Consider the following 54,985-nt stretch of genomic DNA (forward strand, 5'->3'; position numbering starts at 1 on the left):
CGTCGAGCACCCGCGCGTGCTCGAGGCGGCCGCGGTGGGCATCGACGCCGACTACACGACGCGCGTGAAGGCGTTTGTGATCGCCCGCGGCGAGCCGGGTGACGACGGCCTCGTGGCCGACCTGCAGGCGTGGTGCAAGCAGCGCCTGCGCCGCTACGAGTACCCGCACTTCATCGAGTTCGTCGACGATCTGCCCAAGACCCCGACCGGCAAGATCCAGCGCTACAAGCTCAGAGCATGATCTTCACCGCCCCCGAAGTGGAGGACTTCGCCGGCGTCGAGTCGGCGCTCACCGACGCGTTCCGGCGCGCGCAGGAGGCCGCGCGCGCCGAGGAGCCGATCGTGTTCGTCCTGCGCAACGAGCATCTGCTCGGCCAGAGCGGCGTGCCGGGCGCGATGCTCGCCAACGCGCTGCTGGCCGGGATGCGGACGCTGGCGGCCGAGAAGTGCGCCGCCAACGCGATCGCGGTCGGTGAGGACCACGCGGCCGAGGACCTCCAGCACTGGATCGCGCTGCTGTCCGAGGGCCGCGGCGTGGCGGGCGAGCTCGTCCACGTCGGCGCCAAGCACGTCGGGAAGGTGCAGTCATGAGGGCGATCGTCACCGGCGCCGCGCGCGGGATCGGGCTGGCGGTGGCCGACCGGCTGGCCGCCGACGGCTTCGACGTCCTGCGCGTGGACCTGGCCGACGGCTTCGTCGCCGACGTCACGTCGCCGGAGGACCGTGCGCGGATCGTCGCGGAGGCCGGGCCCGTCGACGTGCTCGTCAACAACGCCGGCATCACGCGCGACGCGCGGATCGTGAAGATGACCGAGGAGCAGTTCCTCGCGGTCATCCGCGTCAACCTCGGCGCCGCCTACGAGCTCACGCGCGCCTGCACGTTCAATGAGGGTGCGAGCGTGGTATCGCTCGCCAGCCGCGCCTACCTCGGCAACTTCGGCCAGTTCAACTACAGCGCCTCCAAGGGCGGGCTCGTCGGCATGACGCGCGCTTTGGCTCTGGAGCTGGCTCCGCGCGTGCGCGTGAACGCCATCGCCCCGAGCCTCACCGCGTCGGAGATGACGCGCGCGATGCCCGAGAAGGTGCTGGACAAGATGATCGCGAGCATCCCGCTCGGCCGCCAGGCCGAGCCTGAGGAGATCGCCGAGACGATCGCCGCGCTGGCCTCACCGGCCACCGCGTACGTGACGGGCCAGGTCCTGGTCGCCTGTGGCGGCCGCAGCCTGGCTCCTTGAAATGAGGAGAAGCGAATGACCGGAATGCTCATCGCAGGCGAGCGCACCGACGGTGCGGCGGGGGAGGGCATCGACGTCATCGATCCCGCCACCGAGGAGCGGATCGACTCCGTCCCGCGGGGAACCGCGGCGGACGTCGACGCGGCCGTGGAGGCGGCGGACCGCGCGTTCGTCGACTGGCAGAAGACCGACGCCGAGGACCGCGCGAACCTGCTGCGCAAGGCGATCGCGCTGATCGAGCGCGATCGCAAGGACCTGACGATGTCATTGGTCCACGAGCAGGGCAAGCCTGTGACCGAGGCCGGCGGCGAGATCCACCACCTCATCCACGGCCTGAACTACTACGCGGACCTCGCGACCAAGGTGCGCGGCTCCTACCAGCCGCTGCCGTCCGCGCTGAGCAAGGCCTACGGCATGGTCATCCGCCGCCCGATGGGCGTCGTGGCGGCGATCGTGCCCAACAACTTCCCGCTCACGCTGCTCGGCACCAAGCTCGCGCCGGCGCTGATGGCGGGCAACACGATCGTGGTCAAGCCGGCCGCGACGACGCCGCTCACGACGCTCAAGATCGCCGAGCTGCTGCTCGAGGCCGAGTTCCCGCCCGGCGTGGTCAACGTGATCACGGGCAAGGGCTCCGAGGTCGGCGACGCGCTCGTCACCCACGACAAGGTCCGCCGCGTGGCGTTCACCGGCTCGACCGCCGTCGGCCGCCACATCATGGGCCTGGCGGCGCCGAAGCTCAAGCGCCTGACGATGGAGCTGGGCGGCAGCGACCCCGTCATCGTCGCCCCGGACGCGAACATCAAGGCCGCGGCGCGCGGCATCGCGATCGGCCGGTTCTGGAACTGCGGCCAGATGTGCCTGGGCGGCAAGCGGATCTACGTCTTCGACGAGGTCTACGACGAGCTGCTGGAGCAGCTGACCCGCACGGTCGGCAAGTACGAGCCCGGGCTCGGGTGGGAGAAGGCCGAGAAGCCGGCGATCCGCGTCGGGCCGTTGCACACCGCCGACGGCCGCGACGAGATCCACGCGCAGCTGCAGGACGCGCTCGACGGCGGCGGCGAGCTCGTGCTCGGCGGCGACAAGCGCGACGGCACCGGGTACTTCGTGAACCCCACCATCGTCACCAACCCGGCGCTGGACTCACGGGTCGCGCGGGAGGAGACGTTCGGGCCGGTGCTGCCGATCTGGAAGGTGAGTGACCTTGACGAGGCGATTCGCCTGTCCAATGACAGTGAATACGGCCTCGGCGCCTCGGTGTGGACGAACGACATTCGCACGATTCACCGTGTCGCCAACGAGGTGGAGGCCGGCATGAAGTGGGTCAACCAGTTCCACTACGGCTATGACGAGCTGCCGTTCGGTGGCGTCAAGCAGTCCGGGTACGGCAAGGAGCACGGGCAGGAGGGCCTCGACTATTACCTCGAGGACATCTCCGTCGTGGTGGGAGGGCTCGAGTAGATGGCTGTCTCGTACGAAGCCGACGGATACGTCGGGTACATCATCCTGGACAAGCCGCCGGCGAACTCCTACGACTATGACTTCATGGAGGAGTTCCAGGTCGCCGTCGACGCGGCCGCCGACGACGACGAGACCGCGGTCATCATCGTGCGCAGCGCGTCGGACAAGTTCTTCTCCGCCGGCGCCGACATCAAGGCGTTCGCGGCCAACAGCGCCGAGGACAACATGGCGATGATCGAGCGGGGGCACGAGGTGCTGGCCTCGATCGCCCGCGTCCCGAAGGTGTTCATCGCTCAGATCGAAGGTCACGCGCTCGGTGGCGGCCTGGAGATCGCGCTCGCGTGCGACCTGCGCTTCGGCGCGCGGGGAACGTACAAATTGGGCTTGCCAGAGGTGACGCTCGGCCTGCTGCCCGGCAACGGCGGCACGCAGCGGCTCCCGCGGATCATCGGCGTGCCACAGGCGCTGGACCTGATGATCACCGGACAGCCGCTCTCACCGGAGAAGGCGCACACGCTCGGCATCCTCGACCGGCTCTTCCCGGTCGACGAGATCGCGGCCTGGACGCGCAACTACGCCTCGTCGCTCGCGCGCGGGGCCACCGTCGCCATCGGCGAGATCAAGCTCACGACCTACGCGGGCATCGAGAAGCCGATCGCCGACGCGCTGGCCCGCGAGCGCGAAGGCATCCGACGGCTGTTCGACACTCAGGACTCAGCCGAGGGCTTCACGGCCTTCAAGGAAAAGCGCAAGCCGGAGTTCAAGGGTGCCTGAAAGAGAAATCGAGTTCCTCATCATCGGCGGCGGTGACGCCGGCTTCTCCGCCGCGCGCACCCTCCGCGAGGAGGGGGCGGAGGGATCGGTGCTGGTCGTCTCCCGCGATCCCGACCCGCCCTACGACCGCACCGCCGTCTCAAAGGGTTTCCTTGGCGGTGAGAAGACGCGCGGTGACGTGCTGCTCGGAGGTGAGAACTGGTTCGCCGAGAACGACGTCGAGCTGCTCACCCGCACCAGCGCGATGAAGCTCGACACCGAGGCGCACACCGTCACGCTGTCCAACAAGGACGTGATCCGCTACGGCAAGCTGCTGCTCGCCACCGGCGCGAACGTGAAGCGCCTGCGCGTGGACGGGTCAGACCTCGACGGCATTCACTACCTTCGCGCGCTCGGAAATGCGGACGCCATCCGTGAAGACGCGAAGGACAACATCGTGCTTGTCGGCGGCTCCTACATCGCCACCGAGGTCGCCGCGACTTTGACGTCGATGGGCCGCAAGTGCACCCTGGTGATGCAGGAGGGCGTGACCCTGGAGCGCACGTTCGGCAAGACCGCCGGCGCGTTCTTCCAGAAAGCGCTCACCGACCACGGCGTCGCGGTCTACGGCGGCGAGGAGGTGGAGCGCTTCGAGGGTGAAGGCCGCGTGTCCGCCGTCGTCACCGCCTCGGGCAAGTCCATTCCCGCCGACGCCGTCGTGGTCGGCGTGGGGGTGACGCCGGACGTGTCACTGGCCAAGAAGGCCGGGCTGGAGCTCGGCGAACGCGGCGGCGTGCTCACCGACAGCAAGCTCGCCACCTCCGCCGTCGACGTGTTCGCCGCGGGTGACATCGCCGAGTACGACTCGGTCGTGCACCAGCAGCGCGTGCGCATCGAGCACTGGGACGTCGCCGAGAACCAGGGCAAGACCGCCGCCCGCTCGATGCTCGGCCACGACGATCCCCACGACGTCGTCCCGTACTTCTTCTCCGATTTGAGTGACTGGACGTGGTTCGAGTACGTCGGCCCGGCCTACAGCTGGACCGAGGAGATCGTGCGCGGCTCAGTCGACGAGGGCAAGTTCACCGTCTGGTACCTCGACGGTGACCGCCTCGTCGCCGCGCTCGCCGTGGACCGCAGTGACGACCTCGACCAGGCGCGCGAGCTGATCAAGTCCCGCGAGCTCGTCGACCGCGCCGCGCTCGCTGCGACCTAAGTCTGAGTAGCCGTCTCCGCTGCGCGGGTAGAAACCCGCGCAGTGGAGGACTTCGTCGTCGACCTCACCCGCGGCAACCCGAGCTCGGTCAAGACCGTGCTCGCGTCCGTGATCCTGGCGCTGGCCGTCTACCAGCTGCTGCTGGCCGCGATCGGCTACCGCAAGCTGCCGCTGATCAGCGAGCAGGCGGCGTTCTTCACGCACCGGGCGTCCGGCGACGCGATCGCCGTGCTGATCGTGTTCGTCGCGCTGATGTGCCTCGCCGTGTTCGGCTTCGAGGGCGACTACGCGCTGCACATCGCCGCCGCGATCGGGGCGCTCGTCGTCCTGGCCATCAAGATCGCCGTCGTGCGCAGCGGCAAGGGCGGACAGTTCCTGCCTTACCTGGGAACGCTGCTGTTTCTGTTACTCGCGATCACCTGGTTCACCGTGGTCCCGGACTTCCTCGCCGGAGAGGACTGACATGCAACTGCTCGGCTCGATCATCACCGCCATCGCGATCATCGCCGTCACCATCGCGGTTGTCACCTCACAGCTTGGCCCGTTCAAGGAGGACACGGAACGCCAGGAGCAGATTCAGGAACAGCAGGAAGAGCAGCGCGAGGACGCCGAGGACCGGCGCGAGGACGAGCGCTAACTAGCCGCGACCCATGTAGCGCAGGCGCTTGGACTGGTACTCGCGGGCAGCGGACTCCACCCAGCGCTGGGACTCGCCGGCGATCTCCTTCTTCACGCGCGCGGGGATGCCGGCGGCGAGCACGCCCGGCGGGATCTCGACGCCCTCGCCGACCACGGCGCCCGCGGCGATCAGCGAGCCGGAGCCGACCGAGGCGCGCTGCAGGACGATCGCGCCCATCCCGATGAGGGAGCCGTCGTCGATCGTGCAACCCTCGAGCATCGCCATGTGGCCGACGGTGACGTTGGCGCCGACGATCGTCGGGAGGTCCTTGGCGCAGTGGATGACGCAGTTGTCCTGGACGTTGGAGCCCTCGCCGATGCGGATCGCGCTGTTGTCGCCGCGCAGGACGGCGCCGAACCAGATCGAGGCGCCCGCGGCGACCTCGACGTCGCCGATCAGGACCGCGGTGGGCGCGACGTACGCGTCCTCGGCGATCCGCGGGCGAACCCCGTCTAACTCGATGATCGTCGCCATACGGCCTCCTTGTGCTCGGGCGTGCCGATGAGGGCGCTCTGCGCGAGGCCCTCGGCGACCATGCCGCTCTCCAGATCCACGTTCGCCGCCAGCCAGAGCAGGCGCTTGGCCGCAGCGTAGGCCTGCGGGGAGCGCTCGAGCATGAGCGCAAGCCGCTCCCGCGCGGCGGCGACCACGTCGTCGGCCACCGCCGTGACCATGCCGAACGCCAGCGCGTCCGCCGCGCTCACCTCCTCGCCGCCCAGGATCACATCGCGCGCGCGTGCGAGGCCGATCAGCTTCACGAGCCGGGTCACGCCGCCGTGCGAGGGGATGATCCCGAGCCGGCCCTCGCGGTAGACGAAGCGGGCCGACGGTGCCATCAGCCGCACGTCGCACACCAGCGCGAGCTGCGTGCCCGCGCCCGTGGCCACGCCGTTGATCGCGGCCACGGTCGGCTTCTCGAGTCGCTCAACGAGCGAGATGAGCTGCGTCAGCTTGTGCGAGTCGTGGCGGAACTCGCGCGGATCCCAGTCGCGCTCGAAGCGACTGAGGTCCCCGCCGGCGCTGAAGGCCTTGCCCTCGCCGGTGAGGATCACGCCGCGCACGTCGGCGTCGGTCGTCGCGCGCTCGAAGGCCTCGCGCAGCGCGGAAGCCATCGCGTCGTCGATCGCATTGCGGCGATCCGGGCGGTTGAGGGCGATCAGCAGCACGCCGTCGGCGCCGAGCGTCTGGGTCACGAGATCCACGAACGCCGATGGTACGGTCAGGTGGGTGATCGCGGGGTACCAGCACTTCCTGCGCCTCGCGGACCGCATCCAGTGGGACGACGAGGCGATCGACCTCAGTACCGACGCCCGGAACTGGCCGGACGTCGCCGACACGCGCATCCAGGAACTCGTCAGCGGCTTCATCGTCGGCGAGGCAGGGGTCGCGGAGCACCTGCACGCGTTCTTCGACGGCGACGCCGCCGCGACGTTCGAGGCGCAGCGCCGCGACGAGGAGCGCCACGCGCGGTTCTTCGCCCGCTACGCCCAGGCAGTCGGCCTGACCGACCCGCGCGCGCACGTCTCCGCCGAGTTCGTCGACATCTTCGAGCGCAGGCTCCCTGAGGCGGCCGCCCAGGCGGGCGTGGAAGCCGTCGGGCTCTACCACATGGTCCTGGAGGGCGTGGTCTTCACGGCCGGCCAGTACGCGCTGCTCGAGGTCCTCGACAAGGCCACCTTGCCGGGGCTCTACGAGGGCATGGAGCTCGTGCTGCGCGACGAGAAGTGGCACATCGGCTTCGGCACCCGCTGCCTCAACGACGCGCACCTGGACGAGGACCAGATCGACGCCATCCTCGCCGAAGGCGCACGCGCCGCGGAGCTGTGGGCGCCCGAGCAGGCCGAGCGGGTCCTGCGGACGCTCCACCGGCGTATGGCCGCAGTGCGGTGAAACTTGACGTCAAGGAACTGCCGGGAGACGAGCCGGCGCTCGTCTTCCTGCACGAAGGGCTCGGCTCGATCGAGCTCTGGCGCGACTTCCCGGACCGCGTGCACGCCGCGACCGGGCGGCGCGTGTTCCTCTACTCGCGCGCGGGCCACGGGCAGTCCGACCTCCCGGACGGGAACCGCACGCCGCGGTTCATGCACGAAGAGGCGCTTGACGTGCTGCCGCGGCTCCTGGAAGAGCACGGCATCGAGCGCCCCGTGCTGATCGGGCACAGCGACGGCGCCTCGATCGCGCTCATCCACGCGTCGCAGCACCCCGTGGACAGGCTCGTCCTGCTCGCACCGCACGTGTTCGTCGAGGACATCACCGTGGCGAGCATCGAGGCGGCGCGCACCACGTTCGAGACGACCGACCTCAAAGCGCGCATGGCCCGCTACCACCGCGACCCCGAGCGCACCTTCCGGCTCTGGAACGACATCTGGCTCGCGCCCGAGTTCCGTGCCTGGAACATCGAGGACGTGCTGCCGCGGATCACGGCGCCGACGCTCGTGATCCAGGGCTCGGGCGACCAGTACGGGACGCTCGCGCAGGTGGAGGCCATTCCCGGCCGGCACGTCGTCCTGGACGCGCAGCACGCGCCGCATCTCGAAGCGCCCGAGTCGACCCTCGAACACGTCACGGAGTTCCTCTGAAGCTCGAAGACCACATCGTCGTCCCGCTCGACCAGACGTTCGACGCGCGCTACGGGCTGGAGTATCTGGAGCCCACGCGCGCCCGACTCACCGTCACGCCGCGGGTGCTCGGCGCCGACGGCACCGTCCAGAGCGGCGTCTACGCGGCCATGGCCGAGTCGATCGCCTCGACCGGGACCGCCGTCGAGGTCCTCCCGAAGGGCTTCATCGCGTCCGGCCTCAACAACTCCACGCACGTCGTCGGCGCGGTGCGGGAGGGCGAGCTGGAAGCGGTCGCGCGCTGCCGCGCGCGCGGCGAGACCGAGTGGCTGTGGGACGTGGAGATCGGCCCTTCAGGGGGTCCGGTGAGCGCCATCGCGTCCGTTGCGATCGCCGTTCGCCCGAAACGGGTTTAGAACCCGCCCGATGGGGTAGCGGCGAAGGGTGCCCCAAGCCGCGTGGTCCTTCGCTGCCGCGCGCGACACCCCTATGCAGGCCCGCCGTGCAGTCACCGACTGGGCGCGGTCCTACGTGGAGGATCGCGCGGTTCTGAGCGATATCGCGTTGGCGATCACGGAGGCGGCGACCAACGTCGTCCTGCACGCCTATCGCGACCACGACGAGCCGGGAACGGTCACGATCGAGGCCGAGGAGTACGGCGACCACGTCTGCTTCTACGTGCGCGACGAGGGCAGCGGCCTCAGCCCGCGCGTGGACTCGCCGGGGCTCGGCCTCGGGCTCGGCCTGATCGCCCAGGTGGCCGACTCCGCGGACGTCCGCGCGCCCGAGGACGGCGGCACCGAGGTCGTCATGCGGTTCAACGTCTCGCGCGCCGCCTAACCTCATATGACATGAACTTGCTGCGCTCCGGGGAGGCCGGATCGGCCGCCCTCGAGCTGGCGATCTCCCACGCGCTTCTTACGCGTGTATCTAAGGGTGAGCTCGGAAGCACGCTGCGCGTCTATCGCCCGCGGGCCACGGTCGCGTTCGGCAAGCTCGACCGGCTGAGCCCCGGGTACGAGGCGGCGGTCCGGGCGGCGGAGCGCCACGGGTACGAGCCCGTCCTGCGGCTCCCCGGCGGGCACGCCGCGGCCTACAACGCCGCCTCGATCGGGATCGACGTCGTATGGGCGCTCGACGACCCCGCCACCGGCACCCACGAGCGGTTCGCGACGGAGGGTGAGCGGCTGGCGGCGGCGCTGCGCGGGCTCGGCGTCGACGCGCGCGTGGGGGAGGTGCCCGGCGAGTACTGTCCGGGCGCCTACAGCGTCAACGCGCGTGGACGCGTGAAGCTGATCGGCACGGCGCAGCGACTGGTCCGCGGGGCGGCGCTGCTCGGCGCGTCGGTCGTGGTCGGCGACGGCGCGAGCATCCGCGCCGTGCTGCGCGACGTCTACGCCGCGCTCGAGTTCGACTGGGACGAGTCCACGGCGGGGGCGCTGGACGAAGAGGTCGCGGACGTCACGCTCGAGGCCGTCGAAGCGGCGATCGTCGCCGCCTACCCGGACCTCGAGCCGGCGGACCTGGACGAGCAGACGCTCGCCCTGGCCCACCGGCTCGCGCCGGAACGCAAGCCTTAGCTGCGCGCGGTCGCGGCGGCTTCCTGCGCGTGGTCCTGCGCGGAGGACTTGAGCTCGTCCGCGTGCTCGGAACCGCTCTCCTTCACGGTCTCCTGGGCGCTCTGGACGGCCTCCTGCGCGACCTGCTTGCCGTGCTCGAGGGCCTCCTGGCCGGTCTCCTTCGCGCGATCGATCACGTCGTCGGAGATCGCGCCCATCTTCTCGTCCTCGACGCGCGTCGAGGGGACGAGCATGCCGGCGAGGAAGCCGACCGCGATCGCGCCGACGGCGAGCCCGAGCGGGTTCTGCTGCGCGACGCTGGCGGCCTTCTTGGCCTGGCCCTTGACCTGACCCGAGTCCGGCGTCTTGTCGCCGACGGTCTGGCCGGCGCCGACGAGGCGCTCCTTGGCCGATGAAGCGACGCCCATGACGCTCTCCTTCTTGTCGTGGATGGAGTCCTTGGCGCGAGCCTTGACGTCCGTCTTGTAGCCGAGCGCGTCGACCGTCTCGCCCATGTCGGCGCGCGTCTGCTCGATCTCTTTGCGGATCAGGTCCGGGTCTTCGCCCATTGGATGTCCTCTTTCACGGTCTCGACGGTTTGGGGAACGGGCGGCGTGGCCTGCTGGATCGCCTTCTTGCCGGCGAGGCCGAGCACGGCGGCCAGCGCCAGCCACAGGAGCGTCACGATCAGCGCCGCCGCCCAGAGGGGCAGGAAGCTGTCGAGGACGATGATCAGGAATGCGGTGAGCGCGCCCAGGCCGAGCAGCGCGACGACGGCCGCGCCGGCGAGCATGCCGGCGCCCTTGCCCGCGATCTTGCCCTTCTGGGTGACCTCGGCCTGCGCGAGCTTGATCTCCTGGCGCACGAGGGTCGAGGTCTGGCTCGCCAGGTCCTTGACGAGCTCGCCGATGCCGCGGTCGCGCTGGTCGATCCCGGCGGCCTGTGCGCCCCCGTTGGTGGGGTCGTGGGTCGACATGGGGATCAGCGCGCGAAGTCCTCGCGGCGGGTCGGGATGTCCCCGCCCGCGGCGCTCGGATCGGTCACCACGGTGCCCGGGCGGCCCGTGATGTCGTCGGCCGCGAGGCCGGTGCGGCTCGTCGGCGCGCCGGCGGTGAGCCCGGGGCTGGTGGTCGGCGGCGTGTAGCCGGTCGAGGGCCCGTTCGTGGTGGGCGGCGTGTAGCCGGTCGTGCCCTGCTCGTAGCGGCGGCTGCTCGACGCCTTCAGGAAGCGTGAGGCCGCGAAGCCGAGGGCGACGCCGCCGGCGATGACCGCCCACGGCTGCTTGCGCCCGAAGTCCTCGAGGTCATGGAGGATCGCGTTGCCGTCGGACCGCTGCAGGTAGTCGCCGAGCTTCTCGGCGCGGTCGGCAGCCTGCTCGGCGAGCTTCGCCGGCTGGTCCTTGCCCTGCTCACGCAGCGTGTCGGCGACGCTGCGGATGTCCGAGGCAGTAGTGCTGACCTGCTCACCGGCCTGCGTCGAACGCGTGTCGACCTGGTCGCGGACCCGGCTCGCGGCCTGGCCCTTGGCCTCCTGCGCCTTCTCTTTCGCCTGGTCCTTGGCGTGCTCCGTGCTGGAGCTCGGCCCATTGGCCGTTGCGGTTCCCCCAAAGCTGCTCATGGACGTCATCGCTGTCCATCCCGGCAACGCATGAACCGCAGGGAGGAGAAAATGTGACCGGTTACACGACCTGCGTCAACACGACGAGGCAGCGGCCCTGAGAAGGCCACCGTCACAGGACTGACGGCCAACTGTCAGACCGATCTTGCCTGGGTAGCGCCAAAGGCATGTTCCTTCGAATCGATCGCTGGCAGACCGAGCTTCCGCCGCCCTCCACCCCGGATCCCGCCGGGGCAGCCGCCGTCCAGGAGCTCATGGGCGGCAAGTTCGGCGAGATGTCGACGCTGATGAACTACACGTTCCAGTCGTTCAACTACCGCTTCAAGCAGGGCACGCGGCCGTTCTACGACCTGATCGCGAACATCGCCGCGGAGGAGTACGGGCACATCGAGCTCGTCGCCGCGACGATCAACACGATGCTCACGGGTGTGGACATCCGCGACGTCGAGAGCGAGGCGTACAAGCAGCACTACCTGTTCGGCGGCAAGGGCGCGCTCCCGGCCGACTCACACGGCAAGCCGTGGAACGGGTCCTACGTGCACTCCTCGGGTGATCTCATCGAGGACCTCACCCACAACTACTTCCTCGAGACGGGTGCTCGCTCCGGCAAGCTGCGCGTCTACGAGATGTGCGACCACCCGGCCGCACGCGCGCTGACGGGCTACCTGCTCGTCCGCGGCGGTGTGCACCAGGTCGCCTACGCCCGCGCGCTGGAGAACCTGACGGGCGCGAACCTGTCCAAGCTGTTCCCGACGCCGCGCATCCCGACGGCGAAGATCCCCGAGTGCCAGCCGCACATCGAGGCCGGCGAGCACCTGAAGCTGTACCGCTTCTCGCCGAACGACTACCGCGAGATCGTGGCCGTCTTCAACGGCACGCACCCGGAGACGGGCGAGGAGCTGCAGGTCGTCGACGAGCCGCCGGAGGGCTTCCTGCCCCAGGACCTGCCGCCGGAGACCGACGTCTTCGCGCCGGACTACGCGCCGGAGGAGATCGCCGAGATCGCCCAGAAGCTGCGTAAGGCCGCGGGCCTCCCGGACAAGGTCACCGGCCTCGTCGCCAACGACTAAGAGTCGAAGCCCAGCCCGAGGCGGTCGAGCGTGCGGAGCCAGAGCCCTCTCTGGCCCCCGTTGCGGTCGGCCGCCGCGAGGCGGTTGCGCGTGAGCTGGATCACCGCGTAGCGCAACGGCTCGGGCGGGAACGGGATCGGCTTGCTCTTGACGTAGCGGGTGCGGGTGGCGTCCGTGTCCTTGCCGTCGAGCAGGTCCACGGCCGTGCGGCCGCCGAACCGGGCCGCGGCCACGCCCAGCCCGGTGTAGCCGGTCGCGTAGGCGAGCCGGCCTCCGTGGCTCGTCCCGAAGAAGACGCTGAAGCGGCTGCTGGTGTCGATCGCGCCGCCCCAGCGGTGGGTGAAGCGCGTGCCTTCGAGCTGCGGGAACGTGTGGAAGAAGTGCTGGGCGAGCGTGCCGAAGGTGGCGTCGTGCTCGTCGTGGCGCGGGCCGACCGGGCCTCTGTACCGGTACACGGCGTCCCAGCCGCCGTACAGAATCCGGCCGTCCTTGGTGGGGCGGTAGTAGTGGAACTGGTTGCCGCCGTCGCCGATGCCCTGGCGGTTGGCCCAGCCGACCTTCGTCAGGTCCAGCGGCTCGGTCATCAGCGCGTAGTCGTAGACCGGGACGACGTAGCGCCGGATCGCCTTCAGCAGCGGGGGATAGGCGCTCGTGGCGAGCAGGACGCGCTTCGCCTGGACGCGCGCGTGCGCGGTGAGCACCTGCAGGTCGTCGGTGACGTGGTGGGCGGCGGAGTGCTCGTAGACGCGGACGCCGGCCTTGATGGCGGCGTCGCGCAGGCCCAGCGCGAGCTTGCCCGGGTCGAGGATCCCGGCGCCGGTGTGGTCCCAGACGCCGCCCAGGTATGTGGGGGAGGCGACCTGCGCCCGCATCGCGGCCTGGTCGAGCACCGTGACCTGGTGGCCGAAGCGGGTCAGCAGCTCCCGCTCCTCCTCCAGCCACGGCACCTGGTACTCGTCGGTGATGGCGAGGAGCTCGCCCGTGGCCTCGAAGTCGCAGTCGATGCCGTGGGTGGTCAGATCGTCCTGGATGCCCTGGAAGTTCTCGAGCGCGAGCCGCTCGAGCAGCGGCATCTCCTCGGCGAACCGCGCCAGGCCGTTCTCGATCCCGTGCGTGAGGCTCGCCACGGCGAAGCCGCCGTTGCGCCCGCTGGCCCCGAAGCCGGCCGTCTCGGCCTCCAGCACGACGACGTCCTTGCCCTGCTGGGCCGCGTACAGCGCCGCCCACAGCCCGGTGAATCCGCCGCCGACGATGCACAGGTCCGCGCTGGTCGGCTCCGTCAGGGCGGGCGTCGGCTCGTGTGGCGTGCGCAGCCAGAACGAGCGCGGCTCGGCCTCGCGGTAGCTCGCGCGATCGGCGTCCGTGGGGGTGGAGGTCGGCCAGGGCACTAGCGCAGCGCTTCCGCGAGCTGGAGCAGCGCGAGCTCGCCGCGGTGGCGGCCGACGAGCTGCAGGCCGATCGGCAGGCCCGTGTCGGTGAACCCGGCGGGCACGGCGAGCGCGGGGTGGCCGGAGACCGTGATCCGGCTGCACGCGCGGAACCACTCGAGGTAGGAGCCCATGCGCTGGCCGTTGATCTCGGTCGGGTACTCGAGGTCGACGCTGAACGGCGCGACCTGCGTGACCGGCGCGGCCAGGAAGTCGTAGCGGCTGAGGAACTCGCGCATGCGCGTGAAGAGCTCGCCGCGGAGGGCGAGCGCCTTGCTGATCCGCGTCGCGTCGAGGTGCTGGCCGAAGCGCACGTTCGCGCGCAGCGTCGGCTTGAGGTCGTCGGCGATGTCGGCGAAGGCGGTGAACGCGAGCCCGCGCATGACCTCGAAGCACTCGTCGGCGCCGCTGAAGTCGGGCTCGGCGTTCTCGACGATGCAGCCGAGATCCTCGAGCGCGGCGCGCGCGGTCTGCAGGACGGTGGTGACCTCCGGCTCGATCGGGAGGCCGCCGAGCGTCTCGCTCCACGCGATCCGCAGGCCCTTCGGGTCGGCGTCCAGGGTGGCCGGGAGCGGCCACGGCTCCTGCATCGAGAGCGGATCGCGCACGTCCGGGCCGGCGAGCACCGAGAACAGCAGCGCGACGTCCTGGGGGTTGCGGCCGATCGCGCCGAGCACCGGGAACGGGTTGTAGGGATCTCCGGGGCCGTGATCGGGGATCCGGCCGGGGGAGGGGCGGAGGCCGTAGAGGCTGCAGAACGCGGCCGGGTTGCGGACGCTGCCGCCGAGGTCGGAGCCGTCCGCGACCGGGATCATGCCCGCGGCGACGGCCGCCGCGGCGCCACCGCTGGAGCCGCCGGGTGTCTTGGTGACGTCGTACGGGTTCTTCGTGGCGCCGAAGACGGCATTGAAGGTCTGTGACCCGGCGCCGAACTCGGGCGTGTTCGTCTTGCCGATGATCACGGCGCCGGCCCGTCGCAACCGCTCGACGAGCAGGGAGTCCTCGGTCGGGATGTGGTCGGCGAACAGCGTCGAGCCGTAGGTCGTCCGCATCCCGGCGGTGTCCTCGAGGTCCTTGACCGCGATCGGCAGGCCTTGGAGCGGGCCGGGCGGCGCCTTGTCCGCGGCCTCGAGCGCCAGCTCGGGCTCCAGCTGCGTGACGATCGCGTTCACGAGCGGGTTCATCTCCTCGATCCGCTCGAGGTGGCTCTCCATCACCTCGCGCGCGGTGAACTCACGGGCGCGGATGCCCGCGGCGAGTTCCGTCGCGGATCGACCCCACACAGCGCCGGACTCTACTAGCGTCCGCGCGGATGGCCTTCAGTCACGAGCTGCGCGTCCGCTACGGCGAGTGCGATCCGCAGGGGATCGTGTTCAACGCAAACTACCTCGCGTACTTCGACGTCGCGGTCACCGAGCTGTGGCGAGAGGCGGTCGGCGGCTGGCAGGTGATGGTCGATCGCGGCGTCGACGTCGTCGTGGGGGAGGCCAACCTGCGGTTCCGGCGGGCGGCGTGCAACGACGATCTACTGACGGTAAGTGCCGCGTTCACCCACTTCGGCACGACCTCCGCGACGCTCGAGCTGCAGATCTCGCGCGGAGACGAGCTGTTGGTCGAGGGATCGCTCAGACAAGTTTTCGTGGACGTAAAGACGTTCGCCAAAACGTCGATACCTCCGTGGATGCGCGAGGCGCTCGCGCCCTACGCGGCGAGCGCCGGCGCGGGTGCGTAAGCCGGTGTGAACCGCATCGCGGTGACCGTCGCGGCCTGCTCGCGGTCCATCAGCTGCACGGTGGCCCAGCCCTCGGCGTGCAGGCCGCCGGAGCTGAGCAGCGCTTTCCAGTCCGCGACCTGGCGGTCCATCTCGTCGGCCGGGACGGTGCGGCCGCGGGCGCGTTGGCCGGCCTCGGCCGTCGCGCGGTCGGCGTGCAGGAGCAGCAGGTGCGCGGGGCGTCCGCGGAGCCTGGCGAGCGTGAGGATCGTGCGCCGGGCGACCGTTTTCGTGCCGCGCGAGTGGATGACCGCCGGCTTGGTGCCGAGCACCGCCGCGGCGATCCGCGCGTAGTGCCCGAGGTACAGCAGCGGGCCGCGGCGCGTGCGGTCGTCGGTGTCGACGACCGTCGCGAGGTCGCGATCCACAGCACGGCGCAGCAGCGTTGTCTTTCCCGCCCCGGGAACGCCGGCTACGACGATCACGGAATCTGAGGGAAAGGTGAGCTCCATGACCTCCATTCTGGAGGCCATGGATAAGCATCTCCTTTAGCGCAGCTTGCGCACGATAAAGAAGAGCACTGCCGCCGCGGCCGCGGCGAGCACGACCTTCTTCGGCTCACGCTTGACGCGCTCGAGCGGGCCACCCGCGGCGGCCGGCTCCTCGGCGAGCGGCGGAGTCGCGGCGAACGGCTTCGTCGCCTTCGGCGTGGTCGACGCCTCCGGGCCGCCGGGCACCTCGCCCGGCACCACGGCGGGGCCAGGCGAGTCGGGCGCGGCGGCGTGCGGCGTGAGCGCGGGCGACGGCGCGTCGCCCGAGTCCAGGGGCGCGCCCGACGTCTGGTCGGCCTCCGGCACGTCGGCGGTCACCGGCGGCTCGTCGGCGGGCTCCGCGAACAGCGGCGGGGCGTCGACCGCGCCGACCGGCGGCAGGTCCGCGTCCGCCGGCGAGGAGTCCACCGCTCTGATGGACGGCGCGTCGGCGGTGTCGAGCGGCGGCGGCACGACCGCGTCGGCGGGCGGCGAGTCCAGCGTGCCGAACGGCGGCTCGTCGATGGCCCCGGGGGGCGGCGTGTCGAGCGCGCCGGCGAGCGACCCGCCGGTGTCCGGCCCGTCCTCGAGGGGCGTGCCGAGCGCGGGCTCGTCCGTGGTCGCGTCGAGTGGCGGCTCGTCAGGGGCGGCACCGGGCGGGAACGGCGACCGGTCGTCGGTCGCGCCGGCCGTCGTGTCCGCGACGGCGTCCGTCGGCGTCGTCTCGGCGGCCCCGAGGGGCAGCTCGTCCGTCGTGTCGGCCGGGCCGCCTGTCGGCTCCTCGGCCGGCGGCGTGACCGCACCGAAGGGTGCGGTCTCGTAGACGCTCGCGCGGTCCGTGGCGGCCGGGGGCTCGTCCGGAATCTGGGCCTGCTCGATCTCTGCCGGGGAGGGCGGCTCGGCGGGCGGCGGGGCGTCGATCGAGCCCGTCTCGGCGGGCGCGTCACTCGTGGGGGACTCGCCGCCGCGGGCCTGCCAGGCCGGTTCTTCCTTCTGGCCCCAGCCGGTGGGGGCGGGCGGGTCGTCGGCCTCGGGCACGCTGCTGCCCGCGTCCTCGTCGGCGTAGCCGAGCCCGTAGTGGGCGTAGAGGCGGCGCTCCTCGGACTGGTCGATGCGCGGCTCGGCACCGATGCCGGGCGCGTTCCTGATCTTCTCGGCGGTGTGGGCGACGCGGATCGACCAGGACTCGACGTTGGCGTCGGCGAGCGGGACGAAGCGGGCGTCGCCGTCGTCGACGTCCACGAGTACCCACTCGGGGCGCCCGGTCTCGCGGTCGAGGTAGATCTCACGAACACCACCCAGCCGCTGCCCGCCTGAGTCGAGCACGTCGCGGCCGGGCCATTCGCTGTAGTCGCCGAACTGGGACTGGGTGGGCAGCTGAGCCATATAGGAATCTTTGCCCATCCTGAGCTTCGACTACGCCTCCGGTACGGTGGGGATTCCATGAGCGACTCGCGAACGCTGCTGCAGCGCCATCTCCCGCGTCTTGTCTATGACGCCCAGGAGGCGTACTTCGCCGACTCCGCGGCGGTGTGGACGGACTCGCCGACGAACGTCCTCCGCCGCGAGGACGGCACGGTCATCGCCAAGCCGCCGACGCTCTCGCTCGACTACCTCGGCACGTACGGGGCGCGCAAGGGCGACGCGATCGGCGACACGACCCGCAACTACGCGAAGAACGCCGCGAAGCTCCACGCGCAGCCGGGCTACGCCAACCGCGTCTACGGCCACGCCCGCCCGGACCGGACGGGTCGTCTGTGGCTCCAGTACTGGCTTTTCTACTACTACAACGACTTCCAGCTGCTCGGGAAGCTGTTCTCGGGCGGCAAGCACGAGGGCGACTGGGAGCTCGTCCAGATCGAGCTCGACGATGCCGAGCGCCCGGTCCGGGTCGTCTTCAGCCAGCACAAGGAAGCGGAGGCCCGGCCCTGGGCGAAAGTCGCCAAGGAGGGCGCGCGGCCGCTCGTGTACGTCGCCCGCGGTTCGCACGCGAACTACTTCTCGGCCGGCGCGCACTGGACCGGCACCTGGTTCGACCAGGCCGACGGCAAGGGCCCGCGGATCGACCCCAAGCTCGAGGTCGTAGAGACCGACACACCCAAGTGGCTGCACTGGCCCGGACGCTGGGGCGACACGAAGCCGGCCGGCCCGCTCGACTCGAACAGCCCGACCAGCCCCGGCCCGCGCCGCCATTGGAAGGACCCGCTCGCGCTGATCGACACTGTCACGCCGACCAAGAAGGCCACCCCGGTGCCGCCGCCGAAGGCGACCGTCCGTCGCGAGGAAGGCGTGCACGTCGTCGCCTTCGAGGCGCCGCCCGAGGCGACCGGCCTCGTGGTCGCCACCCGCCCGCGCGGCAGCGACGAGCCCGCGCGCGTCGAGACCTTCCCGCTCGACAGCCTCACGGGCGAGGTCCAGGTCCCCGCGCAGAGCGCCGACGACGAGGTCTGGACCAGCGTCGTCGCCCCCGAGAAGGGCCCGTCCGAGTCGGTGTAGGCGCCGGTCGGCGACGCGGGGGACCGGCGCGAGCCGGCTACGGCTGTGCCAGGTCCTCGGCGCCGAATGCCCGGCGCTCGACGAGCGCCCCCAGGTGCGCCTGGAGGGCGTCGAGCGCCGCCGGGCCGATCTGCGCCGCCCAGCGCTCGCGCACGTCGTCGAACAGCGCCCCGCCGACGGTCATCAGCTCGTGGCCGCGGGGTGTGACCTTCAGCAGCTGCCGTCGCGCGTCGCCCGGATCGGCCTCGCGGCCCACGTACCCCAGCTGCTCGAGCGCGGTGATCGTCTTCGCGGCCGCCTGCTTGGAGACGTCGAGCCGCCGGCCCAGCTCCGAGGCCGTGTCGGCGCCGCCGTCGATCGCCCGCAGCGCGAACTCGTGCGCCGCACGCACCCCGGGGTGCCCGCGTCGTTCGAGCTCCGCGACGACGTCGTCGACCATCGAGTGGAACCCGCCGAGCAGCAGCAGCGCCAGCTCGGCGCCCTGTGAAGTCGCCATGCCCGCATCATAGACAACCGGGTTGTCGAGACATGCTAGTTTGGACAATATGGTTGTCGATAATCACACCGCGTCCGTCAACGGCACCGAGCTGCACTACATCTCGGCGGGCACGCACGGCTCGCCCGTCCTGCTCGTCCACGGCTTCCCCGAGAGCTGGTGGACGTTCCACCGGCTGATCCCGCTGCTCGCGGAGCGGCACCGCGTGTTCGCCGTGGACCTGCGCGGGTTCGGCGACTCGGCGCCGGCCGGCGAAGCCCACGACAGCGCGACGGCCGCGCAAGACCTCGCGGCGCTGATCGCCCGCCTGGACGTCGGCCCGGTTCACCTGACGGGCCAGGACATCAGCGGCCCGACGACGTTCCGCCTCGCCGCCGCTCACCCGGAGCTCGTCCGCACCTTCACGGCGATCGAGACCGGCCTGCCGGGCTTCGGCCTCGAGCAGCTCGCCGACGTCGCCTGGCACATCCGCGCCCTCGCCACGCCCAGCGTCCCGCAGCTGTTCCTCGAGGGCCGCGAACGCGCGCTCGTCTCCCACCTCACGCCGTTCACCGGCGAGGACCGGGACGTGATCGCGGCCGCCTACGCGCGCCCGGGCGGCTTCAACGGCGCGGCCGGGCTCTACCGCTCCCTCCTCACCGAAAGCGAAGAGATCCGCGCGCTGCCGAAGCTCACGCAGCCGGTCCTGACGATCGGCGGCGGCTCCGGCGACTTCACCGCCGCCGCCTTCCGCAATGTCGCCGACGACCTGCGCGCCATCACCCTCGACGGCACCGGCCACTACCTCGCGCTGGAAGCCCCGGAGCGCCTGGCCGAGGCGCTCCGGACCTTCTGGCGAAGCTAGCCCGTGTTGCGCATCCCGGCCGCGATCCCGGTGATCGTGGCCAGGAGCGGCGACCGCGCCTCCTCGCGCCCCGCCCGCAGGCGGCGCAGGAGCTCGACCTGGAGGTGCGAGAGCGGGTCGATCCACGGGTTGCGGTGCTCGAGCCGCGCCTGCAGCGCCGGCGTCGTGTCCAGCAGGCGCTCCTGTCCGGTGATCGCCAACACGCGCTCGACGACCTCCTCGTGCTCGGCCTTCAGGTCCTCCCAGAAGCGCCCCGCGATGTCCTCGTCGACGAGGGTCAGGTACCGCTCGGCGACGCCCAGGTCGGTCTTGAACAGCGCCATCTCCAGGGTCCCGATCAGCCCGGTGAAGAACGGCCAGTCGCGCCACATCTCGCGCTGCATCTCCAGGTTGCCGGAGCCGAGCGACGTGCCCGCGCCGTACCAGGACGGCAGCAGCAGGCGGTTCTGCATCCACGCGAACACCCACGGGATCGCGCGCAGCGACTCGACGGCGCTGGAGCCCTTCCGCGACGGCGGCCGCGAGCCGATGTTCAGCTGCGAGAGCTCCGCGATCGGCGCGACCTCGTTGAAGAAGCGGATGAACTCCGGGTCGTCGTAGACCAGCGCGCGGTAGCGCTGGCGCGAGGCGAGCGAGAGCCGCGTCATCTCCTCGCGCCACTCGTCCTTGATCGGCGGGTTCGGCAGCGCGCTCGCGAGCAGCACGGCCGACACCGTCTGCTCCAAGGACCGCTGGGCGAGCTCGGCGTCCGCGTACCGCGCCGCGATCGTCTCACCCTGCTCGGTGATGCGGATCCGGCCCTCGACCGTGCCTTCCGGCTGGGCGCGGATGGCGCGGTAGGTGCGCCCGCCGCCGCGTGAGGGCGAGCCGCCGCGGCCGTGGAAGAGCTCGAGCTGCAGGTCGATCGCCTTGGCCTGCGCCGCGAGCTGCTCCTGCGCGTTGTAGAGCGCCCAGGTGGAGGCCACATAGCCCGTGTCCTTGCCCGAGTCCGAGTAGCCGACCATCACGGTCTGGCGGTTGCCCTGGGTGCGCAGGTGCGTCAGGTACGGCTCGATCGCGTAGAGCGCGCCCATCGTCGCCGGCGCCTCCTCGAGCGCGACCCGCGTCTCGAACAGCGGCACCATCCGCACCGAGGTCGCCCCGGCGCGGATCGCGAGCCAGTGCGCCGCGAGCACGTCCGACGGCTGCTCGGTCATCGAGATCACGAACGCCGGGACGGTCTGCGGCCCGTACGCCTCGGCGCTGAGCGCGACCGTGTCCAGCGTGCGCAGCAGCTCGCCGGCCTCGCCGCCCGGGTCGTGCTCGATCCCGCGCCGGCCGGAGGCGAGCGCCTCGGTCAGCAGCGCCACGCGGCGCGTCTCGTCGGCGGCGTCGGCGAAGCCGGGCAGCACCGCGCCCGTCGCCTGGCGCACGACGTCCGCGCCCTGGCGGATGTCGATCCCGGCGAGGTGGAAGCCGAACACGTCGACCTGCCACAGCAGCTGGCGGATCGAGCCGGTGGCGACGTGGCGGGAGTTCACGTGCGCGAGCACCAGCTCCAGGTCGCGGCGCAGCGCCTGCGCGTCGGCGTAGCCGGGCTCACGGCCGCGTGGGTGCAGCGTGTTGCCGAGCCGGTGGTGGACGAACCCGAGCTTGGTGCGCAGCGGCTCCCATTCGCGGTGCGGGCGCCGGAGCACGAGCGCGCTCGGCAGCTCCTCCGCGTCCTGGGCGAGCGAGTCCTCGAGCTCCTGGGAGACCGGGACGCGCAGCGAGGAGTGGCTGAACATCTGCGCGAGCTTGTCCACGCGGGTGCGCAGGAGCGTCAGCGCGGTGGAGCGGTGCAGCGCGAGCGCGCTTGCGAGCGTGTCCGAGCCGACCTCGGGGTGCCCGTCCATGTCGCCGCCGGTCCACGAGCCGTACGACAGCACCGGCTGCACGAGCCGGACGTCGAGCTCGTGCTCGATCTCGTCCAGCACGGCCGGGATGGCGTCGAACAGCACGGCCTCGAAGAAGAAGAGGTTGCGGCGGACCTCGTCGTCGACGCGCGGGCGCACGCGCCGCAGCTCGTCGGTCTGCCACCAGATCGTCAGGTCCTCGCGCAGCTCGGCCAGGAGCTGCCGGCGGCGGCTGTGGCCCGTGCGCGGGTCGTCGAGCTTGTCCAGCAGCAGCGCGACGTCCCACTGGTGGTCGAGCACGGAGCGCCGCGTCGCCTCCGTCGGGTGCGCGGTGAGCACGTGCTCGATCTGCAGCTGCGCCATCAGCGGGCTGATGTCGATCTTGCGGTCGCGCAGGATCTGTGCCGTCTCGGCGAGCGACTCGCGCTGGGTCTCGCCCGTCTGGTCGTACTGGCGCCGGCGGCGCGCGCGTTCGCGCTCCTCGGCGATGTTCGCGAGCTGCAGCTCGAGCGAGCAGGCGCGGATGATCGGTTCCACCGACTCGTCCGGCACGCCGCGCAGATAGGCGACGAGCCGCTCCGCCGCTCCCTGGTCGCCCGCACGCACCGCGGCGGCCGTCTTGAACAGCCACTGGAGGCGCGAGGCGAAGACGCGTCCCGCCTGCTCTTCGAGCACGCTGTTGAGCGCGTCCGAGAGGAGCGCCGTGTCCTGGGCAAGCCCATCCGTCGCCTGCGCGGGCGCAGGACTGGGCACATCAAGCCGCGTCATGTGGTCCGAAAGGCTACGAGACCATGCCCGCGGCGACTGTATCCAGGCTGGATTCGTCCACCAGGATGAACGCGCCGGTCGCGTGGCAGCGGGCGTATACATCGGCCGCGATCTCACCGCCAAGCCGAAGCTTTACGTGAGCGATGTCGTTCAGCCGTAGTTCTTCGGCTACCGGCCACTCGAGCGTCTCGAAGTCGATCCGGCCTTCGACGCTGTCGAGCTTGGCCGGAACCGAACGTGTCCCGTGCTTGAGCTGGAAGCGGTCTCCGGGGCGTGCCGGGCGGTCTCCGAGCCAGCAGAGGGTCGCGTTGAGCTCCCGTGTGGGGGTCGGCGCGTCCTCGACGGCGGCGATCAGCTCGCCGCGCGCGAGGTCCACCTCGTCCTCCAGGCGGACCGAGACGCTCAACGGCGCTTCGACCACTGCGGCCACGCCGTCCGCGTCTCGGACCTCGGCCACCCGGGTGCGCGTGCCGGAGGGCAGCACGACCACCTCGTCGCCCGCCTTCAGCGCGCCCGCGGCGAGCCGGCCCGCGGCCCAGCGCGCGCCGTTCTCGCCCCGCAGCACGAGCTGTACGGGCAACCGCGCGGCGTGCACGGCCCGCGGCTCGACCGGCACGGTCTCCAGGCGCTCCAGCAGCGGCTGCCCCTCGTACCAGGGCATGTTCGGCGAGCGCTCGACGACGTTGTCGCCCTTGAGCGCGCTGATCGGGATGAAGTCGGTCTCGCGCAGGCCGATCGCGGCCCCGAGCTCGATCACGTCGCGCACGATCTCGTCGAAGCGGCTCTCCGCGTAGTCGACGAGGTCCATCTTGTTGATGGCGACGATCACGTGCTCGACGTCCAGCAGCGCGGCGATCGCGGCGTGGCGGCGGCTCTGCTCGGTCAGCCCGGCGCGGGCGTCGACGAGCAGCAGCGCCAGGTCGGCGGTGGAGGCGCCCGTGACCATGTTGCGGGTGTACTGCGCGTGGCCGGGGCAGTCGGCGAGGATGAAGCGCCGGCGCGGCGTCGCGAACGAGCGGTAGGCGACGTCGATCGTGATGCCCTGCTCGCGCTCGGCCCGCAGGCCGTCGGTGAGCAGCGCGAGATCCAGCCCGTCGACCGAGCGCTCCTCGACGTGGGCGAGCTGGTCGGCGAGCACGGCCTTGGCGTCGTACAAGAGCCGCCCGATGAGCGTCGACTTGCCGTCGTCGACGCTGCCGGCGGTGGCGAGGCGCAACAGGTCCATGACTAGAAGTAGCCCTCGCGCTTGCGGTCTTCCATCGCCGCTTCCGTCGCGCGGTCGTCGGCGCGGGTCTCGCCGCGTTCGGTGATGTTGGTGGCCGCGATCTCGGCCACTACGTCCGGCAGCGTGACCGCCGTCGAGCGGACCGCGCCGGTGCAGCTCATGTCGCCGACCGTGCGGTAGCGGACGGAGGCGCTGAAGGGGTCCTCGCCGTCCATGAGCGAGATGAAGTCGCTCGTGGCGTAGAGCATCCCGTCGCGCTCGAACACCTCGCGCTCGTGCGCCATGTAGATCGACGGCAGCTCGAGCTCCTCTTGCGCGATGTACTGCCAGACGTCGAGCTCGGTCCAGTTGGAGATCGGGAACGCGCGCAGGTTCTCGCCGGGGCGGACGCGCGCGTTGTAGAGATCCCACAGCTCGGGGCGCTGTCGGCGCGGGTCCCACTGGCCGAAGTCGTCGCGCAGGCTCAGCACGCGCTCCTTGGCGCGGGAACGCTCCTCGTCACGGCGGGCGCCGCCGAAGCACGCGTCCAGCCGGTGCTTCGCGATCGCGTCCAGCAGCGTCACGGTCTGGAGGCGGTTCCTCGACGCCCGCGGCCCGGTCTCCTCGCGCACACGGCCGGTGTCGATCGACTCCTGCACGGAGCCGACGAGCAGCTCCAGGCCGGCTTCCGCGACGAGCTTGTCGCGGAAGGCGATCACCTCGGGGAAGTTGTGGCCCGTGTCGATGTGCAGCAGCGGGAACGGCACGCGGTCCGGCGCGAAGGCCTTCTGCGCGAGCCGGACGAGCACGATCGAGTCCTTGCCGCCGCTGAACAGCAGCGCCGGCCGGTCTCGCTCGGCCGCCACCTCGCGGATGACGTGGATCGCCTCGGCCTCGAGCGCTCGCAGGTGCGAGAGGGCCGGCGTGGTGACGGCGGTCATACGTGCAGCCCGCACTCGGTCTTCGTGAGCCCGGCCCAGCGGCCCTCGCGACCGGTGCCCGGGTTCGTGCACGGCGCGCAGCCGATCGACGAGTAGCCCTGGTCGTGCAGCGGGTGGTACGGCAGGTCCCGCTCGAAGATGCGGTTCCACAGGTCCTTCTCGGTCCACTCGACGAGCGGGTTGTACTTCCAGAGCTGCCGCTTCTCGTCGAACTCGATCGGCTGCGCGTTGGCGCGCGTGGCCGACTGCTCGCGGCGGATGCCGGTGACCCAGGCGTCCGCGCCGTCCAGCGCGCGCTCGAGCGCCGCGACCTTGCGGTCCCCGCAGCAGTGCGCCGGGCCGCTCCAGTCGCCGGTGGCGTCCTCGATCGCGATGTCCACGCCGAACCGCTCCTCGAACGCCCGCCAGGTCGCGAGCGTCTCCGGGAACAGCACGCCGGTGTCGATCGTGACGATCCGCGCGTCCGGGGCGAGCTTGATCAGCTCGTCGACCAGGATCGACTCCTCCTTCTGGAAGGAGCACAGCATCACGAGGCGGTCGCCGTGACGGTCCACGGCCTCCTTCAGGACCTCGGCGACGCTCACGCCCGGACTCCCTCGGCGCGCGAGTCCGAGCCCTCCGGGCGAGAACTCGCAGCGACGCGAGCCGTCAGGCGAGCGTCGTCCTCTTCGACGGGGGCCAGCTCGTTCGTCCACCACTCCGGCTCGGTCCGGCCCGCGAAGTCGCGGAACGTCTCACCGTCGCCGTGATGGGTCTCGTAGAGGGTGAAGATCCGCAGCAGCGTGTCGTTGAGCTCCCAGTTCGGGACCTTCTTGATCACGACGTCGCCGAACTTCGGGTTCTCGCCCAGGCGGCCGCCGATGCGGATGTCCATGGCTTCGACGAACTCGCCGTCGACCTTCTTGAGCACGCCCTCGATGCCGACGTCGGCGATCTGGTGCTGCGCGCAGCTCGAGGAGCAGCCCGCGAAGTGCAGGCGGAAGTCCTCGCCGTGGCCGTTCGGGCGCACGTGCTCGTCCAGGAACTTGGAGATCTCCACCGCCCGGCTCTTCGTGTAGACCTTGGCCAAGCCGCAGAACTCCTTGCCCGTGCACGTCTGCAGGCCGCGCTGGAAGAGCGTCGGCGTGGGGGTGAGGTCGGCGATCAGCGGCTCGAGCAGCAGCGCGTCGACCTGCTCCGCCGGAATCCACGGCAGCAGCACGTTCTGCTGGTGGGTGAGGCGCAGCGCGTCGTCCTCGCGGGCGCCGTACTTGCGGGCGAGATCCGCGAGCTCCTGCAACTGGGAGGCGCGCAGACGCCCGACCGGCACGACCAGCCCGACCGTGCGGAAGGCGTCGTCGGCCTGGGGAAGAACGCCGATGTGGTCCTCGCCGGGGCCGGGAGGCTTCGGGACGCCGCGGCGGAGCGGGCGGCCGACGCGCTTCTCCAGCTCCTCGCGGAGGGCCTCCGGGCCGACGCGGTCGACGAGGAACTTCAGGCGGGCCTTGCCGCGCGCCTTCCGGTTCTCCTCGGCGTCGCGGAAGATCCCGGTCATGCCCTCGATGACCTCGGGGGCCTCCTCGGGCGTCACGAAAACGTCCATCCAGCGGGCGAAGCGCGGCTGCGTGGAGAGGCCGCCGCCGACGCGCAGGTTGAAGCCGCGCGTGCCGTCCTCGGCGATCACGCCGGAGAGCGCGATGTCGTTGATGAGGCCGCGGGCGCAGTCCTCGGTGCACCCCGTGACCGAGATCTTGTACTTGCGCGGGAGGTTCGAGTAGAGCTTGTTGTCGAGGAAGTGCTCGTGGATGGCCTCGGCGGTCGCGTAGCCGTCGACGATCTCGTCGTGCGCGAGGCCCGCCAGCGTGCAGCCGACGACGTTGCGGGTGATGTCACCGCAGGCGCCGGAGGTCGTCATCCCGACGCGCTCGAGGCGCTCGAAGATGTCCGGGATGTTCTCCAGCCGGATCCAGTGGATCTGGAAGCACTGGCGCGTCGTGCAGTCGATGACGCCGCGGCCGAACTCCTCGGCGATGCCGGCCATCGTCTCGGCCTGAGCGAGGCTCAGCTTTCCCTGGACGACCTTGACGCGCATCATGAAATGCCCGTCGCCGGTGTTGTGCGCGTAGAGCCCGTACCACTTGAGCAGGCCGACGTGATCGGGGCTCAGGGTCTCCCACCCGTCGCGCGCGGCTCGGAGCAGTTCGGGCAGTACGTCGAGGCCGTCAGTCTCGGCCTTAATGCGTTCGATCTTGCTCATGGGGTCCCACGAAGGTACCCGCCGATCGAGCAAATCACAAGGAATCGGATCAGGATTAAGTTGATTGTTTCCCGATCGTCTTTGTCGAGTTTATATCAGGGATGACGGCGCCTCGTCCTTGAGGCTGATCCGCAGATCATCTTCTGAGCGGATCGCGAATCGTCAGCGGGGCCGACGACACGCGGGTCCGGTTCCCGGAGGCTTGGACTCACTCCCCAGCCTCCCCAAAGGAACCGACCATGGCCCACGCCGGACAGACGCTTCAGAACCCCATCAGCGGCGAGCGCATCACCTTCCTCCAGACCGCCGCCGACACCGCGGGCGAGCTTTTGGAGTTCGAACTCGAGCTGGCCGCCGACGGCAAGGTCCCCGGCGCGCACGTGCACCCCGAGCAGGAGGAGCGCTTCCACGTGCTCGAGGGCGTCATGCGTTTCCGGCTCGGGATGCGCCGGATCACGGCCGTGGCCGGCGAGACGGTCGTCGTGCCCGCCGGGCGCATGCACAAGTTCGCCAACGGCGGCGACGAGACGGCGCGCGTGCGCGTCGAGGTCGTCCCGGCGCTCGACATGGAGGACCTGCTGACGACCACCACCGAGCTCGCGCTCGAGGGCCACGTCCTGCGCTCGGGCATGCCGAAGCCGCTGCATCTGGCCCTGTTCGTCAGCCGGTTCCGGCGTGAGGTGCGCGCCCCGTTCCCGCCCGCCTGGATGGTCCGCGTGCTGATGGTGCCGCTGGCCGCGTTGGCGACGGCGCGCGGCCATCACGCCCGTTACGCGATGGCATAGGACACACTCTGGGCCGATGGCGCTGATCGCATCGGCCCGGGAACGCCCGTTCGGCGCTGACGAGCTCTTCATGTGGACCACGGACCCGGCCGGGCGTTTCGTCGCGGCCGACGCCGTCTTCGCGCGGCTGACCGGTTACGGCCGGGAGGCGATGGAGGGGCAGACGCACGCGTTCGTGCGCCATCCCGCGATGCCGGTCGCGCTGCTGCCGCCGCGGCCCGGCGCGATGTACGTCCGCTATCTCGCCGAGGACGGCGCGAGCTTCTGGGCGCTCGTGCTCACGGTCGCGGTGGGCGGCGGGTTCACGGGGGTCGGGTTCCTGCCGGCGGGCGCGACGTTCGACGCGGCGCGGGAACGGCTCCAGGCCGTGCGCGAGGCGGAGCTCGACGGGCAGCCCTTCGAGGTGCCCGACTTCCGCGCCGCGTTCGTGGAGGAAGCGGGCGCGCGGCCGGTCGAGCGGGACGCGGCGCTGACCGCGACCGCCCGGCGGCTCGCTCGGCTGGACGAGGCGTTCGCCGGCGCCGAGCGGACGCGGGCGTTCGTTGAGGAGCTGGCGGAGTCGATCCGCCTGTTCGCCCTGAACGCGATCCTCGCGGCGCACCGGCTGGCCGACTCGGCCGCGATCGGCGCGGTCGCCGGGCTGCTGCAGACCCGGTCGGACGCCGCCGTGCCCGACCTGCTCGCGTTCGGCGACCAGATCGAGCGGGTCGCGGTGGCGCACGCCGACGCGCGGTTCGCGGTCGCGTCCGCGCAGCTGCTGGCCGCGCACCCGGACGCGGGGGAGGCGGCGGCCGTGGCGCGCGAGGCGGTCACCGCGACCGTGGCGGTGCTGGACACGGCGCTCGAGGACCTGACGGCCGCGGTGGCCACGATCGACAGCCACTTCAGGACGATCCGCTTCCTCGAGCTGCAGGGGCGGATCGAGGCGGCGCGCGCGACCGACACCGGGCACGTGCTGACGCTGTTCGAGGAGATCGGCCGCCAGGTGCGGCTCGCGGGCGCCGAGCTCGCCGCGTTCGGGACGCTGCGCGCCGGCGAAAGCTGACGAACCGCGCCGGCCGTAGCCGCATTGGCCCAAGACAGCGTCATCCGCCGCACACTGGTCTGCAGTCTCCGGCGGCGGTGCCGATCTCGGGGGTAGATGACCGCCGAGCGCCGCTTCACCATCGACGAGCTGTTCGTCTCGACCACCGACCGCAAGGGGCACATCCGGCTGTCGAACCGCGTGTTCGAGCGCGTCAGCGGCTACGAGCGCGACGAGCTGATCGGCCGGGCGCACAACGTCATCCGCCACCCGGACATGCCGCGCTCGGTGTTCGACCTCTTCTGGCAGGTGCTCGAGGCCGGCGATCCGGTCGCCGCCTACGTCAAGAACCGCGCGAAGGACGGCGCGCACTACTGGGTGATGGCGGTCGCGATCCCCGTGCCCGACGGCTACCTGTCGGTGCGCATGAAGCCGACCACGCCCCTGTTCGACGCCGCGGTGGAGATCTACGCCGACGTGCGCGCGGTCGAGCTGGAGGTCGAGGGCGACGACGTGCGCGGGCGCAAGGCGTCGATCGCCGCGGGCGCGGCCCGCTTGGCCGAGCGCCTCGAACAGGCCGGCTTCGACTCCTACCCCGCGTTCATGCGGGCCGCGCTCACCGCCGAGGTCGCAGCGCGCGACGCCGCGCTGGCCGGCCACGAGCGCGGGCTCGACCTCGGCGCCGCCGACGCGGGCCTGCGCGCGGTGGGGGAGGCGGCGCTCGGCACCGTCGACCTGTTGCGCGAGCTCGGCGAGCGGCTCGCCGGGCACGGTGAGCTGTCCGAGGCGCTCAAGCACAAGTCCGGGTTCGTCGAGGAGCTGTCGGAGGCGATCCGGCTGTTCTCGCTCAACGCGATCCTCGCCGCCGACCGGCTGCGCGACGGGCGCGCCCTCGGCGCGGTCGCCGGGCTCCTGCGCACCCGCAGCGACGCCGCGGCGCCCGAGATCATCCGGCTCGGGACCGAGCTCGAGCAGGCGGTCGCGCTGCTGAGCGAGACGAGCTTCCGCGCCGCCGCCGGCAAGCTGCAGACCGAGATGATGACCGCGGTCGTGGAGGACCTGCTCGACGCGAGCACCGCCCGCACCGAGGCCGCTTCACACCTGCAGCTGCTCGCCGACGCCGTCTCGGAGGCGTTCGAAGCGATCTGCGCGTCGATCGCGGCCGTCGACACCGTGCTCGACCGCTTGGCCGGCGTGTCAAAGTCCGTCGAACGTCACCTGTCGGTCATCCGCGCGTTGGAGGTGAACGGCCGCATCGAGGCCGCCCGCGCCGCCGACACCGAGCAGGTCCGCGTGCTGTTCGAGGAGATCGCCAAGCAGGTCGAGACCGCGGACACGCAGCTGCACGACTTCACCGCGCTCGCCACCCGCGAGGACCGTGACGACGGAGGCGTGCGGCGCGAAGGCCGCCGGCGCATCGCTGCCGTTCAGACGGCGGTGGGGGCGATGGCCTAGGCGCGGCGCTCAGCGCGGGCGCCGCTCAGGGCGCGGACGGCGTTCGTCTGCACCGAGGAGAGGCAGGACCCGTCGCGGCCGGGAATGGGCGGCTGGGGAGTTTCACTCGTGGGGAGTAGGAGTACTCACTGTGTTGTTTGAGTGCTGTTTTCCGGTACTCAAACAACACGCTCGATGCGAAATCGCGACCGCCGATTCCACCCCTCCTCGGTGCAGGCCGTAACCGCACGCACGCAGTCCGGGCCGAATCAGTCGAAGAGCGAATCGGGCGACACGCTAAGGCGGCGCGCGGTGACGATCGGGGCCCCACGCGGGTTCAACGGATCATCCGGCAGCCGCGTCACGTCGCAGCACGCCAAAACGGCCTTGGTGAGGAACCGTGACGGCTTGCCGTAGCCGTGCGCGTCGTCGATCCCCCGCGGCCGGTGGTGGTACCGGACCGGCACATACATCGACAGCGTCCGCCGCGCGCGGGTCATGCCGACATAGAGCAGCCGGCGTTCCTCGTCGATCTGCTCGCTCGTGCCCGCGGACATGCAGGCCGGGAAGTTGCCGTCGTAGACCGCGAGCACGTGGACGTGGTCCCACTCGAGGCCCTTGGCGCTGTGGATCGTGGACAGCGTCAGGTAGTCCTCGTCCAGGTGCGGCGGCTGGGCGAGGTCAGCGCTGGACTGGGGCGGATCCAGCACGAGCTCGGCGACGAACTGGCGCGGGTCTCCGACCTGGTGGGCCGCGGCGACGAGCTGATCGAGGTCCTGGACGCGGATCGCGCCGTCGGGGTAGCGCGCCCGCACCAACGGCGCGAGCACCTCGCGCAGCCCTTCGGCGCGCGGGCCGGCGCGCTGCTCGTCGCGGGCGACGACGAGCGCGGCGATCACGGCGTCGGCGCTCGCACGGGCGCCCGACGGGATGACCTCGCGCGCCTCGCTCCAGGCCGCGAGCCGGTCGGGCACCGCGGCCAGCCGGCCCTCGCCCATCTCGTCGAGGGGAGACTCGGCGAGGTCGCGCGGCGCGCCGGCCATCACGGCCATCGCCTTGCGCGCGCTCGCCGGCCCGAGGCCCTCGACAAGCTGCAGCACGCGGAACCACGCGATCTCGTCCCCGCCGTTGTCGGCGAGCCGGAGTAGCGCCACGAAGTCCTTCACGTGCGCGGCCTCGAGGTATTTCAGGCCGCCGTACTTGACGTACGGGATTTTCCTTCGGAGCAGCTCCAGCTCGAGCTGATCGCTGTCGTGCGAGGTGCGGGCGAGCACCGCCTGGTCGCGCAGGTCGGACCCGTTCTCGCGCGCCTCGAGGATGCGATCCGCGACGGCCTCGGCCTCCGCGCCCTGATCGCGCACGTGGATGACGGCGGGGCGGACGCCGCCCGGGCGGTCGGCGCGCAGGCGCTTCGGGAACGCCCGCGTGGCCTGCGCCGCAAGCTCGTTGGCCGCGTCCAGCACGGGCTGCGTGGAGCGGTAGTTGCGCTCCAGCGTCACCACCCGCGTGCCGGGGAACTGCTCCGGGAAGTCCAGGATGTGACCGGCGCTCGCGGAGCGGAAGCCGTAGATGGCCTGGAAGTCGTCCCCGACGACGGTGATGTCGCAGCCGAAGCCGGCGAGCGCCTGCGCCAGGTCCACCTGCAGGCCGTTGACGTCCTGGTACTCGTCGATCAGCACGTGGTCGAACGAGGAAGCCAGGCGCGGCCCGATCACCTCGTCGCGAGCGAGGGCGCGCCACATCAGCAGCAGATCGTCGAGATCGACCACGCCGAGCGCCTTCTTGCGCGTCGTGTACTCGCGGAACAGCGCGCTGATCGCCTCGCGGTGGTCCTCCACCCACGGGAAGTGCTCCGCGATCACGCCCGACAGCGGCAGCTGCGCGTTGACGGTGCGCGAGTAGATGTCCAGCAACGTCCCCTTCTTCGGGAACCGCGTGCGGGACTTCGCGTGCCCCGCCTCCTCGCGCAGCAGGTCCAGCACGTCGGCCGCGTCGCCGGCGTCGAGCACGCCGAAGCCGCCGGGCAATCCGAGTGCCGCCGCGTGGCGTCGCACCAACCGGTGCGCCACCGAATGGAAGGTGCCTCCGAGCACGCGTGCGGACGCCGGGACGAGGCCGCGCGCACGCTGCAGCATCTCCCGCGAAGCGCGGCGCGTGAACGTCAGCAGCAGGATCCGCTCCGACGGCACACCCTCGGCCACGAGCCACGCAACACGGGCGCAGAGCGTCGTCGTCTTGCCCGTCCCCGCACCCGCGAGGATCAGCAGCGGCCCGCCGGTGTGCGTCGCCGCCGCCCGCTGCTCATCATTGAGCTCGTCGAGCCAGTACCGCTCGCCCCTGTCCGCCACCACTGCCATCGGCCGAGCAACGCTACGTGTGCGGTCGGACGACTCCGCACACCGCTAGCCACAACCCCTCACCGGTAATAGGATCGTTGGCGATGGAGGCCCATGTTCGTCCACTCAGGGCCGACGCCGCTCGTAACCGCGCCCGCGTCTTGGACGCCGCGCGGTCGGCCTTTGCGGAGGCCGGGCTCGATGTGGGGGTTGAGGAGATCGCCCGTCGAGCCGGTGTCGGCAAAGGCACGCTGTACCGCCGCTTTCCCACGAAGGAAGCGCTCGTCTGCGCGATCTTCGAGGACATCCTCGTCGAGTTCGAACGGGTGTCGCAGGAGGCGCTCGCCGGCGAGGCGGTAGGGGAGGCGTTCGAGCACTTCCTGGAGACCGCCGCGCGGATGCAGGCCTCCAACCAGGGGTTCTACGACGTCGTCTCCCGGGGCGGCGCCGACGTCATCACGCCCGATCAGAGCAAGCGCTTCCGCCTCGCGGCCGGCGGCCCGCTCTCCCGAGCGCAGTCCGCGGGCGTGATCCGTGACGACCTCGTCGCGGACGACCTGCTGATGGTCTTCCGCATGCTCGGCCCGACGACGCGCACGTTCACGGGCGGGCATCTGTCCGAGGACTACTGGCAGCGCTACCTCGGCATGCTGCTGGACGCGATGCGCCCCGCGGCCGCGTCGCCGCTCCGCGCCAAGCCCTGGCGGGACCCAGAGCTTTAACGACGTTGCGGCGCCCCGCAGGACGCCGCAAGAAGATGAAGGTGGGGCAGCCCCTCCGCCCCACCCCGATCATCCGACCTTCAGTGGCGGGTTACGCCGGCGCGCCAACCTTGAAGTGCGACACGAGCGCGGTGAGCTCCTCGGCCGTGCGGGCCAAGTGCGCGGCGCTTGCCGCGATCTCCTGCGTGGACGCGCTGGTCTCCTGCGTTGAGGCCGAGACCTGCTCCGCGGACGCGGAGGACTGCTCGGCGACCGCGGCGACCTCGCCGACGTCACCCTCGGCACGCGCCGAGTCCGACGCGATCTGCTCGACGGCGGTCGCGATCTCCGCGATCTGGAAGCCGACGCCCTCGACGGCCGCGTCGATGCGCAGGAACGCCTCACGCGTCTGCTCGACCGTCTGGACGCCATCTTCGGTGCGGGCGGCGTTGTCGGCGACGACGCCGACGACCTGGCGCGTCTGCGACTGCATCTCACCGATCAGGCTGGAGATCTCGGCAGCCGCGACCTGCGACTCCTCGGCCAGCTTGCGGACCTCTTCGGCGACGACGGCGAAGCCCCTGCCCTGCTCGCCGGCGCGGGCGGCCTCGATGGCGGCGTTGAGCGCGAGCAGGTTGGTCTGCTCGGCCAGCGCGGTGATCGTGCCGACGATGCCGCCGATCTTCTCGGAGCGCTTGGACAGGTCCTCGATCGCGGTGCCGACCGAAGCCGACGCGGAGGCGACGGAGCGGATGGCGTCCGTGGCGGACTCGGCCGCGGCGACGCCCTCACGGGCGACCTCACGGGCCTCGGAGGCGGCGCGGGCGGTGTCGGACGCGGTCTGCGCGCTCGCCGAGGCGGCCGTGCTGGCCTCCTGGACGGCGACGCGGGTCGACTCGACCATGCGCACCTGGCGCTCGGCGCCCTGGGCGACGTCGGTCACGGCGTGGGCGATCTCGCCCGCGGCGCGGCCGGCCTCCTCGGAGGAGGACGCGACTTCCTGGGAAGCGGCGCTGACGGACTCGGCGGAGCGCGTGACCTCGCCGATCAGGTGCCCGAGCTCCTCGCGCATCGCGCCGTAGGCCGAGATGGAGCGGTCGGCCTTGGCGAGCATCGCGTTGAACGTGGTGGCGAGCTGGCCGATCTCGTCCTTGCTCTTGACGTCGATCGGCTCGGTGGTGAGGGACGCGGTGTGCGTGAAGTCACCGGCGGCCGCGGCCTCGAGGCCGTCCGTCAGCGACGTCAGGTCCTGCTCCTCCAGGCCGCGCAGGCGGGCCATCAGGCCCTTGACGGGGCCGACGACGCTGCGGGTGATGAGCACGGCGATGCCGGCGGCGAACGCGAGCGAGACGAGCGCCACGAGCAGCAGCGTGCGGGAAGTCGAGCCGGCGCGGGCGGCGACGGCGTCTGCGGTCGCGTCCGTGCCCTTGTTGACGGCGGCCTGCAGCACGACGACGTCCGCGGCGAGATCGCCGGTCTGGTCGGAGATCTGCTCGACGTAGAGGTTGCGCGAGCCGTCGCGCTCCTCGACGTTGTCCACCGTCTCCTGGCGGGAGCGGCTGACGGCCTCGGTGGCGAGCTCGCCCCAGGCCGTGACGGACTTGGCGATGGTCGCGGCCTGGGCGGAGGCCGCGGTGCCCTGCGTGAGCTTGGTCAGCTCGGTGGAGCCGTCCTGGGCCTTCTTGAGCATCTGCTCGAAGGTGGCCTGGATCTCGTCCTGGGTCTTCAGGTCGCCGTCGTAGACGTAGAGGTGCTCGACGGTCTCACGACCGGCACCCTGAAGGTTCTGGCCGAGCTCGCCGGCGACGGCGAGGGCTCGGACGTCGCGGTCCGAGAGGCGCTGCGTGTCGGACTTGAACGTCCCGAACGCTTGCGTAGCGAGGAGCGTGATCGCCAACATGGCGAGCGCGAGGAGGCCGAAGCCGGCTCCCAGGCGAGCGGCAATCGGCAAATTGGCGAGGCGTGACATGAACCTGTCATCGGCCTGACGATCGACGGATTGATGAGACGCCCCTCATCTGGGGGACTTCTGGCGCTTCCGCGTTCTCCAGAGAAAAACCGCCCAGTCGGCGACCGCGGAAGCGAAATGCCCGAGTGGGCCGGTGACCACCCAGGCGGCAAAGCGCTCAGACATCGCCCTGGTTTGTATCGTTGACCGCCGCTCTCATGGCTACCGACATCAGCACCACCCTCACCGAGCTCCCCGAGTCACGCGTCCGCGTCGACGCCGAAGTCGGCCCTGCCGAAGTCGAGCGTCGCCTGACTCAGGCGGCCAAGCGCCTCGCCGGCACCATCCGCGTCCCGGGCTTCCGCCCCGGCAAGGCGCCGCCGGCTGTCGTCATCAAGCGCATCGGCCGTGAGGCCATCGTCGACGAGGCGGTGCGCGAATCGCTGGGCGCGTGGTACCGCGACGCGATCGACGACGCCCACGTGGTGCCGGTCGGCGAGCCCGAGGTGGACCTGGGCGAGCTCCCCAAGGAGGGTGAGCCGCTGAAGTTCACGATCGAGATCGGCGTGCGCCCGAAGGCCGAGCTCGGCGAGTACAAGGGTCTTGAAGTCGAGAAGCGTGAGCCGGGCGTGCCGGACGAGCAGATCGACCAGGAGCTGGAGGGCCTGCGCGAGCGCGCGGCCAAGCTCGACACGGTCGATCGCGCCGCCGGGCGTGGCGACTTCGTGGTGATGGACTTCGCGGGCTCCGTGGACGGCGTGCCGTTCCCGGGCGGCGAGGGTCGCGACCAGATGATCGAGCTCGGCTCGGGCCGGCTCGTGCCGGGCTTCGAGGACCAGCTCGAGGGCGCGGTCGGCGGCGAGGACCGCGACGTCACGATCACCTTCCCGGAGGACTATCCCGCGACCGAGCTCGCGTCCCAGGAAGCGCTCTTCAAGGTCACGGTCCGCGAGGTCAAGGCCAAGCAGCTGCCCGCGCTCGACGACGACCTGGCCGTCGAGGCCGGCTTCGACACGCTCGACGAGCTGCGCGAGGACATCCGCTCGCGTCTGGCCGAGAACGAGGGTCAGCGCGCCGAGGCGGAGTTCCGCGAGGCCGCCCTGGACGCCGCCGTCAACGGCGCGACCGTCGAGGTCCCCGACGCGCTCGTCGAGGCCCGTGCCCGCGAGATGTGGGAGTCGATGCTGCACTCGCTCTCGCACCAGGGCATCAACCGCGAGACCTACCTCCAGATCTCGGGCACCACCGAGGAGGAGACGATCGAGAAGGCCAAGCCGGACGCCGACGTCGCGCTGCGGCGCGAGGCGGTGCTGGCGGCGATCGCCGAGACCGAGAAGCTCGAGCCCTCCGAGGAGGAGATGCTCGAGGCGGTGACCGAGGCCGCGGGCCCGGAGCGCGTGAAGCCCGAGAAGCTGCTCGAGCGCTTGCGCAAGAACGGCCGCCTGGACAGCCTCAAGGACGACTTGTCCCAGCGCAAGGCCTGGGACGTCGTGGTGGACTCGGCCAAGCCGGTTCCCGCGAAGTCGTCGTCAGATTCCTGATCAACACGCTTCATCCTGGTCGATGGACCCGGGTCAGCCCACGTCGAGCCGTTGCTAGTCTTCGGCCGAGTGGATGGCACGGGCTGTCGACCATCTGAAGGATTCGAGCGTTCGAAGCGATAAGAAGCGAGGACCGTGAGCCCACTCGTACCGATGGTTGTCGAGCAAACCTCCCGCGGGGAGCGTGCGTTTGACATCTTCTCCCGCCTCCTGAACGAGCGCATCATCTTCCTGGGCACGCCCGTGGATGACCAGATCGCGAACCTCATCGTGGCCCAGCTCCTGCACCTGGAGTCCGAGGACCCCGACAAGGACATCTCGCTGTACATCAACTCGCCTGGCGGGTCGGTCTACGCGGGTCTCGCGATCTTCGACACGATGAACTTCATCAAGCCGGACGTGTCGACGATCTGCGTCGGCATCGCCATGTCGATGGGTGCGCTGCTGCTGACCGGCGGGGCCAAGGGCAAGCGCATGGCGCTGCCCAACGCCAAGATCCTGATCCACCAGGTGTCCTCCGGCTTCCAGGGCCAGGCGACCGACATCGAGATCCACGCCCGCGAGGTCATCGAGCTGCGCCGCAAGCTCGACGAGATCATCGCCGAGCAGACCGGGCAGACGATCGAGAAGGTCAAGGGCGACACCGAGCGCGACTACTTCATGTCCTCGGAAGAGGCCAAGGAATACGGCATCATCGACCGCGTCATCTCGGAGCACTAGACACAGCTCATGGCGCGCCCCACGGATTCGAACGAACAGCTCCTCTGCTCCTTCTGCGGCAAGTCGCAGCGGCAGGTCAAGAAGCTGATCGCAGGTCCGGGGGTGTACATCTGCGACGAGTGCATCGATCTCTGCAACGAGATCATCGATGAGGAGCTGACGGCTCCGCCCACCTTCGACATCGACAACCTGCCGAAGCCGAAGGAGATCTACGGCGTGCTCAACGAGTACGTCGTGGGTCAGGAGCAGGCCAAGCGCACGCTCTCAGTAGCGGTCTACAACCACTACAAGCGCGTGCAGATGATGCAGGCCGACGACTCGGACATCGAGCTGCAGAAGTCGAACATCCTGCTGCTCGGCCCGACGGGCTGCGGCAAGACGCTCCTCGCGCAGACCCTGGCGCGCATCCTGAACGTCCCGTTCGCGATCGCCGACGCGACCGCCCTCACCGAGGCCGGTTACGTCGGCGAGGACGTCGAGAACATCCTCCTGAAGCTGATTCAGGCGGCGGATTACGACGTCAAGAAGGCCGAGACCGGGATCATCTATATCGACGAGGTCGACAAGATCGCCCGCAAGGCCGACAACCCGTCGATCACGCGTGACGTGTCCGGCGAGGGCGTCCAGCAGGCGCTGCTGAAGATCCTGGAGGGGACGACCGCTTCGGTCCCGCCGCAGGGCGGTCGCAAGCACCCGCACCAGGAGTTCCTCACGATCGACACGACGAACGTGTTGTTCATCTGCGGCGGCGCGTTCGCGAACCTCGACAAGGTGATCGAGCGCCGGATCGGCCACAAGGGCGTCGGCTTCGGCGCGGCGATCGAGTCCAAGGCCGACCGCGACCTGGGCGAGCTGTTCGAGCAGACGCTCCCCGAGGACCTCATGCACTACGGGCTCATCCCGGAGTTCATCGGCCGCCTGCCGGTCGCGAGCGCCGTGCATCAGCTCTCGCGTGAGGACCTCATCACGATCCTCACGGAGCCGCGGAACGCGATCGTCAAGCAGTTCCAGCGGTTCTTCAGCTTCGACGGGATCGAGCTGGTCTTCTCCGCGGACGCCCTGCGCGCCGTGGCGAACAAGGCCCTGGAGCGCGACACCGGCGCTCGCGGCCTGCGCTCGATCATCGAGGAGATCCTCCTGGAGGTGCAGTTCGAGCTGCCCTCGCGGCGCGACGTCAAGAAGTGCGTCGTGACCAAGGAGACGGTGGAGCGTGGCGTCAAGCCGACGCTCGTCACCGAGGCGCCGGGCGAAGAACCGCCCGCTGCCAAGAGCGCCTAGAGCGGCGACGCGAACCCGATCATCGCGCCGCCGCCCCGTGGCGGTTGTGGGTTAGGCCAGCTGGAAGCGGCCCACGATTCGCTCGAGCTCCTGAGCCGTGTCGCTGAGCGCGGCGGCGGAGGCGGCGATCTCCTGCGTGGAGGCAGAAGTCTGTTGCGTGGAGGCGGACACCTGCTCGGTCGAGGCGCTCGACTCCTGGGCGAGGAGGGAGACCTCGCCGATGCCGCTCTCCATGGCGGAGGCGTCGGCGGCGATCCGGTCGGCGACGCCGACGATGGCCTCGACGCGGGCGGTCATGCCGTCGACGGCCTCGCCGATGCGCAGGAACGCCTCGCGTGCCTGCTCGACGGTGGCGGCGCCGTCCTCGGTCTGCGTGCTCGCCGTCTCGACGACGTCGACGACCTTGCGCGTGTCCGTCTGCATCTGCACGATGAGGCCGGCGATCGTGGCCGCGGCGCTCTGGGATTCCTCGGCCAGCTTGCGGACCTCTTCGGCGACGACGGCGAAGCCCTTGCCCTGCTCGCCGGCGCGGGCGGCCTCGATGGCGGCGTTCAGCGCGAGCAGGTTGGTCTGCTCGGCCAGCGCCGTGATGGTGTGGACGATGCCCCCGATCTCCTCCGAGCGGGCGCCGAGGCTGCGGATGGCGATCGCGGCCTGCTGCGAGGAGTCGCGGACGGCGTGCATGGCGGCGGTGGCGTGCTCGGCGGCGCCGACGCCCTCCTTGGCCACGTCGGCGGCCTCGGTGACGGCCGCGGCGGTCTCCTGCGCGGCGGCGGCGGACTCGCCGACCCCGGCGGAGACCTCGGTGATCTTCTGGCGCGTGTTCTCGACCGAGTGCAGCTGGCGTTCGGCACCCTGGGCGATGCTGGAGATCGCGCTGGCGATCTCGCCGACCGCGCGGCCCGTCTCGTCAGACGTGGCGGCCATCTGCTGGGACGCGGACGCGACCGTGGTGGCCGAGCCGGCGACGGCGCTGAGCGTCTGGCGCAGGTTGTCGGACATGCGATGCAGGGCGTGGCCGAGCGCGTCGGCCTCCGAGCGCGGCGTGATCTCGTGGGTCAGGTCGCCGTCGGCGATCCGGTCCGCGGTGTTCGCGGCGTCCTGCAGGTAGGCGATCATGCGCTCGAACTCGTGGCCGGCGTCGCCGAGCTCGTCGTTCGAGGTGATCTTGACCTGCTGCTCGACGTCACCCTCGGCGATGCCGCGGGCGGCGGTCACGAGGCGGCTGACGCCGCCCGAAACCGCGCGGGAGAGCCAGAACGCGAGGGCCAGGGAGCCCGCGATCGCGATGCCGAGCAGGATGAGCGCGAACGTGCGCGTCGAGTTCGCGTCGTCACGCACCCCCGCCATCGTCGCCTTCGAGTAGTCGGCGTTGACCGCGTCGAGCGCCGTCAGCGTCTCCTTGACGCCGTCCCAGGCCTTGTCGCCGTCGCCGTCCTCGATCAGGGCGAGGCCTTCCGGAGCGCGGCCCTGGTCGGTCAACGCGGGAAGCTCGGCGGACGCGGCCTTGTACTCGCCCCACACCTTCACGAAGGCGTCGAGGCTGGTGTCGGCCTTGGGGCCCGTGGACAGGCCCTTCTGGTAGCCGATGAGCTTGTCGACCTCGGCGATGTCCTCGGCCAGCCCGCCGGCGATCTCCTCGCGCGCTTCGGCGGTCGGAGCGGCGGTGTAGCGGACCTGGTCACGGCGGAACTTGCCGGTCTGGTTCTTCATCTCACCGACGACACGCGCCGACGGGAGCATCTTCTGGTCGAACACGGCGGTGCTGTCGCTCATGCGGCTGGCGCCGGTGACGGCGGTCCAGCCGAGGAGCGCCATCAGCGCGAGTACGCCGGCGAAGGCGGTGAAGAGCTTGTACTTGATCGTGAATCTCATGCGAGGGCGAGGGGTCCTATCGGGGTTTGGTCGTTCCTCTGATCGGCCGATGTCCGTTCGTCCTCAGTGGGTGATCCCTTCTCACCCCATGTTTGGTCAGCTTGCTGCCAAATGCGTTGGTGGGTGATCGTGTCGGCGGTGCTTGCGACGGTCGTGGCGTTCGGGATGGGGGCGCCGCGCGCGGCGATGGTCGCCGCGCAGCAGGACGACGAGGACTGCATGAACGCGCCGCTCGGCCCGGTGCCCGCGTACTCGGTCGTCACCCACGGCGACTGGGAGGAGACCAACAGCGAGGCCGACGGGCGCGTGGTCGTCGGCGGCGACGCGCGGCTGACGAGCTCCGGTGTGGCGACCAAGCTGCCGGTCGACCGGACGCGCGTGGACCTGGCGGTCGGCGGGACGGCGACGCTCAACTCGGTCGGCATCAACAACGGCAGCGTCACGTACGGCGTGGGGATCACGCCCGCCGGCTTCACCGTGCCGAACGGGACCGTGACCAAGGCGGCGCCGCCGTTCGACGTGGACGCGCTGTTCGACGGGCTCGTGATCCGTTCCACGTCGTGGGGCGAGCTCGACGACGTCGGCACCTGGACGCTCGTCACCTCGACGCTGTCGCTGGTCGGCGAGGACCCGACCCGCAACGTGTTCAACCTCGACGCCTCGCTGCTCGAGCGCGCGCTGACGTTGCGTGTGCGGGTCCCGGACGGCGCGACGACCCTGATCAACGTGCGCGGCGGCTCGTTCCAGAACCATCTGCAGGGCGGGATCTTCATCTGGGACGACGCGACCGGGTTCGTCCAGGTCGGCAACCCGGCCCAGAACGCGGACCTCGAAGCGCGCCGGCGGGCGATGCTGTGGAACTTCCCGGAGGCGTCGTCGGTGGCGCTCGGCCCGCCCGGGACGGCGTGGCAGGGGAGCGTGCTCGCGCCACGGGCGCGGGTCGACCTGACCTACCAGCACATCTTCGGCTCGATCGCGGCGGAGTCCGTCTACGGGACGGGCGAGATCGGCGTCAACCCGCCGGACCCGTGCCTGCCCGACCCGACGCCGTGCCCGACCCCGTCGCCGACACCCACGCCGACCGCGACGAGCACGCCGACGTCGACCCCGACGCCGATCCCGACGATCTCGCCGACCCCGTCCCCGGAGCCGACGCCGACGCCGGTCGTCCCGACGCCCACGCCGACCGTCGGCCCGCGTCCGACGCCGCTGCCGACCGTGAGCCCGAGCCCGATCGTCACGCCGACGGCCACGCCCGAGGAGAACGAGCCGGGCCAACCGCTCGAGCCCGAGCAGACACCCGGCACGATCGTCGTCGAGAGCGGCAGCGCCGAGGTCGACATCTGCAAGAAGGTCATGACCCCGCGCGGCCGCGCCGTCGAGCTGCGCCGCGTGCGAGCGGGATCGACCGTGAAGTTCCGCATCCGGGTCACGAATCTCGGCACCGACGTGGCCGACAACGTGCTCGTCTGCGACCTCGTCCCGCGCGGCCTGGCCTTCGTCCGTGCGACCGTCAAGGTGACCTTCCGCCGTGGCCGCCCGTGCGTGACGCTCCCGCACCTCACCGGCCAGCGCGAGGGCTTCATCTGGATGCGGGTCGCCCGCACCGCCCGAGGCAGGATCACGAATCTCGCCGCGGTCACGAGCCGCCAGGGCGGGCGCCGCGTGAACCCGGCGACGATCCAGGTCGTGCCGGTGTCCGCGTCGGGCGGCGGCGTGACGGGCTGAGCGATGCGCGCGCTCGCCGCGACGTGGGCGGCGATCGCGGCGACGACCGCCGCGGCGCCGGCGAGTGCGCCCGCCGAACCTAAAGCCCCAGGTCCTTTATCTTCCGCGGCGGCCGCGCCCACCCGCAGCGCGGCATGGATCGCGCGGCTCGTCGCCCCCACATCAGCGCGCGTCGAACATAAAGCCCCAGGTCCTTTATCTTCCGCGCCCACCCGCGGCGCGGCGTGGATCGCGCGGCTCGTCGCCGACACGCCCGCGTGGAGCGGGCCGCGCGCCGAGGGCTCGCCGCGGATGCTCGCGCCGCTCTCGCCGGCGACCGGCGGGCCGGTCGGGCTGCTCGTGCTCGAGGTGCGCGACGACTGGTTGCGCGTGCTGCTGCCCGAGCGGCCCAACGGGCGCAGTGCGTGGGTCAACGCGCGGCGCGTGCGGCTCTCGCGGACGCGCTGGCGGGTCGAGGTCGATCGCTCGGCTCGCCTCGTGCGCGTCCTGCGCGGCGGGCGGACCGTGCGGCGGTTCCGCGCGGTCGTCGGCGCGCCCGGCACGCCGACGCCGGTCGGGCGCTTCGCCGTGGCCGAGTTCGCGCGTGAGCCGGACCCGGACGGGTTCCTCGGGCCGTACGCGCTGCACCTGACCGCGCACAGCGAGGTGCTCGACGACTACGGGGGCGGCCCGGGGCGGGTCGCGATCCACGGCCGGGGCGGCGCGAGCCTGGCCGATCCGCTCGGCTCCGCGCGCTCGCACGGGTGCGTCCGGGTCTCCAACGCGGCGGTGCGATTTCTCGCGCGGCGGCTCGTCCCGGGCGTCCCGGTGGCGGTCATTTCCTAGACTGCTCGGCGGATGGGTCTCCATAACCGCCACCGAAAGAAACCGCTTTACGTCAAGGAGCACGGCGGGTGAGCTGGGACGTTCGAAGGGCCGAGGAGCACATGCTGTCGCTCGAGCTGTTCGGGATGCGCTTCGGCCTGGAGCGCATGCGCCGGCTGCTGACGGTTCTGGGCTCGCCGCAGGAGCGTTTCCGCGCCGTCCACGTCGTCGGCACCAACGGCAAGTCGAGCACCGTCCGCTTCACGGCGGCGCTGCTGGAGGCGCACGGGGTCAAGACCGGCGCGTACCTCTCGCCGCACCTGACGACGTTCGCGGAGCGCATCCGCGTCGGCGACCGTGACCTCACGGCTTCCGAGTTCGCCGGCGCGATCGAGCGCGCGGCGACCGCCGCCGCGAAGGTCGACCGGACCTCGCCGGACGGTGAGCGCGTGACCCAGTTCGAGTTGCTGACCGCCGCCGCGTTCGACGAGCTCGCCCGTCACGGCGTCGAGGTCGCCGTGATCGAGGCGGGCCTCGGCGGCCGCTACGACGCCACCAACGTGCTCGGCGCGGAGGTCGTCGTGCTCACGAACGTCGGCCTCGAGCACACGCGCTGGCTCGGCCCGACGATCCCCGACATCGCGGGGGAGAAGCTCGCGGTCGTCCGCCCCGGCGCGACGCTGGTCCTCGGCGACGACGACCCCGACGTGCTCGCCCTCGCGCTGGCCACCGGTGCCGAGATCGTCCGCCCGGCGTCAGTCGGCGTTGACGCTCCCGGCTACCAGCGCTTGAACCTCGGCGCGGCCGTCGCCGCGGCCAAGGCCGTGCTCGGCACCCCGCTCGACGCCGCGCCGATCTCGCTCGCCGTCCCCGGCCGGCTCCAGGTCGTGGCGCACGACCCGCTGACGATCTACGACGGCGCGCACAACGCGCCGGGCATCGCGGCGCTGGCGGAATCCGTGCCGGAGGGCACCGTCGCGGTGATCGCGGTACTGGACGACAAGGACGCCGCGGCGATGCTCAAGGCCCTGCTGCCCCGCCTGTCGGCCGCCGTCTTCACCCGCGTCCCGAACCCGCGCGCGCTCTCGCCGGCCACGCTCGCGGACCTTGCCGCAAAGGTGGGTAGCACCGTCCCCAGTGAGATCGAACCGGACCCGCGCAAGGCCGTCAGCAGGGCGCGGGAGATCGCCGGCGAACATGGAACCGTGCTCGCCACGGGTTCGATCTACCTTGTTGCCGACCTGCTCAGCGCGCCGGGCACGCGTCGGGCGAGCGCGCTGTGAGCGAACGCGAAGAACGCGGACCGAGCGTCCTCGCGATGATCGCCCTCGTGGCGGTCGTGGTCGCCGTGGTCATCCTGATCTTCTTCGGCATCGGCTATGCGCTGGGGCGCGCCTTCCTGTGATGGTGTCGCCGCCTCTCCCACTACGATTCCAGGTCATCACATGAACACGCTTGCCGTATTTGGGATCGAGAACCTCGAGCAGGAATGGGCGCGGACCATTCTCAACGTCCTGCTGCTCGTCGCCGCGGTCCTCTATCTCGCCCTGATCTTCTGGACCTTCGCGGACGCCCGCCGGCGGATCGATGATCCGCTGCTCGTCGCCTGCGCGACGCTGGCGAGCTTCTTCCCGTTCATCGGGACGATCGTCTACCTCATCGTCCGCCCGCCGGAGTTCCTCGACGACGTGCGCCTGCGCGAGCTCGAGATGACCGCCGCCGAAGCGCGCCTGGCGAACCTGGACTACCACCTGTGCCCGCACTGCGACTACGAGGTCCAGGCCGACTACCTGCGGTGCCCGAGCTGCATGCGCAAGCTCAAGGAGCGTTGCTACTCGTGCTCGAAGCCGATCGATCCGGCGTGGCGCATCTGCCCGTTCTGCGAGGCCGAGACGAGCGCGCCGTCGCCGTCGGCCACCACGACGCGTCGCCGTCGCCGTCAGACGACGGACCAGTCGACCGTCGCCGCCGAGATCGCGCAGCCCGAGCCCGCCGAGGCCGGCACGGGTGAAACCTCGCGTCGTCGGCGTCGCTGACACACTGACGGGCTATGGCTATTGAAAAGACCCTGATCCTGGTCAAGCCGGACGCCTTCGCGCGCGGCCTGACCGGGGAGATCATCGCCCGTTTTGAACGCAAGGGCCTCAAGATCGTTGCTGCCAAGCACCTGACGGTCACCGAGGACCTCGCCAAGCAGCACTACGCCGAGCACGCCGAGCGCCCGTTCTTCGGCGAGCTCGTGAGCTTCATCACCTCCGGCCCGATCGTCGCGCTCGTCCTCGAGGGCGAGAGCGCGATCAAGGCGGCGCGCCAGGTGATCGGTGCCACGAACCCGCTCGAGGCCACCACCGGCTCGATCCGCGGCGACTTCGCCATCGAGATCGGTACGAACATGGTCCACGGGTCCGACTCGCCCGAGTCCGGCATCCGCGAGGCCGGCATCTTCTTCCCGGAGCTCTAGTTCTTCCCCGACCTCTAGTCCTGGGGTCGGGCTCGCCGCAGCGGCGCGCCATCCTCGAGCAGATCGGCATCTCCTTCACCGTCCACGTCTCGGACGTCGAGGAGGAGAGCACGGGCGATCCCGTCCAGGTCGCCGAAGAGAACGCGCGCCGCAAGGCGCTGGCGGTGGCGGCGCAGGTCGCCACCGACGCGACCGTGCTCGGCGCGGACACGGACGTCGGCCTCGAAGGCGACGTCCTCGGCAAGCCGGCCGACGCCGACCAGGCGCGCGCGTTCATGGCGCGCCTGGCGGGTCGCACCCATCAGGTGGTCGGCGGCATCGCCGTCGTCCGTGATGGCGAGCTGGTCCACACCTCGGTCGAGGTCACCCAGGTCCACTTCCGGCCGGCGAGCCCTTCACTGATCGACTGGTACGTCGGGACGGGGGAGTGGCGCGGCCGCGCGGGCGGCTACGCGATCCAGGGCGCCGGCGCCGCGCTGATCGCGGGCATCGAGGGCGACTATCTGAACGTCGTCGGCCTGCCCCTCGCACGCCTGCTGGACGCCGTGCCCGAGCTCCTTCCCGTCTAGCGGTACGCCGTTCGGGGGGTCTTGCTCGGCAGGGCAACGCGCCCTCCAGCGGGCGCAAGCGCTTCCGCGCGGCCGTGAAGGGTCCTTTGCAGCCCATTTCGGTCCATCGGCCGTTAGGTAGACTCCGGCATCGGCTCGGTCTCCCTTACTAGAGGAGGTCCGGTCCGCTCACGCATGGGCTTCTTCTCGTACCTCACCGGTTTCGGTGGCCGTGACATGGCGGTCGATCTCGGCACGGCCAACACGCTCGTCTACGTCCGCGGTCGCGGGATCGTGCTGAGCGAGCCGTCGGTGGTCGCGATCGACTCCCGCACCGGCGAGGTGCACGCGGTCGGCATCGAGGCCAAGCGCATGCTCGGTCGTACCCCCGGCACGATCTCGGCAATCCGTCCCCTGAAGGACGGCGTCATCGCCGACTTCGACGTGACGGAGGAGATGCTGCGCCACTTCATCCAGAAGGTGCACCAGAACCGCTGGGCGCATCCGCGCGTCGTCGTCTGCGTGCCCTCCGGGGTCACCGGCGTCGAGAAGCGCGCCGTGGAAGAGGCGTGCCTGAGCGCCGGTGCGCGCCAGGCGTACCTGATCGAGGAGCCGATGGCCGCGGCCATCGGCGCCGGCCTGCCGGTCGGTGAGCCGACGGGCAACATGGTCGTCGACATCGGCGGCGGCACCTCCGAGGTCGCCGTCATCAGCCTCGGCGGCATCGTCGTCAGCCAGTCGATCCGCGTCGGCGGCGACGAGCTCGACGACTCGATCATCAACTACGTCAAGAAGGAGTACAAGCTCCTGATCGGCCAGCAGACGGCCGAGGAGGTCAAGCTCGAGATCGGGTCCGCGTACCCGCTCGAGGAGGAGGTGCAGGCCGAGATCCGCGGCCGCGACCTCGTCTCCGGCCTCCCCAAGACCGTCGTGCTGACGTCCGAGGAAGTGCGTGCCGCGCTCGAGGAGCCGCTGGTCCAGATCATCGACTCCATCAAGGAGACGCTGGACCGCACCCCGCCCGAGCTGGCCTCGGACATCATGGATCGCGGCATCATGCTCGCGGGCGGCGGCAGCCTCCTGCAGGGCCTGGACGAGCGGCTCCGCGAGGAGACGCAGATGCCCGCGCACCGCGCCGAGTCGCCGCTCACGTGCGTCGCGGTGGGAAGCGGGAGGAGCCTCGAGGAGTTCGAGGCGATCCACAAGTCGAACCGCTCCAACAACCGCAACCGCCGCAACCGCCGCTAGGTTGCCCTTGACCCTTTCGCCACACCGAGTCTTCATACCTGTATGCACGACAAAGCGGTCAGACGCCGCCGTGCAGTGCTGGTCGTTCTCGTAGCGGCCTCGCTGATCCTCCTCACCGCCTACTACGGCGAGTCCTCGGACGGTCGACTGCACTCGATCCAACGCGGCGCCCTCGGCGTCCTCAGCCCGATCCAGGAAGGCGCCAGCCGCGTCTTCAAGCCCGTGCGCGATCTCTTCGGCTGGTTCGGGGACACGATCGACGCCAAGGACCAGCGCGACGAGGCGCTCGAGCAGCGCGACGAGGCCCGGGCCCAGATCGCGTCCATGCAGCAGCAGCTGGCCGAGGCCAAGCAGCGGGGTGAGCTCAACCAGGCCGACCAGGCCGGTTTGAGCAAGTACGGCCCCGTCGACGCGCGGATCTTCGTGCACTCGCCGAGCAACTGGTACCAGCGCGTGACGATCAACAAGGGCAAGAGCGACGGCGTCAGCCGCGGCGACCCGGTGATCAACGGCGCGGGCCTGGTCGGCAAGGTTGAGGAGACCACCGGCGGCAGCGCGATCGTCACCCTCATCACCGATCAGAGCTTCGCGACGAGCGTCGTCGTCGGCCAGCAGCGCTTCGCCGGCTCGATCACGCCCGCGATCGGCGCGCCCGGCGACCTGCTGTTCACGCCGGTGGACGCGACCGCGAACGTGCGCGAGGGCGACTTCGTCTACACGGCCGGCACGATCGACGAGGAGGTCGAGTCGCGCTACCCGCCGGCGGTCCAGGTCGGCACGGTCAGCCGGATCGACTTCGGCGAGGGCGACCTCGACAAGCGCATCCACGTCAAGCCCGCCGCCGACTTCCTGCGCCTGGACATGCTCCAGGTCCTGACGGAGCCCCACGCCGACCTGGAGGCCAAGTGACGCTCTCCGGACGCAGCGTGCTGCGGCTGTCGCTCCTGGGCCTGTTCGGCTGGCTGCTGCAGATCACGGCCATCTCGAACGTGACCATCTTCGGCGTGCCCGCCGACCTGATCCCGCTGCTCGTCGCGTTCGCGGGGTTCATCGCGGGCTCGACCACGGGCGCGGTGTTCGGCTTCAGCCTCGGCCTGCTGGTCGACCTGCCGTCCTTCCAGACGCTCGGCGTGAATTCACTGGTCTTTACGGCCGTGGGTTACGGTGCCGGACGCATCCGGGAGCTGCGTGATCCGGCGCACGGCCTCGCGCCGGTGGCCGTCGGGGCCGCGGCGACCGCGATCGCGGCCGTGGGCTTCGCGCTCCTGCAGTTCCTGCTGGGGGTGAAGGCGCCGGTCTCGCTCCTGCTCCTCCGCGACACGCTGATGATCGTCCTGCTCAACACCCTCATCGCGCTTCCGGTCTACGCGGTCATGCACCGCGCGCTGGCGAGCTTCCTGCCCGACGACCCGCGCCGCCGCCGGCGCCGGGCCTACACGACGGGCGGCCTGAGCCCGCTCAGCCGGGCCTAGCCGGATGCCGCACCGCGTCGAAGAACGCCTCCGCCCGATCACGCCGCAGCTGGCGTGGCGCGTTGCCGTGCTCGGTGGCGTCGCCTTCGTGCTGTTCGGGATCGTCTTCTTCCGCCTCTGGTACCTGCAGGTGCTCACGGGCGACACGGCCCGCGTCGCGGCGAGCCAGAACGGCCGCCGCACCGAGAAGATCGAGGCGCCGCGCGGCGACATCGTGGACCGCAACGCCGGCCCGCTCGTGCGCACGAAGAAGGCCGCGGTGGTCCAGCTCGTGCCGTCCTCGCTGCCCGAGCAGGTGCTCAAGCAGGCCTCCCAGTACCAGAAGGACCTGTCGGCGTCAGAGACCGAGCGCCTCGGCTACGAGCGCCGCTACGACGCGTTCGTGCGCCAGCTGCGCGACGACGGGCGCAAGACGACCAAGGCCGAGGACAAGGAGCGCAAGCAGCTCAAGAAGGCCGCGGCCGTCGCCCGCAAGGTCGCGCTGCCGACGATCCCGGCCGACGAGCCCGAGCTCGCCGAGCTCTACCGCCGCGTGGGCGAGGCGATCGACGTCACGCCCAAGACGATCCACGAGCGCGTCATCCGCAGCGTCGCCGACACGCCGTTCTCCAACGTCACGATCAAGACGGACGTCCCGCTCGCGAAGTTCAACTACATGCGCGAGCGCCCGGAGTACTTCAAGGGCGTCGAGGTCACCTACCGCTACCTGCGCGAGTACCCCGAGGGCAAGCTCGCCGCCCAGCTGTTCGGGACGGTCTCCGAGATCAGCACGGAGCAGATGAAGGAGCGCAAGTACAAGGACGTCAGCCAGGGCACGCGGATCGGCCAGAGCGGGCTCGAGTACTCCTACGACAAGTACCTGCGCGGCACCGACGGCACCACGCGGCTCGTCGTGGACGCGTTCGGCTCACGCGACGACGAGCGCAAGGTGTCCGTGACCGAGCCCAAGCAGGGGCAGCGCCTGCGGCTCACGATCGACTCCGAGCTGCAGAAGACCGGTGAGCGCGCGCTCACCGAGGCGATCCAGAACTCCGAGTACGACGCCCGCGCCGGCGCGTTCGTGGCGATGGACCCGCGCAACGGCGAGGTCCTGGCCATGGGCTCGGCGCCGTCCTTCAACGCCAGCGTCTTCGCCAAGCCGTTCTCGCAGAAGACCTACGAGTACCTGACGTCGAACTCCACGGACGCGCCGCTGCTCAACCGCGCGACGGAGTCCGGCTATCCGTCGGCGTCCACGTTCAAGCCCGTGACCGCGCTCGCCGCGCTCGAAGAGGGCCTGATCACGCCGTCGCGCAAGATCGACGACCCGGGCCACTGGGAGTACGGCGGCCGCGACTACCAGAACGCCAAGAAGGCCGTGTTCGGCTCGCTGAACGTCTCGGAGGCGCTGAAGGTCTCCTCGGACATCTTCTTCTTCAAGCTCGGCGCGCAGGCCAACGACCGCGGGCGGGTCATCCAGAACTGGGCGGAGAAGCTCGGTTACGGCAAGAAGACCGGCATCGACCTGCCGAACGAGAAGCCCGGTCTCATTCCGGACCGCAAGTGGCGCGAGGAAGGCCTGAAGGCGTACGAGAAGTGCACCGACAAGGCCGGCGTGCAGAAGCAGACCACGGCGGCGCTGTTCGCGTGCGGTGGCATCGAGCGCGGCTGGTCGGGCGGCGACAACGTCAACCTCGCGGTCGGCCAGGGCGACCTGCAGGCGACGCCGCTCCAGGTCGCCGTCGCCTACGCGGCGCTGGAGAACGGCGGCACGATCGTGCGCCCGCACCTCGGCAAGGCGATCGAGGACGGCAACGGCGTCACGCTCCAGGAGTTCCGGCCCAAGGCCAAGCGCAAGGTCAAGATGTCCTCGCGCGACCGTGAGGCGGTCCTCTCCGGCCTGCGCAGCGCCGCCCAGTCCGACGGCGGCACCTCCGCCGACGTGTGGGAGGGCTGGCCGATGGACGAGTACCCGATCTACGGCAAGACGGGCACCGCCGAGCGCCAGCCGAACCCGGACCAGGCGTGGTACGCGTGCTTCGTCAAGGACAAGGGCCGTCCGATCGTGGTCGTCGTGACCGTCGAGAAGGGCGGCTTCGGCGCGGCGACCGCGGCACCCGCGGCGCGCATGATCCTGTCCGAGTGGTTCGATGTGGGTGACCGCGACTTCCACGCGGGGTCCAGCACCACCCGATGAGCACCAAGATCCAGCCAGCTTCAGAGCCGCCACCCCCGCTCGTCCCGCGCGAGTGGCGGATGCGGCTGGACCCGCTGCTCCTGCTGGCGACGCTGGGCCTGGTCGCCTGCTCGCTCATCTCGATCAAGGGCGCGACGGTCGACGACGACGCCGACCCGCTGTTCTTCGTCAAGCGCCAGGCGGTCTACATCGCCGTCGGGCTGGTCCTGATGTACGCCGTGTCGCGGATCGACTACTCCCGATTGCGGGAGCTGCGGTACCCGATCTACGGCCTGCTCGTCGTCGGCAGCTTGATCATCCTGGCGATCGCGCCAGAGACCCGAGGTACCCGGTCCTGGATCGAGCTGCCGGGCTTCAACCTGCAGTACTCCGAGGTCGGCAAAGTGCTGCTGGTCGTGGCGCTCGCGGGGTTCGTCGTCGAGCGCATGCGCGAGATGGGACGCCAGACGACCGCCCGGGTGATGCTGCTCGGGCTGCTGCCGACGATGATCGTCCTCGCCCAGCAGGATCTCGGGTCCGCGACGGTCTACGTCGCGGGCACGCTCGCGATCCTGTTCGTCGCGGGCGCGCCGTGGCGCCACTTCGCGGGGCTCGTCGCCCTGTTCGTGGTGGCCGTCGCGTTCGTGCTGGTCGCCGCGCCGAAGCTGGGCGTGGAGGTCCTCAAGCCCTACCAGGTGGACCGCCTGACGTCGTTCATGCATCCGAGCGAGAGCTCCAACGACGCCGGCTACCAGCAGGAGCAGGCGCGGATCGCGATCGGCTCAGGTGAGAAGACCGGCCGTGGCGTGGAAGGCGCCACGCAGACGAAGCTCGACTTCTTGCCCGAGCACCACACCGACTTCATCTACGCCGTGATCGGCGAAACGTACGGTTTCGCCGGTTGCGCGCTCGTTCTCTCGCTGTACGCGCTGCTCATCTGGCGCGCGCTTCACATCCTGACGATCGCGAAGAACCTCTTCGGGGCGCTGATCGCCGGCGGCATAGCAATGATGCTGCTGTACCAGCTTTTCGTGAACATCGGGATGAATGTGGGGATCATGCCCATCACAGGCGTGACGGCTCCACTGCTGAGCTTTGGCGGCTCGTCGATGCTCTCCACTTTCCTGGCCCTCGGGCTCTTGCATTCGATCAACGCGCAGGCGCGCGAGACGTCGTCCAGCAAGGGAAGGGCCGTGTACTTCCAATGAGGTTGTCCCTTGAAAAAGCAAGTGCTGGTCACGGTGGATCGCGGCGAGACCCGCGTCGCCATGCTGGAGGCGTCGGGTGATCCCGGTGCGCCGACCAAGTCATCGCGCGGTCGAGGAGGCCGCCGGCGCAAGACGAACACGGTCCCTGACGGCTACCGCGTAGCCGAGATCTACTTCGAGCGGCGAGGTGGCCGCTCGATCGTCGGCAACATCTACAAGGGCCGCGTCGACAACGTGCTGGCCGGCCTCGAGGCCGCCTTCGTCGACATCGGGCTCGACAAGAACGGGTTCCTGCACGTCGACGAGATCGTCATCCCCGGCGTCGAGCAGGCCAAGCGCGGCCGCGGCAGTGGGCCCCGGATCACGGACCTGCTCAAGCCCGGGCAGGAGATCACGGTCCAGGTCGTCAAGGATCCCTTGAAGACCAAGGGCGCGCGTTTGAGCATGGAGCTCACGATCGCCGGCCGTTACATGGTCTTCGCCCCGACGGGCGAGGGCGTCGGCGTCTCGCGCCGGCTGGAGGACAAGGAGCGCGACCGCCTGCGCAAGGAGGCCAAGCAGCTCGATCTGGGTGGCGGTGGCGCGATCATCCGCACCGCGGCGCACGGCGCCACGCGGGCGGATTTCGAGCGCGAGCTGCAGTACCTGTTCAAGCTCAACGAGGTCCTCGAGAAGCGCGTGAAGGAGACCGCGGCCCCGGCCCTGGTGTTCCAGGAGGCCGACCTCTCGGTCCGCGTCGTCCGCGACATCTTCTCCGAGCACTTCGAGCGCGCGGTCGTCGACGACGAGCTCGCGCACCACCGGCTCGTCTCGTTCTTCACGCGTACCGCGCCCGAGCTGGTCGACCGCGTGGAGCTCTACGACGGCGACGACTCGCTGTTCGAGGAATACGGCGTCGACCCCGTGATCAACGGCATGCTCGAGCGGCGGGTGGACCTGCCGAGCGGCGGCTACCTGATCATCGACTACGCCGAGGCGCTGACCGTCATCGACGTCAACACGGGCTCGTTCACCGGCAAGGGCAAGAGCGCCCGGCTCGAGGACACGATCACCCAGACCAACCTCGAGGCCGCCGAGGAGGCCGTGCGCCAGCTCCGGCTGCGCGACATCGGCGGCATCATCGTCATCGACTTCATCGACATGGCGCGCTCGCGGAACCGCGACGCGGTGCTGAAGGTGCTGCGCAAGTCGCTGGACGAGGACCGCACGAAGACCTTCGTGGTCGAGATCTCGCCGCTGGGCCTGGTCGAGATGACGCGCCAGAACGTCACCGACGGCGTGCGCGAGATCATGACCAACACCTGCGCGGTGTGCCACGGCGAGGGCGTGGTCAAGTCCGCGGAGACGATCGCGATCGAGTTCTCCCGCCACATGCGGCACATGGTCAAGGACGCGGGCGCCGAAGGCCCCGAGGCGTACCTGCTGCGGGTGAACCCGAAGGTCACGGCGTTCTTCATCGCCGACGGCGCGCGCGAGCTGCACGAGCTCGAGGCCGAGACGGGCCGCTGGTTCCACTTCGAAGGCTCCGACGGCCTGCCGCTGGACTACTTCGCGGTGACCATGGAGGGCTCGCGGCGCGAGATCGAGGAGCACGCCGTCCCGTTCCGCGCGGGCGAGGAGGTGCACGTGCACCTCGTCGAGCCGCACATGTACAACGAGGACGACGCGGTCGCCAAGGTCGACGGCTACCTGATCGACGTCGTCAACGGCGTCCACTTCGTCGGCGAGAAGAAGATGGTCCGCATCGAGGAGGCCGGGCGCACGATCGCCCAGGCCGTGCTCGTCGGGCCGGACGCCGAAGTGGCGGAGGAAGCCGCCAAGGAGCGCGCCGCCGCGCGGGAGAAGGCCGTCGCCGCCGCCCGCCGCACCGCCGCTTCCAAGAAGGCGCCCAAGCGCCGCCCCCGCGACGAGGTCCAGGAGGCCGCCGTCGCGACGCTCGCGGACGAGTCCGAGGACCGCGCCGGCACCGCGCCCGCCGCGGAAGAGGACTCCGACGGCGCGCCGCGCAAGCGCCGCCGCCGCGGAGGCCGTGGCCGTGGCCGAGGCCGCGGAGGCGCGAACGCCGACGGCAACGAGTCGGTGGACGCCGTCGCCGAGGACGGCGCGACGGACGAGGACGCGCCGCGCTCCCGCCGCCGTGGCGGTGGGGACGCCGAAGTCGTCGCCGGCGAGGACGGCTCGGCCGCCCCGTCCGATGACGATGCGCCGCGCAGCCGCTCCCGCCGTCGCCGCGGGGCCGCGGTCGACGCCGACGAGACGAGCACGGACACGCCGGCCGTCGAGGCCGACGAGGACGCGCCGCGCGGTCGCTCGCGCCGTCGCCGGGGCGCCGCGGTCGACGCGGACGCCGAGGCCGCGGCCGTGCAGGCCGCCGACGAGGCCGTGGCCGCGGGCGAGGTCGTGGAGGACGAGGCGCCGCGCTCGCGTTCGCGTCGTCGTCGCGGGGGCGCTGACGCCGACGCCGGTCGCGAGGCTGCCGCTCAGGCCGCCGACGAGGCGGTCGCCGCGGGTGAGGTCGTCGAGGACGAGGCGCCGCGCTCGCGTTCGCGCCGTCGTCGCGGGGGCGCTGAGGCCGATGCCGGTCGCGAGGCTGCCGTGCAGGCCGCTGACGAGGCGGTCGCCGCGGGTGAGGTCGTCGAGGACGAGGCGCCGCGCGCCCGTTCGCGCCGTCGCCGTGGGGGCGCGGTCGACGAGCCGGTCGCTCCCAGCGAGGCCGCCGAGGCCGAAGTGGTCGAGGAGGTGCCGCTGACGCGGTCCGCGCGTCGTCGCGCCGCCGCTCAGGCTGCGGGCGATGCCGCCGACGAAGTCGCCGCCGAGGCGGCGCCCGAGCCGGTCGCCGCGGCGGAGGACGTGCCGCTCACGCGGTCCGCGCGTCGTCGCGCCGCCGCTCAGCCCGCCGACGAGGCCGTGGCCGCTGAGGCGGCGTCCGAGCCCGTCGCCGCGACGGAGGAGGTGCCGCTCACGCGGTCCGCGCGTCGCCGCGCTGCCGCTCAGGCCGCCGAGGAGGCCGTGGCCGCCGGTGCGGTCGCCGAGGAGGCGGCGCC

At 70.9% G+C, this 54,985-nt stretch carries 55 protein-coding genes (1 of these 55 only partly in view); 37 read left to right on the forward strand and 18 right to left on the reverse strand.

The genetic code is table 11. The annotated features are described in order from the left end of the window. The 8 genes in view from OJ997_RS12765 to OJ997_RS12800 are tightly spaced (at most 42 nt apart) and all read left to right on the forward strand, a layout consistent with a single transcriptional unit that may run on beyond the window. Nucleotides 1–241 carry the end of a benzoate-CoA ligase family protein gene (locus tag OJ997_RS12765; RefSeq protein WP_270025486.1) on the forward strand. 1,223 nt of this gene lie to the left of the window's left edge, so only the last 241 of its 1,464 coding nucleotides appear in the window; its start codon lies beyond the left edge, outside the window; the stop codon is at nucleotides 239–241. Continuing rightward, nucleotides 238–591, forward strand: coding sequence for a hypothetical protein (locus tag OJ997_RS12770; protein WP_270025487.1), 354 nt, complete (start codon nucleotides 238–240; stop codon nucleotides 589–591). The genes OJ997_RS12765 and OJ997_RS12770 overlap by 4 nt, the downstream gene beginning before the upstream one ends. Next, nucleotides 588–1,235, forward strand: coding sequence for an SDR family oxidoreductase (locus OJ997_RS12775; RefSeq protein WP_270025488.1), 648 nt, complete (start codon nucleotides 588–590; stop codon nucleotides 1,233–1,235). Before OJ997_RS12770 ends, OJ997_RS12775 begins: the two co-directional genes overlap by 4 nt. Nucleotides 1,236–1,250: 15 nt before the next feature. Next, entirely contained in the window at nucleotides 1,251–2,696 is a 1,446-nt protein-coding gene (locus OJ997_RS12780; protein ID WP_270025489.1) for an aldehyde dehydrogenase family protein, read from the forward strand. Continuing rightward, on the forward strand, nucleotides 2,697–3,470 hold the full coding sequence (locus tag OJ997_RS12785) for an enoyl-CoA hydratase/isomerase family protein (RefSeq protein WP_270025490.1): 774 nt from the start codon (nucleotides 2,697–2,699) through the stop codon (nucleotides 3,468–3,470). Beyond that, nucleotides 3,463–4,665: an NAD(P)/FAD-dependent oxidoreductase gene (locus OJ997_RS12790; RefSeq protein WP_270025491.1), complete on the forward strand. Its 1,203-nt coding sequence runs from the start codon at nucleotides 3,463–3,465 to the stop codon at nucleotides 4,663–4,665. Before OJ997_RS12785 ends, OJ997_RS12790 begins: the two co-directional genes overlap by 8 nt. A 42-nt stretch (nucleotides 4,666–4,707) precedes the next feature. Continuing rightward, nucleotides 4,708–5,127, forward strand: coding sequence for a DUF6529 family protein (locus OJ997_RS12795; protein WP_270025492.1), 420 nt, complete (start codon nucleotides 4,708–4,710; stop codon nucleotides 5,125–5,127). A 1-nt stretch (nucleotide 5,128) separates the two neighbouring features. Beyond that, nucleotides 5,129–5,302 (forward strand): hypothetical protein, encoded by a 174-nt coding sequence (locus OJ997_RS12800; RefSeq protein WP_270025493.1) that lies wholly within the window; start codon nucleotides 5,129–5,131, stop codon nucleotides 5,300–5,302. Here the strand turns inward: OJ997_RS12800 and OJ997_RS12805 are convergent, their stop codons facing one another. After that, nucleotides 5,303–5,818, reverse strand: a complete 516-nt coding sequence (locus OJ997_RS12805) for a gamma carbonic anhydrase family protein (protein ID WP_270025494.1) — start codon at nucleotides 5,816–5,818, stop codon at nucleotides 5,303–5,305. It abuts the gene before it with no gap. Then, nucleotides 5,797–6,546, reverse strand: coding sequence for an enoyl-CoA hydratase/isomerase family protein (locus OJ997_RS12810; RefSeq protein ID WP_270025495.1), 750 nt, complete (start codon nucleotides 6,544–6,546; stop codon nucleotides 5,797–5,799). Before OJ997_RS12810 ends, OJ997_RS12805 begins: the two co-directional genes overlap by 22 nt. 25 nt (nucleotides 6,547–6,571) lie before the next feature. Between OJ997_RS12810 and OJ997_RS12815 the strand changes: the two genes are divergently transcribed. The 5 genes from OJ997_RS12815 to OJ997_RS12835 all read left to right on the forward strand — a co-directional run bounded on the left by OJ997_RS12815 (nucleotide 6,572) and on the right by OJ997_RS12835 (nucleotide 9,482). Further along, a complete protein-coding gene (locus OJ997_RS12815; protein ID WP_270025496.1) occupies nucleotides 6,572–7,234 on the forward strand; it encodes a ferritin family protein in 663 nt (220 codons plus the stop codon). Beyond that, a complete protein-coding gene (locus OJ997_RS12820; protein ID WP_270025497.1) occupies nucleotides 7,231–7,923 on the forward strand; it encodes an alpha/beta fold hydrolase in 693 nt (230 codons plus the stop codon). Before OJ997_RS12815 ends, OJ997_RS12820 begins: the two co-directional genes overlap by 4 nt. A 104-nt stretch (nucleotides 7,924–8,027) precedes the next feature. Further along, on the forward strand, nucleotides 8,028–8,318 hold the full coding sequence (locus tag OJ997_RS12825; protein WP_270025498.1) for a PaaI family thioesterase: 291 nt from the start codon (nucleotides 8,028–8,030) through the stop codon (nucleotides 8,316–8,318). Nucleotides 8,319–8,346: 28 nt separating this feature from the next. Next, nucleotides 8,347–8,742 (forward strand): ATP-binding protein, encoded by a 396-nt coding sequence (locus tag OJ997_RS12830; RefSeq protein ID WP_270025499.1) that lies wholly within the window; start codon nucleotides 8,347–8,349, stop codon nucleotides 8,740–8,742. Between the two features lie 11 nt (nucleotides 8,743–8,753). Further along, nucleotides 8,754–9,482, forward strand: coding sequence for a lipoate--protein ligase family protein (locus OJ997_RS12835; RefSeq protein ID WP_270025500.1), 729 nt, complete (start codon nucleotides 8,754–8,756; stop codon nucleotides 9,480–9,482). Here the strand turns inward: OJ997_RS12835 and OJ997_RS12840 are convergent. The 3 genes from OJ997_RS12840 to OJ997_RS12850 are packed head-to-tail and all read right to left on the reverse strand — an operon-like array spanning nucleotide 9,479 to nucleotide 11,078. Further along, entirely contained in the window at nucleotides 9,479–10,030 is a 552-nt protein-coding gene (locus OJ997_RS12840) for a DUF3618 domain-containing protein (RefSeq protein WP_270025501.1), read from the reverse strand. The genes OJ997_RS12835 and OJ997_RS12840 overlap by 4 nt on opposite strands. Then, complete coding sequence (locus OJ997_RS12845; protein WP_270025502.1) at nucleotides 10,009–10,437, reverse strand: phage holin family protein; 429 nt, start codon at nucleotides 10,435–10,437, stop codon at nucleotides 10,009–10,011. Before OJ997_RS12845 ends, OJ997_RS12840 begins: the two co-directional genes overlap by 22 nt. A 5-nt stretch (nucleotides 10,438–10,442) precedes the next feature. Further along, nucleotides 10,443–11,078, reverse strand: a complete 636-nt coding sequence (locus OJ997_RS12850; protein WP_270025503.1) for a hypothetical protein — start codon at nucleotides 11,076–11,078, stop codon at nucleotides 10,443–10,445. A gap of 167 nt (nucleotides 11,079–11,245) precedes the next feature. Between OJ997_RS12850 and OJ997_RS12855 the strand changes: the two genes are divergently transcribed. After that, nucleotides 11,246–12,148, forward strand: coding sequence for a manganese catalase family protein (locus OJ997_RS12855; protein ID WP_270025504.1), 903 nt, complete (start codon nucleotides 11,246–11,248; stop codon nucleotides 12,146–12,148). Here the strand turns inward: OJ997_RS12855 and OJ997_RS12860 are convergent. Together OJ997_RS12860 and OJ997_RS12865 are read right to left on the reverse strand one after the other, a co-directional pair. After that, nucleotides 12,145–13,536, reverse strand: coding sequence for an NAD(P)/FAD-dependent oxidoreductase (locus OJ997_RS12860; protein ID WP_270025505.1), 1,392 nt, complete (start codon nucleotides 13,534–13,536; stop codon nucleotides 12,145–12,147). The two genes, OJ997_RS12855 and OJ997_RS12860, sit on opposite strands and share 4 nt — an antisense overlap. Continuing rightward, nucleotides 13,536–14,858, reverse strand: coding sequence for an amidase family protein (locus OJ997_RS12865; RefSeq protein ID WP_270025506.1), 1,323 nt, complete (start codon nucleotides 14,856–14,858; stop codon nucleotides 13,536–13,538). Before OJ997_RS12865 ends, OJ997_RS12860 begins: the two co-directional genes overlap by 1 nt. A gap of 29 nt (nucleotides 14,859–14,887) precedes the next feature. Here OJ997_RS12865 and OJ997_RS12870 point away from each other — a divergent pair, with 29 nt between their 5' ends. After that, nucleotides 14,888–15,307, forward strand: coding sequence for an acyl-CoA thioesterase (locus OJ997_RS12870; RefSeq protein ID WP_270025507.1), 420 nt, complete (start codon nucleotides 14,888–14,890; stop codon nucleotides 15,305–15,307). On the opposite strand, the gene OJ997_RS12875 is transcribed toward OJ997_RS12870, so the two are convergent. Further along, on the reverse strand, nucleotides 15,277–15,798 hold the full coding sequence (locus tag OJ997_RS12875; protein WP_270025508.1) for an AAA family ATPase: 522 nt from the start codon (nucleotides 15,796–15,798) through the stop codon (nucleotides 15,277–15,279). The genes OJ997_RS12870 and OJ997_RS12875 overlap by 31 nt on opposite strands. Before the next feature lie 36 nt (nucleotides 15,799–15,834). Continuing rightward, complete coding sequence (locus OJ997_RS12880) at nucleotides 15,835–17,202, reverse strand: PRC-barrel domain-containing protein (RefSeq protein ID WP_270025509.1); 1,368 nt, start codon at nucleotides 17,200–17,202, stop codon at nucleotides 15,835–15,837. A gap of 57 nt (nucleotides 17,203–17,259) precedes the next feature. Here OJ997_RS12880 and OJ997_RS12885 point away from each other — a divergent pair, with 57 nt between their 5' ends. Beyond that, entirely contained in the window at nucleotides 17,260–18,312 is a 1,053-nt protein-coding gene (locus OJ997_RS12885; protein ID WP_270025510.1) for a hypothetical protein, read from the forward strand. A 37-nt stretch (nucleotides 18,313–18,349) separates the two neighbouring features. Here the strand turns inward: OJ997_RS12885 and OJ997_RS12890 are convergent, their stop codons facing one another. Then, nucleotides 18,350–18,808 carry a MarR family winged helix-turn-helix transcriptional regulator gene (locus tag OJ997_RS12890; protein WP_270025511.1) on the reverse strand — a complete coding sequence of 153 codons (459 nt, stop codon included), beginning with the start codon at nucleotides 18,806–18,808 and terminating at the stop codon, nucleotides 18,350–18,352. A 49-nt stretch (nucleotides 18,809–18,857) separates the two neighbouring features. Between OJ997_RS12890 and OJ997_RS12895 the strand changes: the two genes are divergently transcribed. Continuing rightward, nucleotides 18,858–19,652 (forward strand): alpha/beta fold hydrolase, encoded by a 795-nt coding sequence (locus OJ997_RS12895; protein ID WP_270025512.1) that lies wholly within the window; start codon nucleotides 18,858–18,860, stop codon nucleotides 19,650–19,652. Here the strand turns inward: OJ997_RS12895 and ppc are convergent. From ppc to OJ997_RS12920, 5 genes are read right to left on the reverse strand one after another with little or no spacing between them, the layout of a single operon-like run. Next, nucleotides 19,649–22,294, reverse strand: a complete 2,646-nt coding sequence (gene ppc / locus OJ997_RS12900) for a phosphoenolpyruvate carboxylase (protein ID WP_270025513.1) — start codon at nucleotides 22,292–22,294, stop codon at nucleotides 19,649–19,651. The two genes, OJ997_RS12895 and ppc, sit on opposite strands and share 4 nt — an antisense overlap. A 13-nt stretch (nucleotides 22,295–22,307) precedes the next feature. Further along, the gene (locus OJ997_RS12905) at nucleotides 22,308–23,519 is read right to left on the reverse strand and encodes a sulfate adenylyltransferase subunit 1 (RefSeq protein ID WP_270025514.1); all 1,212 of its coding nucleotides are present in this window, start codon (nucleotides 23,517–23,519) and stop codon (nucleotides 22,308–22,310) included. 2 nt (nucleotides 23,520–23,521) lie between these two features. Next, nucleotides 23,522–24,439: a sulfate adenylyltransferase subunit CysD gene (cysD, locus tag OJ997_RS12910; protein ID WP_270025515.1), complete on the reverse strand. Its 918-nt coding sequence runs from the start codon at nucleotides 24,437–24,439 to the stop codon at nucleotides 23,522–23,524. Further along, a complete protein-coding gene (locus OJ997_RS12915; protein ID WP_270025516.1) occupies nucleotides 24,436–25,023 on the reverse strand; it encodes a phosphoadenylyl-sulfate reductase in 588 nt (195 codons plus the stop codon). The genes cysD and OJ997_RS12915 overlap by 4 nt, the downstream gene beginning before the upstream one ends. After that, nucleotides 25,020–26,675, reverse strand: coding sequence for a nitrite/sulfite reductase (locus OJ997_RS12920; RefSeq protein WP_270025517.1), 1,656 nt, complete (start codon nucleotides 26,673–26,675; stop codon nucleotides 25,020–25,022). The genes OJ997_RS12915 and OJ997_RS12920 overlap by 4 nt, the downstream gene beginning before the upstream one ends. A 239-nt stretch (nucleotides 26,676–26,914) precedes the next feature. On the opposite strand from OJ997_RS12920, the gene OJ997_RS12925 reads away from it, so the two are divergent. The 3 genes from OJ997_RS12925 to OJ997_RS12935 all read left to right on the forward strand — a co-directional run bounded on the left by OJ997_RS12925 (nucleotide 26,915) and on the right by OJ997_RS12935 (nucleotide 29,939). Then, on the forward strand, nucleotides 26,915–27,460 hold the full coding sequence (locus tag OJ997_RS12925) for a cupin domain-containing protein (RefSeq protein WP_270025518.1): 546 nt from the start codon (nucleotides 26,915–26,917) through the stop codon (nucleotides 27,458–27,460). Between the two features lie 16 nt (nucleotides 27,461–27,476). Further along, entirely contained in the window at nucleotides 27,477–28,505 is a 1,029-nt protein-coding gene (locus tag OJ997_RS12930) for a PAS domain-containing protein (RefSeq protein WP_270025519.1), read from the forward strand. A gap of 96 nt (nucleotides 28,506–28,601) precedes the next feature. Further along, on the forward strand, nucleotides 28,602–29,939 hold the full coding sequence (locus tag OJ997_RS12935) for a PAS domain-containing protein (protein WP_270025520.1): 1,338 nt from the start codon (nucleotides 28,602–28,604) through the stop codon (nucleotides 29,937–29,939). A 248-nt stretch (nucleotides 29,940–30,187) separates the two neighbouring features. On the opposite strand, the gene OJ997_RS12940 is transcribed toward OJ997_RS12935, so the two are convergent. Beyond that, the gene (locus tag OJ997_RS12940) at nucleotides 30,188–32,275 is read right to left on the reverse strand and encodes an ATP-dependent helicase (RefSeq protein ID WP_270025521.1); all 2,088 of its coding nucleotides are present in this window, start codon (nucleotides 32,273–32,275) and stop codon (nucleotides 30,188–30,190) included. Nucleotides 32,276–32,358: 83 nt separating this feature from the next. Between OJ997_RS12940 and OJ997_RS12945 the strand changes: the two genes are divergently transcribed. After that, the gene (locus OJ997_RS12945) at nucleotides 32,359–32,976 is read left to right on the forward strand and encodes a TetR/AcrR family transcriptional regulator (RefSeq protein ID WP_270025522.1); all 618 of its coding nucleotides are present in this window, start codon (nucleotides 32,359–32,361) and stop codon (nucleotides 32,974–32,976) included. A 91-nt stretch (nucleotides 32,977–33,067) separates the two neighbouring features. Here OJ997_RS12945 and OJ997_RS12950 read toward each other — a convergent pair whose 3' ends face one another. After that, nucleotides 33,068–34,924: a methyl-accepting chemotaxis protein gene (locus OJ997_RS12950; protein ID WP_270025523.1), complete on the reverse strand. Its 1,857-nt coding sequence runs from the start codon at nucleotides 34,922–34,924 to the stop codon at nucleotides 33,068–33,070. A gap of 197 nt (nucleotides 34,925–35,121) precedes the next feature. On the opposite strand from OJ997_RS12950, the gene tig reads away from it, so the two are divergent. The 3 genes from tig (at nucleotide 35,122) to clpX (ending at nucleotide 38,442) form a co-directional block, all read left to right on the forward strand. Beyond that, a complete protein-coding gene (tig, locus tag OJ997_RS12955; protein WP_270025524.1) occupies nucleotides 35,122–36,444 on the forward strand; it encodes a trigger factor in 1,323 nt (440 codons plus the stop codon). Nucleotides 36,445–36,579: 135 nt separating this feature from the next. Further along, nucleotides 36,580–37,164: an ATP-dependent Clp endopeptidase proteolytic subunit ClpP gene (gene clpP, locus OJ997_RS12960; RefSeq protein ID WP_270025525.1), complete on the forward strand. Its 585-nt coding sequence runs from the start codon at nucleotides 36,580–36,582 to the stop codon at nucleotides 37,162–37,164. Between the two features lie 9 nt (nucleotides 37,165–37,173). Next, nucleotides 37,174–38,442 (forward strand): ATP-dependent Clp protease ATP-binding subunit ClpX, encoded by a 1,269-nt coding sequence (gene clpX / locus OJ997_RS12965; RefSeq protein ID WP_270025526.1) that lies wholly within the window; start codon nucleotides 37,174–37,176, stop codon nucleotides 38,440–38,442. A gap of 51 nt (nucleotides 38,443–38,493) precedes the next feature. On the opposite strand, the gene OJ997_RS12970 is transcribed toward clpX, so the two are convergent. Beyond that, nucleotides 38,494–40,317 carry a methyl-accepting chemotaxis protein gene (locus OJ997_RS12970; protein WP_270025527.1) on the reverse strand — a complete coding sequence of 608 codons (1,824 nt, stop codon included), beginning with the start codon at nucleotides 40,315–40,317 and terminating at the stop codon, nucleotides 38,494–38,496. A 111-nt stretch (nucleotides 40,318–40,428) separates the two neighbouring features. Here OJ997_RS12970 and OJ997_RS12975 point away from each other — a divergent pair, with 111 nt between their 5' ends. The 13 genes from OJ997_RS12975 to OJ997_RS13035 all read left to right on the forward strand — a co-directional run. Continuing rightward, nucleotides 40,429–42,045, forward strand: coding sequence for a choice-of-anchor A family protein (locus tag OJ997_RS12975; RefSeq protein ID WP_270025528.1), 1,617 nt, complete (start codon nucleotides 40,429–40,431; stop codon nucleotides 42,043–42,045). 3 nt (nucleotides 42,046–42,048) lie between these two features. Continuing rightward, on the forward strand, nucleotides 42,049–42,870 hold the full coding sequence (locus OJ997_RS12980) for a L,D-transpeptidase (RefSeq protein ID WP_270025529.1): 822 nt from the start codon (nucleotides 42,049–42,051) through the stop codon (nucleotides 42,868–42,870). A 68-nt stretch (nucleotides 42,871–42,938) separates the two neighbouring features. Beyond that, on the forward strand, nucleotides 42,939–44,132 hold the full coding sequence (locus OJ997_RS12985) for a bifunctional folylpolyglutamate synthase/dihydrofolate synthase (RefSeq protein WP_270025530.1): 1,194 nt from the start codon (nucleotides 42,939–42,941) through the stop codon (nucleotides 44,130–44,132). Beyond that, nucleotides 44,129–44,254: a hypothetical protein gene (locus tag OJ997_RS12990; RefSeq protein ID WP_270025531.1), complete on the forward strand. Its 126-nt coding sequence runs from the start codon at nucleotides 44,129–44,131 to the stop codon at nucleotides 44,252–44,254. The genes OJ997_RS12985 and OJ997_RS12990 overlap by 4 nt, the downstream gene beginning before the upstream one ends. 40 nt (nucleotides 44,255–44,294) lie before the next feature. Beyond that, nucleotides 44,295–44,885 (forward strand): zinc ribbon domain-containing protein, encoded by a 591-nt coding sequence (locus tag OJ997_RS12995; RefSeq protein WP_270025532.1) that lies wholly within the window; start codon nucleotides 44,295–44,297, stop codon nucleotides 44,883–44,885. 14 nt (nucleotides 44,886–44,899) lie between these two features. Beyond that, nucleotides 44,900–45,310, forward strand: a complete 411-nt coding sequence (gene ndk, locus OJ997_RS13000; protein WP_270025533.1) for a nucleoside-diphosphate kinase — start codon at nucleotides 44,900–44,902, stop codon at nucleotides 45,308–45,310. Nucleotides 45,311–45,330: 20 nt separating this feature from the next. Continuing rightward, a complete protein-coding gene (locus tag OJ997_RS13005) occupies nucleotides 45,331–45,879 on the forward strand; it encodes a nucleoside triphosphate pyrophosphatase (RefSeq protein WP_270025541.1) in 549 nt (182 codons plus the stop codon). 174 nt (nucleotides 45,880–46,053) lie between these two features. Next, the gene (locus tag OJ997_RS13010) at nucleotides 46,054–47,106 is read left to right on the forward strand and encodes a rod shape-determining protein (RefSeq protein ID WP_270025534.1); all 1,053 of its coding nucleotides are present in this window, start codon (nucleotides 46,054–46,056) and stop codon (nucleotides 47,104–47,106) included. Between the two features lie 75 nt (nucleotides 47,107–47,181). Then, complete coding sequence (gene mreC / locus OJ997_RS13015) at nucleotides 47,182–48,015, forward strand: rod shape-determining protein MreC (protein WP_270025535.1); 834 nt, start codon at nucleotides 47,182–47,184, stop codon at nucleotides 48,013–48,015. Then, the gene (mreD, locus tag OJ997_RS13020; RefSeq protein WP_270025536.1) at nucleotides 48,012–48,578 is read left to right on the forward strand and encodes a rod shape-determining protein MreD; all 567 of its coding nucleotides are present in this window, start codon (nucleotides 48,012–48,014) and stop codon (nucleotides 48,576–48,578) included. The genes mreC and mreD overlap by 4 nt, the downstream gene beginning before the upstream one ends. 4 nt (nucleotides 48,579–48,582) lie before the next feature. Further along, nucleotides 48,583–50,754, forward strand: a complete 2,172-nt coding sequence (gene mrdA, locus OJ997_RS13025; RefSeq protein WP_270025537.1) for a penicillin-binding protein 2 — start codon at nucleotides 48,583–48,585, stop codon at nucleotides 50,752–50,754. Beyond that, nucleotides 50,751–51,941 carry a rod shape-determining protein RodA gene (gene rodA, locus OJ997_RS13030; protein WP_270025538.1) on the forward strand — a complete coding sequence of 397 codons (1,191 nt, stop codon included), beginning with the start codon at nucleotides 50,751–50,753 and terminating at the stop codon, nucleotides 51,939–51,941. Before mrdA ends, rodA begins: the two co-directional genes overlap by 4 nt. 9 nt (nucleotides 51,942–51,950) lie before the next feature. Then, nucleotides 51,951–54,985, forward strand: a 3,035-nt coding sequence (locus OJ997_RS13035) for an Rne/Rng family ribonuclease (protein ID WP_270025539.1), incomplete at its 3' end; no start/stop codon positions are given.

Source organism: Solirubrobacter phytolaccae (assembly GCF_027587195.1).
In the GTDB taxonomy this organism is placed as follows: Bacteria; Actinomycetota; Thermoleophilia; order Solirubrobacterales; family Solirubrobacteraceae; genus Solirubrobacter; species Solirubrobacter phytolaccae.

Coding starts and splice junctions, on each gene's coding strand:
- ppc (WP_270025513.1), bottom strand. CDS start 22,294: ATGACGCGGCTTGATGTGCCCAGTCCTGCGCCCGCGCAGGCGACGGAT.
- OJ997_RS12870 (WP_270025507.1), top strand. CDS start 14,888: ATGGCCTTCAGTCACGAGCTGCGCGTCCGCTACGGCGAGTGCGATCCG.
- rodA (WP_270025538.1), top strand. CDS start 50,751: ATGAGCACCAAGATCCAGCCAGCTTCAGAGCCGCCACCCCCGCTCGTC.
- OJ997_RS12945 (WP_270025522.1), top strand. CDS start 32,359: ATGGAGGCCCATGTTCGTCCACTCAGGGCCGACGCCGCTCGTAACCGC.
- OJ997_RS12935 (WP_270025520.1), top strand. CDS start 28,602: ATGACCGCCGAGCGCCGCTTCACCATCGACGAGCTGTTCGTCTCGACC.
- OJ997_RS12805 (WP_270025494.1), bottom strand. CDS start 5,818: ATGGCGACGATCATCGAGTTAGACGGGGTTCGCCCGCGGATCGCCGAG.
- OJ997_RS12950 (WP_270025523.1), bottom strand. CDS start 34,924: ATGTCACGCCTCGCCAATTTGCCGATTGCCGCTCGCCTGGGAGCCGGC.
- OJ997_RS12895 (WP_270025512.1), top strand. CDS start 18,858: ATGGTTGTCGATAATCACACCGCGTCCGTCAACGGCACCGAGCTGCAC.
- OJ997_RS12880 (WP_270025509.1), bottom strand. CDS start 17,202: ATGGCTCAGCTGCCCACCCAGTCCCAGTTCGGCGACTACAGCGAATGG.
- OJ997_RS12970 (WP_270025527.1), bottom strand. CDS start 40,317: ATGAGATTCACGATCAAGTACAAGCTCTTCACCGCCTTCGCCGGCGTA.
- cysD (WP_270025515.1), bottom strand. CDS start 24,439: ATGACCGCCGTCACCACGCCGGCCCTCTCGCACCTGCGAGCGCTCGAG.
- OJ997_RS12975 (WP_270025528.1), top strand. CDS start 40,429: ATGCGTTGGTGGGTGATCGTGTCGGCGGTGCTTGCGACGGTCGTGGCG.
- OJ997_RS12850 (WP_270025503.1), bottom strand. CDS start 11,078: ATGAGCAGCTTTGGGGGAACCGCAACGGCCAATGGGCCGAGCTCCAGC.
- mrdA (WP_270025537.1), top strand. CDS start 48,583: ATGCCGCACCGCGTCGAAGAACGCCTCCGCCCGATCACGCCGCAGCTG.
- clpX (WP_270025526.1), top strand. CDS start 37,174: ATGGCGCGCCCCACGGATTCGAACGAACAGCTCCTCTGCTCCTTCTGC.
- OJ997_RS12940 (WP_270025521.1), bottom strand. CDS start 32,275: ATGGCAGTGGTGGCGGACAGGGGCGAGCGGTACTGGCTCGACGAGCTC.
- OJ997_RS12800 (WP_270025493.1), top strand. CDS start 5,129: ATGCAACTGCTCGGCTCGATCATCACCGCCATCGCGATCATCGCCGTC.
- OJ997_RS12775 (WP_270025488.1), top strand. CDS start 588: ATGAGGGCGATCGTCACCGGCGCCGCGCGCGGGATCGGGCTGGCGGTG.
- OJ997_RS12905 (WP_270025514.1), bottom strand. CDS start 23,519: ATGGACCTGTTGCGCCTCGCCACCGCCGGCAGCGTCGACGACGGCAAG.
- ndk (WP_270025533.1), top strand. CDS start 44,900: ATGGCTATTGAAAAGACCCTGATCCTGGTCAAGCCGGACGCCTTCGCG.
- OJ997_RS12890 (WP_270025511.1), bottom strand. CDS start 18,808: ATGGCGACTTCACAGGGCGCCGAGCTGGCGCTGCTGCTGCTCGGCGGG.
- OJ997_RS12785 (WP_270025490.1), top strand. CDS start 2,697: ATGGCTGTCTCGTACGAAGCCGACGGATACGTCGGGTACATCATCCTG.
- OJ997_RS12845 (WP_270025502.1), bottom strand. CDS start 10,437: ATGTCGACCCACGACCCCACCAACGGGGGCGCACAGGCCGCCGGGATC.
- OJ997_RS12925 (WP_270025518.1), top strand. CDS start 26,915: ATGGCCCACGCCGGACAGACGCTTCAGAACCCCATCAGCGGCGAGCGC.
- OJ997_RS12930 (WP_270025519.1), top strand. CDS start 27,477: ATGGCGCTGATCGCATCGGCCCGGGAACGCCCGTTCGGCGCTGACGAG.
- OJ997_RS12770 (WP_270025487.1), top strand. CDS start 238: ATGATCTTCACCGCCCCCGAAGTGGAGGACTTCGCCGGCGTCGAGTCG.
- OJ997_RS12875 (WP_270025508.1), bottom strand. CDS start 15,798: ATGGAGCTCACCTTTCCCTCAGATTCCGTGATCGTCGTAGCCGGCGTT.
- OJ997_RS12855 (WP_270025504.1), top strand. CDS start 11,246: ATGTTCCTTCGAATCGATCGCTGGCAGACCGAGCTTCCGCCGCCCTCC.
- OJ997_RS12780 (WP_270025489.1), top strand. CDS start 1,251: ATGACCGGAATGCTCATCGCAGGCGAGCGCACCGACGGTGCGGCGGGG.
- OJ997_RS12885 (WP_270025510.1), top strand. CDS start 17,260: ATGAGCGACTCGCGAACGCTGCTGCAGCGCCATCTCCCGCGTCTTGTC.
- OJ997_RS12920 (WP_270025517.1), bottom strand. CDS start 26,675: ATGAGCAAGATCGAACGCATTAAGGCCGAGACTGACGGCCTCGACGTA.
- tig (WP_270025524.1), top strand. CDS start 35,122: ATGGCTACCGACATCAGCACCACCCTCACCGAGCTCCCCGAGTCACGC.
- OJ997_RS12840 (WP_270025501.1), bottom strand. CDS start 10,030: ATGGGCGAAGACCCGGACCTGATCCGCAAAGAGATCGAGCAGACGCGC.
- OJ997_RS12995 (WP_270025532.1), top strand. CDS start 44,295: ATGAACACGCTTGCCGTATTTGGGATCGAGAACCTCGAGCAGGAATGG.
- OJ997_RS12980 (WP_270025529.1), top strand. CDS start 42,049: ATGCGCGCGCTCGCCGCGACGTGGGCGGCGATCGCGGCGACGACCGCC.
- OJ997_RS13010 (WP_270025534.1), top strand. CDS start 46,054: ATGGGCTTCTTCTCGTACCTCACCGGTTTCGGTGGCCGTGACATGGCG.
- OJ997_RS12835 (WP_270025500.1), top strand. CDS start 8,754: ATGAACTTGCTGCGCTCCGGGGAGGCCGGATCGGCCGCCCTCGAGCTG.